We start from the raw sequence: 57,671 nt of genomic DNA, 5'->3' as shown, positions 1-57,671 counted from the left end.
ATAATGCCAATGCGCTTTATGCTTTATTGATTCAAACTTCAGAATCAAATGCAGCTTAAAAGTTATTATGAGCGTATAAATTGCGAGGTATGCACTACAGAGCGTAGGAAATAATATAATTTGCATCTTAAGACTAATAACAAAAGGTTATGTCATGAGATTTAAGAAAATTACTTCTAATTGAACCTTCTTTTTAAAGAGTAACCAACAAAAACGAAGGGCTTTTCCTTTCTTGTTCTCGTATATTAAAGCATCTAATTATTATGTTCGTGGATTCTTTTATCCTGTTATACTGTAAAAACACTATCATTTGAGATATGGTGAGATAAATTCTGTAAGTCTTCTTAATATATTAAGTGCTTTTAGAGTGCGTGGTAAATATTTTTAAACAGGACTTGTCTGTAGAGCCTTTAGTTAAGTGAATCACATGAGTGGGAAGAAAAGAGGAGATCGCTCGACAAGAATCCAAACTTTTTCAGTCCAGATTGGATTAAGAATCTTCGTCCTTTGAAAGCGGGAAAGAAATCAACAGAAAAGTTTATTTGTGCATTGAATTTTTTTGTAAGTTGAGTTTGAGTGTTTAGGGATAATATTTTAATGCTCAAGAAGAAATAAGAGATATATTGTATCTTCAGTATAGCAAGATATTGATTTTAAATATAATTCACTATTTCGCATGTTAGATGAGAGATCCGAATATTGTAAAATTCTCTCATTCCAAACTTGTTTATGTTGAATCAATCAAAACCATTTCCTTGCACGTTGTAAACGGAATTAGCGTGTGGATAAAAACTGTACAAGAAAGGGGTAAAAATGCTTCTTATGAATCGTCTCAAGTATTGAGGGTTGCAGCAAAACATTGGGGGCTGGAAAATAGTGTTATGATGCCAGCTTTCTTCTTCACAAGTGGAGAGATCAACTATTTTATAGATATGATTTAGATGTCTGCTGTTGTATAGAGCTCATGCTAAAGAACAATTTTGTACGGTAAGAATGAAAATTATACCTTTAGGTTGGGTGAAAGAGTTTTTATGCATAGGAAGATTTATTTAAGTGTCTTTAATTGATTAAAATATTGTTTAAAAAATGGTAATGTTAGAACTGCTATAGAAAAAAGTTTTATATTTCTTTTTATAAATTACTTAGAAATAAGATAAGGAGACTTTCCCAAAGAATTCTTAAGAAGTTTTTTATAACAGAAAGAAAAATATCGTCTAATACATTAAAATAATACGATTAAGCTATTATAAGTTACTAAAATCATTTTAGAAATTAATAATTGGAGATGAAATATATAGGGAAATAAGATCAAAAGAAACAAAATTGTATGTGATTATTGAGATAGAATCTAAATTCTTTATGTTTTATTATTAATATCTTGATAATATTTTATTATTTTTACAAGGTCTTTTGAAGATTGAGAAAAAGTGTTATCGGGACGATATTGAATACGAAATATGAATGCACTATAATGAGTAAAAGATGGAGTATTCTGCGAACATAAATGTATTGAATGCATAAAGTCGAGAAGTGATATTCGTAAGGCGATTAAGCTTTTTTGCGGGGAGTCCGGGGTGTATTTTCAAAATTTTGCATCAGATTGCTTGTGATATAAAGAGTAAGGTTTATTTCTTAACAGAGTGGTGGTATATTTTCATCTCGTTTTGAAGTTCTATAGCTTAAAGAAATCGTTTTTTATACAAAAACGAAATAAGTAGCGTAAAATGAAGATATTATTTTTTAATGTGGTTATTGAATAAGAAGTTTATGTTTTGGTAACGATTAAAAGGTCACAATGAAACGTAGAAATCTATTTTGATTAGTGTGAAAATATTTCGCTTATTGAAGGAATTAGGACAATAACACATGAATATCGAGGAGTTTTTGTTAAATTTTTCCAATGAAGAAAATCTTGTTAGAGACTAAAGAAGTGAGCTAAATGAAGATGTTTGAAAAGACTGTTATTGCTGCATCTGTAATGGTTCTTGTTACAGCGGGAGTGGCATATGCACAAACGCCAAGCCGTTTAAATCAATTTGAAGCGTGGGGAGCCTATTCTTATAAATCGCCCAAAAATACGATTTGCTATGTGTTATCGGTACCTTTGAAGGCTCTTCCAACGACAGTTAATCATGGCGATAATTTTTTCTTGGTTACCAAGCGTTCTCATTCACCTATTTCGTTTGAACCGCAGTTTATGGCTGGTTATACCCTTCAAGAAGGGTCGAGAGTGACAGTGACCATTGGAGGTAAGGACTTTGATTTTTTCACGAAAGATTCCTCAGCTTGGCTGGCGTCATCAGAGCTAGAAAAGCAGCTTGTTTCTGCTATGCGTGCTGGAAGCAATATGACAGTGCAAGCGATATCAAAACGAGGAACGCATACCACTTATACTTATTCCTTAAAAGGGGTCACTGCTGCATTAAATGCAGCTCAAAAGTGCCATTAAGGTTTCGATAACTCTAAAATAGTGATGTGAATTGGAAAGCAATGGCCATTTCTTATGACCTTAGACCAGTTGGTTCATGTTTTGCACGAAAAACAGATAATGTGGTCGTGAAGGAGAGTTCTAAGCTCTCTTTAATTGGTTTGTCGCAAGATGAAATGATGCAAGCTTTAAAGACAGTTGGTGTACCAGAGCATCAAACGCGTATGCGTGTGCGTCAGCTTTGGCATTGGCTTTATGTGCGTGGTGTTTCAAATTTTGATGAGATGCTGAATATTTCTAAAGCAATGCAAGAAACACTTAAGTGTCATTTCTCCATTGCGCGCCCAGAAATTGTTGGAGAACAAATATCAAAAGATGGTACGCGTAAATGGCTCTTACGTTTTCCTGCACGTGGAGCTGGAAGGCCTGTTGAAATTGAAACGGTTTATATCCCTGAAGAAGGACGTGGTACTTTATGTCTTTCATCGCAAGTAGGGTGTACGTTAACCTGCTCTTTTTGCCATACGGGAACGCAGATGCTTGTTCGTAATCTGACCGCAGAAGAAATTTTGGCACAATTATTGGTTGCACGTGATTGTTTGGGTGATTTTCCTGATAAGAATACCCCTGATGGAGCAATTGTTCCCATTGAAGGACGAAAAATTACCAATATTGTTATGATGGGAATGGGAGAACCTCTTTATAATTTTGAAGCTGTTAAAAAAGCTTTATTGATTGCCTCTGATGGCGATGGACTTTCTTTATCAAAACGTCGAATTACGCTTTCAACTAGTGGAGTTGTTCCTGGAATTATCCGAACTGGAGAAGAAATTGGTGTTATGTTAGCAATTTCACTCCACGCAGTACACGATACACTAAGGGATATGCTTGTTCCCATTAATAAAAAATATCCGCTTGCTTTACTAATGGAGGCTTGCCGTAATTATCCTGGTCTTTCCAATGCAAAACGAATCACATTTGAATATGTTATGCTGAAAGATATCAATGATAGTTTAGATGATGCTAAGCGATTGATTCAGTTATTGAAAGGGATTCCTGCTAAGATTAATTTAATCCCTTTTAATCCGTGGCCAGGGAGTAATTATCAATGTTCTGATTGGGAGCAAATCGAGCGTTTTGCTGATGTCGTTAATCAAGCGGGCTATGCTTCTCCTATTCGGATACCGCGTGGACGCGATATTTTAGCTGCATGTGGACAGCTTAAATCAGCTTCAGAGCGCTTACGTAAATCTGAACGTTTACGACTTGAAAATGCCATTGGTCATTAGGTAACGCAATTTTCAGCGATATCGAGGCCTATACTTTTTTGTTTGTAAATTAATATCCAAACCTCATGCGATGGCATATGTGAGACAGAGATTAAGATGGATAAGTGCTAGACGAACAGTTTCAGCGTTTATATGCTAAATGGGGTAAGATATTGTCTATAGTCTTGTTTGCATAATCTCTGAAATTAAGAAGGAAGCCTAATTTAGAGGGAATATGAGGTCTTAAGGATTATAACTAATTTCTACCTTATTATCGTACTCATTAATTAGGTTTTGTGTCTTTTAAAAGCATCTACGGTAATATCTTTTAAAAAGTGGAGATTGTGCACTGCCTCATGCTTTTGTTTATTATTTTCTTAAATAAGATCACGCATCACAAGCAAAACAGAGGATCTAAAATATAAATACCATTAAGTTATCCATTGATATGTTTTTTAAGTATCTCTTAGTACACTCTTCATATCACGATAATGCTTGTGAGGAGTGTAACAAAAAGCTTCTGTGAATGTATTGTACTCCTACACCTTTATGTTTAATAAAGGTGTAAATTGGTACCACCATTCTATTTTTCAGCTCCCAATGTTGTAACAGCTTTTAGTACTTGAGATGGTTTATAAGAGGTGTTTTTATTCTTTTCTTAGATAGTTTTTATCCATACGAAAACTCCAGCTTCTCTTGTGATGTACAAAGGAAAGGTATTGTTTTATTCAAAACAAACAGGTTTGAAATGAAAAAATCTTATAATATTTGTTTTTTTATTTAAATTAAAAGCGATACATTACACGTATAAATCAATGTTTTGTAACCACAAGGAGATGGAGGGCAAAGCTGGTAAAAGTACCAGCAATAAGCCAGTCGAGAAAGCGAATATAAAGAGGGTTCTTTTTGAGAGTTTTGGTAAGTTTATGCGCTGTAAAAACGATTGCAATTGTAATGGGGAAAGAAATAGGAATATAAGAGAGTCCTAAAAAGAGCAATTTTTGTGTTGCCATAGGATCATTCGCATTGATAAATTGTGGTAAGAATGTCGCGTTAAAGAGTATAACTTTAGGATTGAGAAGATTAATTCCAATACCAGCAAGATAGTTACGTTTAGCGCTTTGAGATTTAGAAGATGTCTGTTCAAAGGAAAAAGTGGGGTTTCTCCGTAAAGCTTGAAAGGAAAACCATAAAAGATAAAAGGCGCCAACAATTTTCAGAAGAACAAAAGTATGTGGTGCAGCAAAAATAAGCGCTGATAAGCCAAGTGCTACAGCGGTAACCTGAATGGCAAACCCTGTTGCACTACCCAAGGCGCACATAATTCCAGCTTTTTTGCTTTGTGTAATGGTTCGTCCTACAGAAAGCATCATATCTGGTCCTGGAATAAGTGCTAAAATCAACGATGCTAAAGCAAATTGTACAACAATAGACCACTCCGGTAGAAATGACACGTAAATCTCCTTTTATTTTTAAGCAGTGTTCACTATTTATACTTTGAGGCACCTTTATTTACGCTTTTTGCGTCTTTTTAATGTTGCTTAAAAAGAATTTATTTTTATATTTCTTGCATCGTTTTGATTTTTGGGTAGAAATAAAAAAGTAGCTCATATAGAACTTTAAAATGAAAAAGTGGCAAAATATTAGAAAAGTTGTTTTGGCTTATTCAGGTGGATTGGATACGTCAATTATTCTTAAATGGTTGCAAAGTGCGCTAGGTGTTGAAGTTGTAACTTTTACAGCAGATTTGGGGCAGGGGGAAGAGCTAGAACTTGCTCGTCGTAAAGCTGAAATGCTAGGTGTTAAAGAGATCTACATTGAAGATTTGCGCGAAGAATTTGTGCGTGATTTTGTGTTTCCGATGTTTCGAGCCAATACCGTTTATGAGGGGACTTATCTTTTAGGAACATCAATTGCACGTCCACTTATTTCAAAACGCCTTATTGAAATTGCTGAGGAAACAGGGGCAGATGCCATTGCTCATGGAGCAACAGGAAAAGGCAATGATCAGGTACGCTTTGAGCTTTCCGCTTATGCGCTTAATCCTGATATAAAGATTATTGCTCCATGGCGTGATTGGGATTTTAAGAGTCGGACAGATCTCTTTGAATTTGCTCGTATTCATCAAATTCCTGTAGAAAAGGATAAGCAAGGTGAAGCGCCTTTTTCAGTGGATGTAAATTTATTGCATTCTTCATCAGAAGGAAAGATTTTAGAAGATCCAGCACTTCCTGCTCCTGAATATGTCCATATGCGTACTCTTTCGCCGGAAGATGCTCCAGATCAAGCAACCAGAATTACTCTTGGCTTTAAAAAAGGCGATGCTGTTTCAATCAATGGAAAAAATTTATCTCCTGCAACTTTACTTGCAGAATTAAATCATTATGGGCGCGATAATGGTATTGGTCGGTTAGATTTGGTAGAAAATCGCTTTGTGGGTATGAAATCGCGGGGTATTTATGAAACACCAGGTGGAACCATTCTTTTGACGGCTCACAGAGCTATAGAATCTTTAACGTTAGATCGTGGCGCAGCTCATTTAAAAGATGAATTGATGCCACGTTATGCAGAACTCATTTATTATGGATTTTGGTTTTCGCCGGAACGTAAGATGTTGCAGGCAGCTATTGATTTATCTCAAGAACATGTTGAAGGTGAAGTCACGTTAAAGCTTTATAAGGGGAATGTAATTATTGAAGGGCGCCAAAGTAAGAAATCACTTTATTCCAGTGAGTTAGTAACTTTCGAGGATGATCAAGGTGTTTATGATCAAAGAGATGCAACTGGTTTTATTAAATTAAATGCTCTACGTTTGCGTACATTAGCAATGCGTCATCAAGGTGATAAAGAAAAGAAATAGAAAATTACGGTGACAAGTGTAATATGGATTAGTGCTTTTGTATGAAATGCCTAGTTTAAGCATTTTTCTGTTGGTTTTTACCGTTCTTTCGTTCAATACTAGAAGCTTATCTTCTGCGCTAATAAATATAATAAGCAAAACCCATGATAATAATAGCAATGAAGGCTTCGATAATCAAAACAGGTCAATTTTGCTTTATAATATTGAATGTTTTTGATTTTTATCAGAACAAAATATGTTTATAACGAGGGCGGTTTTTGTATAGTGACTTAAGAGTATAAAGAAATTTTCATCTTTTTGCTTGCTATTATTGACGAATAAATTCAAGAACCATACACCCTATTTTGAAAGAGTGTAATTTTTAGGATAAATAATGATGCGTGATCAGTGTGATACCCTCAACCTTACGCCTGAATTAAAAGATGCAGCTTCTCAATCGAGAACTTGGCCATTTGAAGAAGCACGTAAGATTATCAAACGGTATGAAAAAACGGGTTATCCAGACAGTGTGATATTTGAAACAGGTTATGGCCCTTCTGGTTTACCGCATATTGGAACTTTTGGGGAAGTTGCACGTACAACCATGGTGCGTCATGCATTTCATATTCTCACGGAGAATAAAGTAAAAACAAAATTACTTTGTTTTTCTGATGATATGGATGGTTTGCGCAAGGTTCCTGAGAATGTGCCTGATCGCGAGAGGATGGAACATTATCTTGGTCAACCGTTGAGCCGTGTACCCGACCCTTTTGGAGATGATTATCCTTCTTTTGGAGCGGCAAATAATGCGCGGTTACGGGCTTTCCTTGATCGTTTTGGTTTTGATTATGAATTTGCAAGTGCTACGGATTATTACAATTCCGGTCGTTTTGATGAAACACTTTTGAAAATCCTTGCCTGTTATGACAAGGTTATGGCAATTATTTTACCAACATTAGGTGAAGAACGGCAAGCGACCTATTCACTCTTTCTACCGATTTCTCCCTTTTCTGGAAAAGTATTACAGGTACCGATGATTGCGCGTAATGTTGAAAAAGGGACTGTCACTTATATTGAACCTGAAACAGGAGAAACCATAGAAACAGAGGTTACGGGGGGCAAAGTTAAGTGTCAGTGGAAGGTAGATTGGGCAATGCGTTGGACAGCACTTAGCATTGATTATGAAATGGCCGGAAAAGACCTTATCGATTCCACAAATCTTTCTTCTAAAATTTGTAAAGTATTAGGTGGAAAGCCCCCAGAAGGATTCAACTATGAGCTCTTTTTAGATGAGAAAGGGCAGAAAATTTCCAAATCCAAGGGAAATGGCTTAACCATTGATGAATGGCTTACATATGCCCCAACAGAGAGTTTAGGGCTTTATATGTTTTCAAAACCTAAAACAGCAAAAAGGCTTTATTTTGATGTTATTCCTAAAGCTGTAGATGAATATTATGCTCATCTTTCTGCTTATGGTCGTCAAAGTTGGCAAGAACGGCTTAGTAATCCTGTATGGCATATTCATAATGGTTGTCCACCGCAGGTTGATTTGCCTGTATCCTTTGCGATGCTTTTAAATTTGGTAAGTGCTTCAAATGCGGAGAATGCAGAAGTTCTTTGGGGTTTTATTTCTCGTTACGCTAAAGAAGCAAATTCACAAACTTATCCAGAACTTGATCAATTGGTGAAGTTTGCCATTAAATATTTTGATGTTTTTGTTAAACCAAACAAGAAATTTCGTATACCAGATGATAGCGAACGAGCAACATTAGCACAAATTGATGAAAAATTAGCTCATTTACCTGAAACTGTTGATGGCAACATATTACAAAATATGCTTCTTGATGTTGCAAGGTTAACGGAACGCTATCAAGATCATAGCAAAAAAAGCCCTGAAGGTGGGCCTGGTGTTTCTAATGTTTTTTTTCAAATGTTGTATGAAGTCCTTCTTGGACAAGAGCGAGGTCCACGATGGGGATCATTTATAGCGCTTTATGGGATTAATGAAATGCGTGCACTGATTGCTGAAACACTTGCACGTCCTGTGGAGGAATAATGGAACGAAGAGTGCAGGAAGTAAAGCGACGCCGTACATTTGCAATTATTGCTCACCCAGATGCGGGGAAAACAACATTAACAGAAAAGCTTTTATTGTTTGGTGGTGCTATTCAACTTGCAGGAGAAGTAAAAGCCAAAAAAGATCGTATTCAAACCCGTTCTGATTGGATGAATATTGAGCGTGATCGTGGTATTTCCGTTGTGACTTCGGTGATGACGTTTGAATATGAAAATCATATTTTTAATCTCCTAGATACTCCAGGACATGAGGACTTTGCGGATGATACGTATCGCACTCTCACAGCTGTTGATAGTGCTATCATGGTATTGGATGGGGCACGCGGAATTGAGCCAAGAACACTGAAATTGTTTGAAGTATGTCGGATGCGGGATATTCCTATTGTTACGTTTATCAATAAAATGGATCGTGAGGCACGTGATCCTATAGAGCTTTTAGATGAAATTGAAGAAAAGCTTGCTCTTGATACCGCGCCTATAACATGGCCAATTGGTACGGGTAAAGATTTTGTTGGTACCTATGACCTTCATCATAATCGTTTTCGTCAAAAAGATGATGAGATAACACAGCAAATAGTTTCAAATCCCAGAGAGGTTGTCCATTTACTCCCTGAATATCAACGTTCCACTTTTATTGAAGGGGTAGAACTTGCTCAAAGTGTTTGCAAGAATTTTGATCTTCAAGCTTTCCGTGAAGGTCATATGACTCCGGTTTATTTTGGTTCAGCTTTACGAAATTTTGGTGTTCGTGATTTGATCAATGCACTTATTGATTTTGGTCAAAGTCCTCGTGATCAAAGTGCAGATCAGCGCAATATCATAGCAACTGAACCTAAAATGACGGGATTTGTTTTTAAAATTCAAGCGAATATGGATCCTAATCATCGTGATCGTATTGCATTTTTTCGGGTATGCTCGGGAACACTTGAACGTGGTATGAAAACAAAGTTGGTCCGAACAGGAAAACCGATGACACTTTCGGCTCCACAATTTTTCTTTGCGCGTTCGCGCCAAATTGCTGATCAAGCCTATGCTGGTGATATCGTAGGAATCCCTAATCATGGAACATTGCGTATCGGCGATACTTTGACTGAAGGAGAAGATATCCTCTTTAAGGGAGTACCAAATTTTGCACCAGAGATTTTGCGTCGTGTTTGTTTGGGCGATCCAATGAAAGCAAAAAAGCTCAAAGAAGCTTTGCAACAAATGGCTGAAGAAGGGGTTGTACAATTGTTTATTCCTGATGATGGGTCGCCTTCTCTCATTGGTGTTATTGGTGCTTTGCAAATTGATGTCTTAAAAGAACGATTAAAAATAGAATATTCTTTGCCAGTGAATTTTGAGTCTGCGCGCTTTAATTTATGCCGTTGGATTTCAGCGCAGAGCAAAGATGAGTTGCAAAAGTTTCTCAGCAATCACCGCTCTGCTATTGCGTATGATTTAGAAGGTGATCCAGTTTTTTTAGCGGAGAACCATTTTTCATTAAATTATGAAGCAGAAAGAGCTCCTAAGATAAAATTTTCTACTTTTAAAGATTATCAAGTAAGCTTTTAATGTAAAGAAGAATTTTTTATGTAACAATTTGGTTGATAATGATTTTTCATATTGAGTTGGGGATCTGAATATTGTTATTTTTTCTGAAAACAAAAGGAGTATGTAAAGAACACTTTCAGATTGCACTGTATAAAGAATACGGTAAATTTATTTTATAATATTCAATAAGTTATAATATATTTGTAATTGTAACGTCTTTTAAAATTTTGATATATTTTTTCACAATAGCTTAAGACAAGGTCATATATTTCAGTATTTTGAATGTCAGCTAAAAATCTCCTGTATAAATAGAGCTTTTCAGTTTTTTCTTGTATGAAAATTGTATACAGTCAAAATAAAGCAAATAATCAATAAGATGAAATTTGTTATTCCCAATATGAGATCATATGACTTATAAACCACGTGTCTTTTCTATATCTTCTGGAATGGCTTTTTTGCCTCACTTTGTTGAGGCACTGCTCTCCGGTACCCTTATTGATAATTTCGCTCCCAATGGAGACATTCAAACTGCCCTTGCCGATAGCCTTATTTATGTTCCGACACGTCGTGCTGCTCGCGCTTTACGTTTAGCCTTTGTTGAAAGAAGCGATACACAATCAACTTTCTTACCAACCATTCGTGCTCTAGGAGATGTCGATGAAGACAGTTTCCTTTTTGTTGAAAATCATACCAGCACTCTGAATCCACCCATTGGAAAAAGTGAACGCTTACTGCTTTTAGCGCGCCTTATTCGCCCATGGCGTGAAAATTTACCTGCGCATCTGCGTGCCATGTTTGGTACAGAAGATGTACTTATTCCGGCTCATAGTGCTGATGCAATTTGGCTTGCTCAGGATTTAGCGCATTTGATGGACGAAATTGAAACAGAAGGAGCAGATTGGTCGAAACTTAAAGATATTGCACCTGATATGGTCGCTGAATGGTGGCAAATAACGCTCGACTTTCTGACTATTGTTACGCAAAATTGGCCACAAATCTTGACCGAAAGGCAACGAAGCAATCCCGCGGAATGGCGTAATCAAGCACTCACAATGCATGCAGAGACTTTGCGATGCACGCAGCCTGATAAACCTATCATTGCTGCTGGTGTGTCAGGTTCTATGCCCGCAGTTTCTCATCTTTTAAAGGTTATAGCTTCTCTGCCCAAAGGGGCTGTTGTTCTTCCTGGCCTTGATCTTCATATGGATGAAGAACAATGGAATGCACTAAGCACAAGCAATAAAGAAAAAACAGCTTGTGATTTTTTTGATCCTGCAGAAAATGTTTTTAGCCATCCTCAATATCATTTAAAAAAACTTCTAACTCTCATGGAGTGTCAACGTCATCATGTTTGCGAAATTGGCCAACAAAGTATAACAAAGAAAAAACGAATGGCTCTTTTATCAGAAGCACTCCGACCTGCTTCTACAACAGATAAATGGATACAAATTGTCCGTGATGATTATGAAAATCTTTGTGCAGATTGGTCATTTATTGAAGCTATAAATGAACGTGAAGAAGCTCTCGCTATAGCTGTTACCTTACGCAAAGCTATTGAAGAACCTCAAAAAACTGCGGCTCTTATTACAAATGACCGTAATTTAGCACGCCGTGTTGCCGTGGAATTACAGCGATTTGGAATTGAAGCAAATGATTCAGGCGGAATACCACTTGCACAAACATTGCCTGTAACTCTCTTACGACTTATCTTAGAAAATGTATTGCAACCTGATGATCCCATTGCTTTTCTTTCTCTTCTTAAACATCCCCTTACAACACTCCAACAAAATCGTCATCGTTTACGGGAAATGGCAGAAAATTTTGAACTTTTTGTTCTTCGAGGGAATACAGGGCGTATTAAGCTTTGCGAGTGTGATCAATTTCTTGAAAAATGGATTGAAACATACTTTCATAATAATTCTGAAATCAACGCTCTTGATCAGCAGAAATGTGAAGAAGCACGTTTCCTTTGTCATCTTTTGAGGACAGCTATTGAACCTTTAACATCTCTTATGAAACAAGAGAAAGAATGCACCATCAATGAGGCTGCAATAGCAACTGTTGAGATTTTTGAAAATTTTGGTCGCAATGAGGATAATTCTCTTGCACATCTTTATCAACATGAAGCAGGACAAGCCTTATCAAATTTTCTACGTGAATTGGTCAGTGATCAATCCGGATTAACATTTCATCTTTGCGAATGGCCTGCTATGTTTTCTGCCATAATAGCAACTCGTTCCGTCGCACCTTCGCCTGGGGGACATCCACGTTTATTCATCTGGGGTACTTTGGAATCGCGTTTGCAAACGGTTGATACAGTGGTCATCGGCGGTCTTAATGAAGGGTCATGGCCAATATCAACCCGAAATGATGCTTTTTTATCGCGACCGATGAAAATGATGTTAACTCTGGAACCACCAGAGCAGCGTATTGGTCTTTCTGCGCATGATTTTCAATGGGCAATGGGAATGGATAAAGTGGTGATGAGTCGCGCATTGCGCGTTAATCATACGCCTTCCATTCCATCACGCTGGCTACAACGCATGGAAACAGTTGTAGGAAAACAGGTTTGGGAACAAATCCGTGAACGAGGTGAAATACTACGCCATTGGGCAAAGATGCTTGATCATACAAGCATAACTTCTGAGGTGGAACGTCCTTGCCCTTCTCCACCTCTTGATATACGCCCGCGCCATTTTTCAGTCACTGAAATAGAAACATTGCGATATGATCCCTATGCTATTTATGCCAAAAAAATCTTAAGGCTCAAACCACTTAAAGAACTTATTCATGATCCTAGCGCTTCAGAACGAGGAACACTTTATCACGCTATTCTTGCAGCTTTTTGCACACAAATGAAAAATCCAAATGCTGCAAATGCACTCAATGTACTGCTTGCTATTGGGCGTAAAGAGTTTGATAAGTTCAATTTTCCACCCGATATTGAAGTAATTTGGTGGAATAGTTTTGAAAACCTTGCTCCACGCTTTATTCAATGGGAACAAAGTTTAGGGCTGCGAGAGCGATATTCGGAAGTGGTATCACAAAAAATTCCTATAGGAACAACAGGAGTAACCCTTTCAGGACGCGCTGATCGTCTTGATGTTTTGCCAGATAAAACGGTTGAAATTCTAGATTTCAAAACCGGAACCCCTCCTTCATCAAAACAAGTTCGTGAATTATTATTTCCGCAATTGGCTTTAGAAACAGCTTTACTCATACAAGGGGGCTTCCCAGATTTTCAAGATTTTACACCCTCAAATTTATTTTACATTCCCCTTAACAAAAAAGGTGAAATTAAATCCCAATCAATTCTTTTAAAGAAAAAAGACGGAAAAACTTATCTAAGTGCTGTTGATCTTGCTGAAAATGCATGGGAAAATCTTATCGCACTCATAACTTATTATCAAAATCCACAACAAGGCTATCTCTCACATGCTGTCCCCATGTCAAAACGATATGAAGGTGACTACGACCATTTGGCTCGGTTGTGGGAATGGTCAAGTGGTTTTCATAAAGAAGAGTAATCATGACGTTTTTTTCTATTCCTGAAGCCGCTCTTGATGCACAAGCAACAGCAACACATCCCCAAAAAAACGTGTGGGTTTCTGCAAATGCTGGATCTGGAAAAACCCACGTTTTAAGTGAACGTGTTATCCGTTTGCTTTTAAACGGTACGCCTCCAGCACGTATTTTATGCCTTACTTATACAAGAGCTGCTGCTGCTGTTATGCAATCACGAATTTTTCGCACGCTTTCTAGTTGGAATGAGCTCGATGATGCACAGCTGCAAGAAACCTTAACACGGTTTGAAAAAAAACCTGTTAATGCGCAAAAACTAACTTATGCACGGCAACTCTTTGCGCGTGCCCTCGAAACGCCTGGTGGCTTAAAAATTCAAACGATTCATGCTTTTTGTGAAGCTCTCTTACATCAATTTATGTTAGAAGCCAATATTGCAGGGCATTTTGAACTTCCCGATGATATCGGTCGAAAAAAATTACAACAAGAATCCCGTCGCGAACTTTTAGCCCGTCGTGATGTACAACCTGCTTTGCAGCTGTTACTTCAAGTTATTAGCGAACATACTTTTAATCAATTGCTCTATGAGGCAGTTGAAAAGCAACATAAATTGTCTGATTTTTTATCTTCTCTTTTATCTGAAAATGGAGAAGAAAAATTGCGCGCGCTTTTTAACTTAGCGCCCAATGAAACAAATCAATATCTTCTGGAACAAATTAAACAAACAGCGCGCCTTCCTCTTTATGCTCTTAAGCATTGTGAAACCAATGGTAATCAAAGCTTTAAGGATATGGTGGCAAAACTTTCCCAATTAGAAAAGGTGCATGATGAGACAAATATTCTCAATATTATTTCTGATGTTTATTTTACAACAAAAGGTGAGCCGCGTAATTTTTCACATTTATTTCATAAAAAATCAGACGAAATTTGGCCTTTTATTCAACAAATGCTTGAAGATAAACAAAACAAGCTTTCTGTTCTTTTAGAAAAATATCAATGCGCAAAGGTTGCCACCCTCAATATGGCTGCTTTTCAGCTCTGTACTATTTATCTCAAAATTTATAAGAATCTAAAAAAGTCCAATGGCTTCTTAGACTTTGATGACCTTATTGAGCGTACACTTCATTTGTTACAGCGCAAAGGTGCAAGCCAATGGGTGCACTATAAACTTGATCAGGGACTTGATCATATTCTACTTGATGAAGCACAAGACACCAACCCTGAGCAATGGCAAATTATTCAACTGTTGGCACAGGAATTTTTTTCAGGGTATAGCCAACGAACAAACATACGGACTCTTTTTGCTGTTGGAGATGAAAAGCAATCTATTTATTCTTTTCAAGGCGCTGCTCCAGAAAATTTTGCTGAAAATGGACGAATTATTCAAAAAAAAGTGCAGCAAACAAATCAGCAATTTGAAAAAATACAACTGCATTATTCTTTTCGCTCTACAGCAGATGTTCTTAAAAGCGTTGATCTTGTTTTTGAAACACCAGAAAACTATAAAGGACTTTCGGCAGAAAATACAAAAACGGTGCATGAAGCTATCCGTGTTCACAGTCCCGGTGAAGTTGTTATATGGGATGCCATTTCAAAAGAAACGAGTGAGTTTCCTCAAGATTGGCATGCAACTGTTAATCATTTAGATACACCTGAAGTCCGTTTAGCAGAAAAAATTGCTGAAACGATTGCTGACTGGTTACAAAAAGGCGAAATGCTTCCAGCAAAAGGACGCTTAATACGTGCAAGTGATATTATGATCTTGGTCCGTAAACGTGATCAATTTGTCTCAGCTCTTTCTCGTGCTCTTAAACACCGTAATATTCCCGTAGCAGGGGCTGATCGTTTACAGCTTACCAAACATATTAGTATCCGTGATTTAATGGCGCTTGCGCGTTTTGTTTTACAGCCACAAGATGATCTTTCTCTTGCTTGTGTTTTAAAAAGCCCACTTTTTGCTCTTAGTGAAGAGGAACTCTATCAGCTTGCCGCACACCGCACCGGCTCTCTTTGGCAAAGTCTGTGTGCGCATACATCATCGCAGGTATCTTTTAAAGATGCTTTTGAGAAGCTAAACCATTATCGTGCTTTAGTGGATCAAATACCGGTTTTTGAATTCTATAGCTATATTCTGAACAATGATAAGGGACGGCAAAAAATTCTATCCCGTTTAGGATCTGAAGCAAATGATGTGCTCGATGCTTTTATGGATTATACGCTCACTATTCAAAAAACAGGATTACCAGGATTACAAGCTTTTTTAGAAACATTAAGTGCAAGCGAACCAGAAATTAAACGTGAATTTGAACAAAGTAATGAAGAAATTCGCATTATGACTGTTCATGCTGCAAAAGGACTAGAGGCTGCTGTTGTGTTTTTAGTCGATCCTGGCAGTGCGATTTGGCATCCTCAGCATGCGCCTCACTTGCTTAAAGTTCCTTTAAACAATGCACAATGGAACGGAAAACAAGCCTTTATTTGGCATCCCAATGAAAAGTTTAATACAAAACTCTCTAAACAAGCAATTTCATATTTAAAAGAGCGTGCAGAAGAAGAATATAGGCGTCTTCTTTATGTAGGAATGACACGCGCTGAAGATCGCTTGTTTATTTGTGGGTATAAAGGTCCGAAAACGCCATCTCATACATGGTTACAACTCGTAAAAAAAGCCCTCGAACCGCATGCCCTTGCTATAAAAGATTCTTCGGAAGATATTGCAGCTTGGCGTTATTGCATTACACCTGCTTCTTCTGCTTCTATAAACTCAAAAGTTCCTTCCGCTGAATGCCAAACCTTACCACCTTTGCCTGCTTTTTTCTCTCATAAAGTACCAGCAGAACCAGTGTTACCAAAACCGTTAAAACCGTCAGTGGCGAGCCTTTCCATTGAAGCTGATACAGAGCTGTCCTCAAGTCCAAAACAGCTTACCACTTCACCTGTTTTAGGAGCCATGAACACAAACAGAGCTTTTTCCATTGAATATGGTAATCTCGTTCACCGATTGTTACAGTATTTGCCCGATTGTCCCCCACAAAAACGTCGAGATTATGCTCGAAACTATCTCAATATCAAAGCCTCTCATTGGCATGAGAGCCAAAGAGAAGATGCTCTTTGCCATATTTGGAAAATATTAGATCATGTTTATCTCAAACCCCTTTTCTCTGAGCATTCACGTGCTGAGGTCTCCTTAATGGGTATTGTGAAAATTCGTGGAAAAGAACAAGCAATCTCTGGTCAAATTGACCGTCTCTACATCACGCAAAACAGTGTTATCTTTGCAGATTTTAAAACAGGAACCCCGCCAGAAAATGAAGCTGCTATTGCTTCCCATCATTGGTTGCAAATGGCTCTTTATCGAAAATTATTGCAAGCTATTCATCCCGATAAAGATATACAGGCTCTGCTTATCTACAGTAAAGAAGCCAAAATTTTTAAACTTCCTCCAGAAAAACTTGAGGCATTTCTTAGTGAAGTTGCCTTATAAGTTACTCTTTTCCTTGCAAAGCATTTTTACATTTTATTTACTTTCATAAAATCGCTCAAACAAACACAACGCACAATCCCTGGTGTAAAAAAGTCCTTTAATAATTTATCTTTGCAATAACTTGATATGAATTGTTATTATACCAATCTATAAAAGGTGAATATAAAGGATAAATCAATGACGTGTATAAAAGTTGATAAGGACAATTTCGAAAGTGAAGTTCTAACCTCTTCCACCCCTGTTGTGGTTGATTTTTGGGCAGAATGGTGTGGCCCTTGCAAAGTGATTGCTCCAATTTTGGATGAAATTTCAATAGAAATGCAAAATCAAGTTAAAATTGCTAAGGTAAATATTGATGAAAATCCGGAACTGGCTACCCAATACGGAGTACGTTCTATCCCTACATTACTAATGTTTAAAAATGGAAATATTTCATCGAATATGGTTGGCGCTACCTCTAAAGGACGTCTTTCTGAATGGATAAAAGATGGGCTTAGTTAATTCCACATATAATCACTATAAAGGAGAGAAGTTTTGTCTCTCCTTTTGACTTTTTTAAAATATTCTTTTTTGCATTATATTATAATGAAAAGACAATAAAAATCAAAATTGTAAATGAATTTAAGAATTCGTGCTTTTATGCATGATTCAATTGACCATTTTTATAAAAAATTGCTTTGTATGAAGAATATAGGCAATTCTTTCCTTATAGGCGCGTTAAAAATATTGGGTGAATGATAATTTCATTAAAGGTATTTCTTCTTAGATAAGACTATTGAGATAGATAGTGTTTTCAACACATAAAGGGAGATTTTAAGCAAAAACTTTGCAAATTACTTTTCTGAAGCTCACAATTTTTAAGCAGAAAGAGACAAGCAATTCACTACAGGTTATATAATGCTCTTCTAAAGGGTTATCACTTCAATTTAAAATTCTCTTATACTATTCTCTAAAATCAAAATTGTAGGTATCAGATTCTCTAAAATAAATTGATGAATTTCTATAAATTAACGGCTGTTCTTTGCAATTTATGTCATTGTTATATAAAAGAGTCAGCATTTCGTTTCATCTTCCATGGTTGGTGCCTCCATGAAGCCTTCTTTATGTTGTCCATCATCTCAGATTTCATAGGTAGTACTGAGGTATTATCAAATTAAAAAATGATGATGTTCATGTTTTTTTAAAATGTACGAATTGTAAAAGACTGTTGCAAACATTCAATGGAATGTTGCGCTGATCTAACTGTTACATGACGCCCATGTTCTTTATAGTGTAAGGTGAGTGCAAAAGTGGCGAGTTCTAAAAGAGCTGTATTTCTTTCTGGCCATTCAACAAGTAAAATATTTTTCTCACGAGTTTCATGAAGCCCTAATTCATCAATTTCTTCTGCCATAGAAAGGCGATAAAGATCAGCATGAATAATTTCAAACTTTGGAAGTTGATAGCTTTGCACAAGAGTAAAAGTAGGGCTTGGAACATCCATAGTGTTATCGTTCGCAAGTGTTTGAATGATTGTACGTGCAATGGTTGATTTTCCAGTTCCAAGATCTCCTTGCAGCGTTACAAGATCTCCTGGCTTTAAAGAAAGAGCTAAATTTTGTGCAAAAAGCTTTGTTGCCTCTTCATTTTCAAGAAAAAAACTAAAATTCATTAAAAGTTCCATGAAATGGATGAAAAATTTTTGTTATCATAAAGGTTAAAATTAAAAAATCGTATCTCCTTTGGAGAGTGGGAAAAAACATTTAACTGTTGTTCCTTTTCCAGAACCGGTAAGAATTTCAACATGTCCACCGTGTAGTTCAACGAAACTTTTTACAAGGGAAAGGCCAAGACCCGCTCCCGCACGCCCACCATGGTGTGAATGGGAAGAAAAACGTTTAAAAATACGATCAAGGACGTCCTCTGGGATATCAGAGCCCTGATTGTGAACGCTAAAGACAATGTTATCATCTTGTTCATCGACGCAAAATTCAATAGTACTCGCCTCCGTTGCAAAATTAATAGCATTACTCAGTACATTCACAAAAATTTGATGCAAGCGCTTTTCATCAGCAGAAATAGAATTTAAGGAAGGAGAAATTTGTTGTAAAAGCGTAATATGCCGTCCATTAAGGCGATCTTCTACACGTGCTACTGCTTGTATCATAGCATCGGCAATGTTAACCGATTTTATGTCCAACTCCATAATGCCTGCATCAAGGGTAGCAAGATCAAGAATATCGTTAACAATATTTAAAAGAGTTCCTGATTCTGAATGAATGTGTTCAAGATATTCTTGTTGACGTTCATTGATAGAGCCGAAAATTTGATCACGTAAAATATCGGAAAATCCAATAATATTGGTGAGAGGTGTGCGTAATTCATAAGAAACATGTTGGACAAATTCATTACGCAAACGATCAGCACTTTCTAATGCTTCATTTTTTTCTTGAAGAGCACGCGCAACATGGACAGTGTCCGTAACATTCACAAAAGTAAGCATCGTTTGTCCATTAGGAAGAGGGACCAGAGTATAGTCAATAATCATATCATTTTTAAGATCTATACGACCTGAAAATGTTTCACGTTTTTCAGCAAAACCGGTAATGAACTTGGTAAATTGATCCCATTCTTGCCCCAAGGTTAAGGCTGAACAATGGCTTTGTAACTGTGTAATATGGGTTCCTTCTACCAGTAAATTATAAGGAAGAGACCACAATTTCGACAAGGCAGGATTCGATAAGCGAAGGCGTCCATCAGTACCAAAAACGACCACACCTTCAGAAAGTTTATCAAGTGTTTCACCTTGTATTTTAATAAGTGTATTATAACGGCGCTCAAGATCAATTTTTTCTGTAAGGTTTTCGTAAAGCCAAGTGACACCTCCTTGTGGATGAGGGTTCGAGACAACACGCACCGTACGTCCATCTGGAAGATTCCAAATTTGTTGGTTCGATTCTGTTTGCCAATAGGCTTTTAAAAGTTCTTCTTTCCATGCGCGCCAATCAGGGTGTTCAGCAATGAGCCCCTTTTCACGTAAACGTTCAAGAAACAATGTATGGCTTGGTTCACTTTCTAAAAAAGAACTCTCCAACGGCCATAAAATTTTGAAAGCATGATTACAGAATTTTAATTTTTGGTTTGTATCAAAAATGGCTACAGCTGTTGAAATTTGGTCAAGTGTTTCACAATGGCTTTGAAGAACATATCTTAATTCATGAGCAAGATTTTCATATGCGCTGTCATCACGTGCAAAAGCTGCCATCCCTTCAGCTGTTGTAATACGTGTGAGATGAAAACGGTGCCGTTCTCCACCAATAACCGTATGAACATGTTCTTGAAAAATTGTTTCTGTTTCATCTGTTTTGCGTTGTGTATTTTCATTGAAAAGATCCCCCACGTCATCACTGTCTTCACGAAAGTCTGTCATTTCTCTAAAGGCGCGATTGATAAAACAAACTTTTCCTTCACAATCTTTTATCCATACGGGCTCTTGAATAAGATCAAGAAGATTACGCTGCATTCTCAGTTCAGTAAGAAGGCGGGCGATATCTTTCTGTAAACGAGAATTTTCACTCTGTTGTTTTGAGATATCTTGAAAACGAGCAATGGCGACTGTTCCTGCGATGACTCCTGTAACTTGTAGCAGTACATTGTTTGTGGTGGTGATAGAAAGATCAAAAGGGTGACATTTACAACGTAGTTGAGTCAATGCATAATCAAGTTCTCGCAGAGAATTTTCTTCAACCCAGAGCTCAAAACGCTGAAAATCTTTCTGATCGATTCCTATTTTTTGCAATGCAGAAAGAGCACCAACAACACGGGGTAAGGTTGTTGGATTTTCCCAAATAAGAAGGAATTGCTCGGTTTCTTCCAGAAGCCATTCATAATATTTAAGTTTTTCAGAAAAATTTGCCTGAATTATCTTCAAAGGCTTCTGTGCAGTTTTTTTTGCACGCACGGTAACAGCTATACACGAGAGAAGTGAAGCACAAGAAATTCCTCCACACAGCGCTAAAAGCAGCCATGGACCATTCGGAAAAGTGAAGAAAAATGGTAAATAACCTTCCAATGACTGAGCAAAAGCGCATGTTGGAGAAAAAAAGAAAAAAAAGAAAAATATATACGTATAGATTCGGATCTCTTTTTGAGTTTTTTCTTTGGGGTTATAGTCACCAAAGCTGAGCACGGCATCTTTCCCTTTTTTAACCCAAGGAAACGTATTAGTAACGGTAATGGTTTGGTTTATAAGGTCCTTGTGGTGAGACTCCAATATAAGCGGCTTGTTCTTCTGATAAAACACTTAATTTTATTCCTAACCGATCCAGATGTAGACGTGCAACCTTTTCATCAAGATGTTTAGGCAAAACAGTGACTTCATTTGTATAGTGTTCTGAACGGGTAAAAAGTTCAATTTGCGCTAAAACTTGATTAGTAAACGAGGCTGACATGACAAAAGAAGGATGCCCAGTCGCATTCCCGAGGTTTAACAAACGCCCTTCAGAGAGCAAAATGATGCGTTTTCCATCGGGAAAGGTGATCATATCAACTTGTGGTTTAATATTTGTCCATGGCAAATTTCTAAGGGCAGCGACTTGGATTTCGTTATCAAAATGACCAATATTTCCAAGAATACACATATCCTTTACTTGTCGCATATGATCTAAACGAACAACATCTTTATTGCCTGTTGTCGTGATGATAATATCAGCACTGGAAGCAGCATCATCCAAACTAACAACTTCATAGCCATCCATAGCGGCTTGAAGAGCGCAGATAGGATCAATTTCTGTTACTTTAACACGAGCCCCAGCACCAGAAAGAGATGCTGCTGAACCTTTTCCTACATCACCATAACCACAGACAATGGCAGTTTTACCAGCGATCATCACATCTGTTCCACGTCGAATACCATCGACCAATGATTCTTTACATCCATATTTATTATCAAACTTTGATTTAGTGACGCTATCATTAACATTAATAGCAGGAAAAGGTAGAAGTCCTTCTTTTTGTAACTGATAAAGACGGTTTACACCTGTTGTGGTTTCTTCGCTTACACCTTTAATTGCCGCGCGCTGTCGTGTAAAAAAACCTGGCGTTGCATCCATACGCTTTTGTATTTGTTTGAAAAAAATTTCTTCTTCTTCTGTTTTGGGATGCGATAAAATATCTTTATTTTGTTCTGCACGATTTCCCATTAAAATATAGTTTGTGGCGTCAGCTCCATCATCTAAAATAAGATTGGAAGGATTACCATCTGGCCATTGGAAGATTGCATCTATATAAGTCCAATATTCTTCCAATGTTTCACCTTTAATGGCAAATACAGGAATGCCAGTTGCGGCGATAGCTGCTGCTGCATGGTCTTGCGTAGAAAAAATATTGCTAGAGCTCCATCGTATATCGGCGCCAATCGCTTTTAATGTTTCAATTAAAACAGCTGTCTGAATTGTCATGTGCAATGAGCCAGAAATACGCGCTCCGCGCAAAGGTTGGCTGGAAGAAAACTCCTTACGACAAGCCATCAAACCAGGCATTTCTGTTTCAGCAATATCAAGTTCTTTACGACCATAAGCGGCAAGTGCAATATCTTTGACAACAAAATCTTGAGCTGCCATTCTTCATTCCTTTAAAATAAGTTTTTCCAAGACGGTAGGAGAAATTAAAAAAAAATGCAAGACAAGAAGAGGACTTCTTTATGTGAAAAAGCTCTTTTAAAATCTCCATAAATTTGTGCAACAAATATGCATTTATGGATCTGAGTAGTGATGTTGTTGATGGAGTAGGAGATCTTCATGATAAGTTTTATTATATAAACAAAATTCTATCCTTTTCACGTAACTTTAAAGCTTTTAAAAGTCTCCAGAGGGAATACCTTTTAAATAATAAAAATGGTGCATTGCTTTACAGTTTTTATATTGATTTTTATGGGATAATATCGAAAGTAGTATACTCGTATTCTACTCACTTATGCGGTTGTTGAAAAAGGAAGAATTACTTTAATCTCATTATTAAGCTTTTTAGCAAAATAATATAAATGCAAAGCCATAGATTATCATGTTTATGGATAGGCAGTTCAGAATCGGTTCTTTAGGATTCCAATGTTGCACCTGCTCTTGGATAAAGACAGTTTATAAGAAGTGCTTTTCTCCTGTTTTCAACGATTTTTATCAAAAGACTATAGATATACGATTAAACATTTTTTGTGATACTGAATAGAGTATTTAAAATGTAAAAACATCACTCTATTGAACACTCTGATTTTAAAACCGCTAACAACGCGCTATGAATTATAAATCAAATAATTAACTCAGTTTTGGAAGAATTTATTCTAGACGAGTAGGTTTTGGGAAAATTGACCATGTGGACGAAATCGCCAGAGATAACTTGGCAAGAATGCTGCCATTGCTCTGGGGGTAATACCCACACCTTCTAGAGTATATCCATTCTCTATAGCTTCTTTAGAAACAATGTTATCCATTTGCAAAAAACGTATCTGATTGGCTGTTACGAGTGTTGGTACAAAAGGCAATTTACCGATTGTTCCCAAAATTCCTCCAATCAATAGACCAGCAGAAAGGGGCATGGATAGGATTGTTTTTTTACGGTGAATAATTTTGAGTATATTTTCAAGAGTATTTTGGAAGGTGATAATCTGGGGACCACCAAGATCATAATTTTTTCCCCAAGCAACCTGTCCATCTAAAGCGCGCACGATAAACTCAGCAACGTCACCAACATACACGGGTTGCAATTTGCTTTGTCCACCTCCAAAAAGAGGCATAATTGGTAAAAAACGTGACAAATCTGCTAAGGTGTTAAAGAAACAATCCTCTGGTCCAAAGATAACGGATGGACGGATAATAATTGCTTGAAGATGCTTGTTGTGAATGATTTGTTCACCCATAAACTTAACACGTGCATAAAGACATGAAGCATTCTCGTTAGCCACAAGTGTTGACATATAGATGAGCGGAATACCAGTTTCTGCTGTTAATTCAGCAACATTGTAAACACCATCAATTTGTGTGTTTTTAAAATTCGATTGACTTGCTTGTTTTAAGCTACCGGGTAAAAACACTGCCGCATCAGCTCCAAGCAATGCGCGTGCAACAGAGGCACGATGCTTGATATCTGTTTTAAGCATTTGGGTTTGTCCTACTTCTCCTATTTGGAGCATATAATAAGCTTTTTGTGGACAACGAACAGCGATGCGAACGCGATATCCCCGCTTAGTCAAAGTTTCAACGACATGTCGTCCTACAAAACCGGATCCGCCAAAAACAGTAATGAGTTTAGGATGTTGATAAAGTGCACAATCAAGTTGCATGATTAAAAAGTCTATCTTTCAAAGCTTTAAAAATAGCTAATTATCTAGCACGGTGGTGTTTTATTGTCACGCAAAATATCACCCGCAAGATAAAGAGAACCACTAATAAGAACAATAGCCTCTTTATATTCCATTTTAATTTTATGCAAAGCATCTTGTAGGTGCGCTTTTGGGGCAGCAGGGATTCCTACTTTTTGGGCTGATTTAGCTAAGTCTGTTGGAGAGATACTGGCATTATTGTCAAGCAGCGGTATCGTATATACTTTATCGACAAGGTTAGCTAAAGGACGAAAATAACCGACAGCATCTTTGGTATTAAGCATGCCAGCAATCATAATAATGGGGCGATCTGTTTTTTTTCTCCATTGTGTAAGTTCTGCCGCAATAACTTTTCCTGCAGCAGGATTGTGACCACCATCTAACCATAAATCAATATCAGGAGATAGTTGATCAACCAAAAGTCCTTGGGTAAGATGCTGCATTCGTGCGGGCCAATAAATATTTTTCAAAGCGTCATTTATGGTTTGTTCTGAAAGTTGAAAACCCGCTTGATAAACTGCTTCAAGAGATGCACCAGCATTGGCAACTTGGTGGTCTCCAATAAGGTTAGGAAGGGGAAGATCCATGAGACCTTGATTGTTTTGAAAAACCATACGTCCATGTTCTTTATAACTTTGATAATCTTGATCAAAGAGAACATAAAATGCTTTATTTTTATTAGCAAGGGGTATTAAAGTAGCAAGAGTTTCTTCATAATTTTGCTTCCCAATGACTACAGGAACGTTTGGTTTGATAATCCCTCCTTTTTGAAAAGCGATTTGAGCAATTGTATTTCCAAGAAAGCTCTCATGATCATAATCAATGGGCATAATAAGCGATACAGCTGGTTTGTTAACGACATTGGTAGCATCAAAACGTCCTCCCAATCCAACTTCTAAAATGACAACATCAGCTGGATGTATACTAAACAACATAAAGGCAGCGGCTGTAAAAATTTCAAAAATAGTAATCGGCTCTTGACGATTTACTTTTATAATTTCACGGATTGTCTCAGCCAATTGGTTTTCTGTAACAAGTTGACCACCTCCTTTTTGACCTAACCGGCAGCGTTCATTCCAGTTGACGAGATGAGGTGAGCTATAAACATGAACGCGGTATCCTGCACTTTCCAAAAGAGCACGGCAAATTGCTGAAGCAGATCCTTTGCCATTTGTTCCAGCGATGTGAATAACAGGGGCAAGTTTTAAATGTGGGTTACCAAGACGCTCTAAAAGGTGAACAATACGCTCTAAAGAAAGATCAAATTTTTTCGGATAATTTCTTAGTAAATCATCCACCACCCTTTGTATTTGACTTTGTTGCATAAACTTAAGCTGCTTTTGTCCTAGAAAGCGATGTTTGAGAGTCTGTTGGGGATGGATCGGAAGGGTTAAAAACAGCAGGGCGTTTCATCATCAAGCGTAAAATACGCGCAATTGTTGTTTTCATTTCTAAACGCGATACAACCATATCAATCATACCATGTTCAAGCAGATATTCACTACTTTGAAAACCTTCTGGTAGGGTTTCACGTATAGTTTGTTGAATCACACGTGGACCAGCAAAACCAATCATAGCGCCAGGCTCGGCAATGTGAATATCACCAAGCATGGCGTAAGAAGCAGTAACACCACCGGTGGTTGGATTAGTCAGCACAACAATATAGGGAAGCTTTGCTTCTTTCAACATTTCAATCGCTACAGTTGTACGGGGCATTTGCATCAACGAGAGTGTTCCTTCTTGCATGCGTGCACCACCAGAAGCAGCAAAAAGAACCAGCGGACGCCTTTCAGCAATGGCAGTATCAAAAGCTTTGATAATAGCTTCTCCTGAAGCCATACCAAGTGATCCACCCATAAAGGCGAAATCTTGAACAGTTGCAATAATTGGTAAGCCTTCAATCGTACCACGTGCACTTAAAATATTGTCATCAACCCCAAGTTTAGAACGATAATCTTTTAACCGGTCAATATAGCGTTTTTCGTCACGAAATTTTAAAGGATCTGTTACAACTTTTGGATTTTCAAGAGCTGTATAAACACCATCATCAAAAAAATGCATGAGACGATTTTTAGCACTGATACGCATATGATGACCAGAATTGGGAGCTACAAATTGATTAGCTTCCAGATCTTTATGGAAGACCATTTCACCACTGGTAGGATCTTTAATCCATAGATTTTCTGGAATTTCACGGCGCCCCAATATAGAGTTAATTTTAGGACGAACATAATTTGTAATCCAGTTCATCTTTATAACCTTCCTTTAAATATTGTGCATCTTTTGCATGATTTGAAAGAATATAGAACTTAAGCAGTCACATTTGCTTTACCGGTTGAACAAAGGAGTCTATTTAATACTTTTATCAGTGTACGTATAGCTTGTTTTTTAATTTTTAATTTTTCCCATATCATAACAATCATATGCATCATGAAGAGTATTCCCTATAATAAATTTCTCATAAGTTCTAAGAACTTACATGTTTGTATTTTTTACTTTGGTGTTAAAATTTACTCCTTGCGATGGTTAACAAACGCCTTATTTTTTAATAACAATGAATATCCAATTAATCATTCGTATCAACAGTTTTGAAGAAAAGAAACCTTATAGTATAAGGCGCTAACAAGGCTAAAATAATCCATTAAAGATAATGAATACAATAACGCTGTATTAGCGAAACGCTAACATCAGAGCAAGATTTTTTTCAAAAGGTTTCTTTAAAGCGCACGCTTTTTACAATTAAAATAGAATACGCTCAAAATACCATTATATTACTCATTTACGTGCTTGTTTTACACAGATATCTTTCAATAATTTCCAAAACTCTCTTATGAAGAGTATACACTCTCCATGAATGGTATAAAAGACATTATGCTATCCGTTTTTACTGAAATAGAAGGTACAAAGCGGCACCATCATATTCTTTTTCAGTTTTCAATACGACGATAATGTTTGCATTAAGAGGATTCATATAAAGATATTTCACGCCTTTTTGAAAGTACTTTTATCCGCACACCACCTCCATTTATGAGATATTAACAAACGATTTCAATTGATCCAATATGAATAGGATTAAAATGAGAAACCCTCATAATATTTAGGTTTTTCACTCATGTTGTGAAACGATAAGTTATCATTATAAATCAATATATTGCTTTAATAAAAGATAAAGCATAAAATTTTATATTATGCTTTCTTTGGCTGGCAAGTTTTATTAACCTTAAAGTCAAGGAACACTATTTTTGTGTAATGCGTGCTATGGTCTTTTGGGAAAGCATTTTGTGTAAATGTGTCATAAAGGCGGCGGCAAAAAGCGGTGTTGCTAGATTAATAATAGGAATCGAAACAAAAATCGCTATCAATAATCCTGCGCCAAAAACTGTTGTGTAATGAGTATGTAAAAAAGCACGCGCATTTTGCTCTGTTCGAAAACGGTAAGCAGCAAACAAGAAATATTCATGACCAAGCAAATAACCATTAATAAGATAAAAAGCAATTAAATTAATACCTGGTATGAAGAATAAAATAAAAGCAATTCCATTACCAAGAAGGCTTAAAATAACAAATTTAAAGGAAATGATAAGAGAACGCTGAAACGGCAAAGCTTGTCCAATAGGCTCGTTTGGATAATCCTCCTTTTCAATGATTTCAGCAGCAGAGTCAATGAAAAAACCACCAATCATAGCTGTGATGGGTGCAATCAAAAAAGCCAACAAAAGAGCCAACCCAAGATTAAAGATGATAAGCATGCTAAAACCAATCCATCCCGCCCAACTAGGGAGTCCAGGAAGAAATTGAGCAATCCAGGGCCAAAAGTAAGACACAAAAAGTTGGTGCACACATAACCATAAAATGGTGAGAATGAAAAAAGTAACCCCCAATGCTTTCAGTATCATAATACGATATTGCGAGGTCAGAAGACGTTGTAAAGCACGATAAGCAGCAGTAAAAATCATAGATTAATAAACTAAGGAAAGAAGCAAAAAAAACAAGAAATATATTTAAAGTATGTACAGTGTAATTTTTTCTTTCTTTGAATTACAAGATTTTTTTCAAGAACATTATAAAAAACGGTTAAGGTTTCTTTGTTAAAAATAAAGTTTGAATGAATAGAAATTTTGATTTTTAAAAACAAAGAAGAATTTAAAAAGTAGCTGTTGTAGAAGAAATTTTTAGTATTTTTGTACATAGTGTAGATTATTGCGTTTATATGATATATGTAAAAAATTAAGGAATAAGAACTATTTGGGAGAAAAGTTGTTTACTTCTATTTATTCAGTAGAGTTATCTAACTTCGTTTATCTAAGTGCTTAATTGTTTTGCACAATTCCTAAAATTCTGTACTTTTCTACTATTTGGCGGCATGCTTTTGCCTCTCGCTTTCAAAAAAATATTGAGTTCAATGGAATAGGGGTAACGTAGTAGCTCCGTAGATATTCTAATTTTGGGCAACAGAATGATTAATATGATAGAAGTGGAAAAAATAAGCTTAGGCGATTGACTGTCAGATCCCATAGAAGAGCAGTTTTTTGAGAAGAAGCAAAGAAAGGGAGAAACCACGGATGCTTAAAAATGATGAGATTTTGAATTTTAAAAGCCATAAGTGCAATGAAGTCAGCATTCATTGAAGCACTTTTCATACAAGTGGTGCACTGTATCAAATAATTTTTAAATAATAACACCACTAATTTATCGAAGAGAATTGATCATTTTCAACTTGAATAAGAATCCCAAATATAGAAATATTCTTTAATTTCAAAGACTCTATTCAACATCAAAAAATTATTTACGTACACATTATAGGCGAGACCAATGTATGGATACAAAGCTTTCGATAAAGGAATAAAAATGCTTCTCATGAAACATCACAATGTGAGGATATCATGGATAAAATTCTAGTTTTTGTGGTCTTGGTATTCTGAAGAGAGGACACACACATTTAATCTTAAAGACCGATCACTGAGGAAAATAATAAAGGCTTCAGTTTCATAAACTTATAGACAGTGGTGCAGTGAACTTTGTCTACACTCTTTATAAGCGTCAGTGTGAGATATGCTTCAAATTGCATTGAGATGTTATAATATCATTGATTTATACATTATTTTTCATAGCGAATAAGAGCTCAAAATAAAGTTGTCATATTTTCTCATTAGCTGCTCTCATCATGAAACAATCAAAATCATTTATTTGCATATTATAAATATGACCAATATGGGGATAAAAACATTGAAGAAAGAAAATGCTTTTTATAAATTTTATCCATTACAAGAGCTTTGTCAAAATTGATGGTAGCCAAAGTGAATGATAGCTTGTTTTTTATAAGCTGGCGAGACAGTGGTGCAATAGATTCTACTTTTATGAAGGCTAGGGTGAGATAGGATTTTTTTAAAAAACATTCCCCAACGCTCATCATACCCACTTCGCAACAGCGTTTGTGAATGGTCTATGGGTAAAGCTCTCGTGAATAATATAAAACTTATAGGGCATCACTAACTTTACGCTTAATAAAAAGAGCATGCTGGCACCATCATCCTCAGTGTTGTCCGAGACAAGCCCTTGGTTCTTGAGACGGTCCATTATAAGCGCTTTTAGTTCTTTCTGAAACGTTTTGTATTCATACAGTTATCCTTGTTTACAACGTGCAAGAAAATGATTTTTATTGATTCAACATGAGAGAGATTGGGAATGAGAGAATCTTATGATATCTGGGATTCTAATTTAATATGAACAATGCGATATTATCATTATAAACCAGAAATATTATATACTAATTGAGATGGATAGACACATATTGTCAGTTCTATTTTATAAGGTGTTTTAATATCAACGCGTTTGAAGAGTTCTTATTTGCAAAGGGGTATATTTTCCTCATGAGGAGTAGGTGTTTTGGGGGCAAGAAATGATACAATAACGTTTGCTAATTTTTGCGCTACGTGTTGTTTACTCATATGGGGCCATTGTTCAACTTTTTTTCTACTTACGAGATAAACTTGATTTGTATCAGCACCCATGACACTTGTACCATCTAGTTGAAGAGAAATATCATTAGCAAGAATGAAATCAGCTCCTTTTTCAACACATTTTTTTTGCGCATTGGCAATGATATCACATGTTTCAGCAGCAAAACCAATGACCAATGAGGGGCGGTTTGGAGCGTGTCCAATCGTTGCTAAAATGTCAGGATTTTCGACCATATCAAGGGATGGTGGTAATTTATGAGCATTCTTTTTAATTTTGTGTAAAGACTGCGTTTGACTGCGCCAGTCACAAACAGCGGCAACAAAGATGGCGCCATCAGCAGGCAATGCGGTTTGAACGGCTTGTAACATCTGTTGTGCTGTTTCAACATGAATGGTTTTTACTTCTTGTGGGTCTGCGAGATTAACAGGTCCACAAATAAGTGTTACTTTTGCACCCAAATGTGCAAGAGCGGTTGCGATGGCATGACCTTGTTTACCTGAAGACCGATTAGCAATATAACGCACTGGATCAATTGGTTCATGGGTAGGGCCAGAGGTAACGATGAAATGGCGGTCAGAGAGAGGTTTTTCATGCACATTCAAAAGAGTCTCTATGGTAGCGACAATAGTTAAAGGTTCGCTCATGCGTCCATATCCTATCTCGTCACGTTCAGCCATATTTCCGATTTCTGGTCCGATGATATGAACGCCATCTGCGCGCAATTGTGCAACATTGCGAATAGTGGCAGGATGCGCCCACATGGACGGATTCATGGCGGGTGCAATTAAGAGTGGACAGCGTGCCGCTAAAAGAATGCAATCAGCCAGATCATCTCCTATGCCATTGGCTATTTTTGCAATGCGATTGGCTGTAGCAGGGGCTAAAATAATAAGGTCAGCATTACGTGCTAATCGGATATGTCCGATATCGTGTTCTTCTTCGCGTGAAAATAAATCAGTATATACAGTACCACCGCTTAAAGCTTCAGCGGCTAAAGGCGTAATAAATTTTTGCGCTGCTTTTGTTATTACAACTTTTAAGTGTGCTCCACGTTCTTGTAAACGGCGAATCAAATCAAGTGCTTTATAGGATGCAATACTTCCACCAATAATAAGAAGAAGAGATTTTGATTTCAATGATTTCACTTCAACAGAACTAGCATGAAGGGGTTGTGTGGTGAGAGGAGAGGGATTGCTTAAAAGGCGTCGGACTTCTTCTTCCATAGAAATACCATTTTGCGCGGCGCGTATGCGTAAAGCTTCTTTGGTTTCAGGAGACAGGTTACGAATGGTAATACTGGCCATAAAATACCTCCAAGAAATAAAATGATTGCAATGATTTCATTGTTGATATTTTTAGCATATTAAGGAGATTAGAAAAGGTGAAAAAAGTAAAAAGTAAGACAAGCGCAACAAAGTGCAATGATGAAAAGACTATAACGACCATAACGGTTTCTGTGACTTTGTTCTACAGCAAGTTGTTTGAGGGTAGCAGGAGAAAGATTAAAACCTGTTTTTCTCATTTGATTGAAATCTTCTTCTATTTGTTGGAAATTTTGAACCAATTGTGGTGTTTTGCGTGCCAGCGAAAGGAGAGCTTGTGCTCCTTCACTAAAGTCTTTTACAACGCCTACGGGTCCTAAATTTTTACTAATCCATTCTTTGACAACGGGTTCAGAAGCTTTCCACATATTAAAAGTGGGGTCTAATGTGCGGGCAACGCCTTCCACAACAACCATCGTTTTTTGCAACAATAAAAGTTCAGGTCGCGTTTGCATGTCAAATAATTCAGTGACTTCAAACAATAAAGTGAGCAATTTAGCCATGGAAATGCTTTGTGCTGATTGTCCGTGAATTGGTTCGCCAATAGCGCGGTTGGCTTGCGCAAAGCTTTCGATATTATGGTGTGAAGGAACATAACCTGCCTCAAAATGGGCACGTGCAACCCGATGGTAATCGCGGGTAATAAAGCCATAAAGAATTTCAGCAAGGAAATGCTTTTCTTTTTTACCAAGCCTTCCTGTAATGCCTAGGTCAACAGCAACAATACATCCTTTTTCATCTACAAATAAATTACCAGGATGCATATCGGCGTGAAAAAAACCATCACGCAATGTATGGCGAAGAAAAGATTGAATAAGCGTAATAGCGAGCGCCTTCAAATCAAAACCTGCTTCTTTAAGTTTGGAAATTTCGGATATTCTTATACCATCAATCCATTCCATTGTAAGAACATTACGTCCTGTCCGTTCCCAGTCAATACGTGGAACCCGAAAGCCTGTATCATGTTGAATATTTTCAGCCATTTCAGATATAGCTGCTGCTTCTAAGCGTAAATCCATTTCAAGTCGTGTTGTTTGTGCTAAAGTATCCACCACACAAACAGGACGAAGCCTTCGAGAGGCAGGGATATAGCGCTCTTGTAAATGAGCAATGAGATAGAATCCTCTAAGATCTTTAGAAAAACGTGCTCTGATATTAGGACGAATAACTTTTACAGCACATTTTTTCTTATGGCCAGTTTCATCACTGTATTCAGCTGGATGAACTTGAGCAATAGAAGCGGCGGCAATGGGGGGATAAAAATTTACGAATAAATCATCAATAGAGCGACCAAGAGAACTTTCAATTTGAGCAATAGCGGCAGTGCAAGAAAATGTTTGGACACGATCTTGTAGCTGTGACAAATCTTCCGCAATATCACGCCCAACAATATCAGGTCTTGTGGCAAGAAATTGACCAAGTTTTATGTAAGAGGGTCCAAGCTTATTAATGGCATATGAAATATTTTCAGATCGCTGTTTCTTTTTTGTTTTGCGTCGTGCTAATGCACTCGCTATACGATGACATAGCGCTGGAAATCCTTGAAGATCATCATGAGGAAGAGCACTTAAAACACCTTCACGTGTTAAAACCCATCCTGCACGCATCAATTGAAAGTAAGGGGAAATTTGCACCATTTTTAAATTTTCCAACCTGAATGCAGCGCTGCAATCGCACCGGTGAGATTGCGGTACGATACCCGCGAAAACCCCGCATGCTTGATCATATGGGAAAAATCATCTTGCTTAGGAAATTTGCGGATAGATTCAACCAAATAACGATAAGCATCGCCATCATTTGCGATAAATTGACCCAGCTTAGGGATAGCATGGAAAGACCAAAGATCATAAATTTTATCGAGCCAAGGCATCTCGACATTTGAAAATTCTAAACATAAGAAACGTCCACCGAGCTTTAAAACACGAAAAGCTTCTCTAAGAGCTTGATCAATATGAGGAACATTGCGAATTCCAAAAGCAATCGTGTAAGCGTCAAAGCTTTGATCTTCAAAAGGTAGATTTTCTGCATTGGCTTCAACAAAATCAATCAGAGGGGCAAGACCATTTTTTTGTGCGCGTTTTTTGCCAACGCTGAGCATTGAGCCATTAATATCAAGCACTGTAGCATGGGCTTTTTGGCGTGAAGCATTAAGAATACGAAAAGCAATATCACCTGTACCGCCAGCGACATCAAGAACTTTCCAATGAGAAAGTGCTGGTGGGGAAAGCCAAGCAATCATGGAATTTTTCCACACACGGTGTAGCCCTAAGGATAAGATATCATTCATCTTGTCATAATTTTCAGCAACAGAATGAAACACACCATCCACCATGGATTGTTTTTGTGTTTCATCTACTATTGTAAAACCAAAAGAGTGCTCCATGCCACCCTTGGTTCCTACACGTTCTGTTTCAATTGCCATGTATATGATCTTCCTTATTTTTCTTTTATCGTAAATGAAATAGAGAGGGAATGTTCAACTACGAAAAAACAACGTATAAAACTACGACGTTTACACAGCCAAAAACAGAAGAGTACCTTTAGATATCAAGATTGGCAACGCTTAAGGCATTGTCTTGAATAAAAATACGTCTAGGTTCAACTTCATCACCCATGAGACGAGAAAAGAGTGAATCTGCATCGGTTGCATCATTAATTTTTACTTGTAAAAGAGAACGTGCATTGGGATCAAGCGTTGTTTCCCAAAGTTGTTCAGCATTCATTTCCCCAAGACCTTTATAACGTTGAAGAGTAACACCTTTTTTACCGTTTGTAAAAATGCTCTCTAAAAGGCTCATAGGACCAAAAATACGCTCTGTTTTATCTTTGCGACGTAAAAGAACAGGAGGATGATATATGTCGATAAAATTTTGAGAAATGCGATCAATTTGGCGTGCGTCAGTTGAATTTATAAGTCCCACATCAAGCGTAACAACATCTTTAACACCACGCAAAATACGCTCAAAACATAAACTTCCATCTTCTGTATATCGTCCACTCCAACCTTGTTCCATATCATCAGCAATCAGATTAAGGCGGTGTGCTGTAGTATCTGCTATTTTTTGCGCTTTTTCTTGTGTTGCAAAGACTTCAAGATTAAAAGCGCCAGCAATTGCTGCTTGTTCAACAATATTACGGTCATAACGGGTATGAAGACCATTTAAAAGTTGACGTAATATACGAGCATCTTTAGCGAGTTGATACAAATCAGCCCCTGCACGAACTTCTCCCGTTGAAAGCTCAAGCGTTGTTTCTTCTAATCCAGTATCGATCAAGAATTCTTCAAACGCTGCTTCATTTTTAATATATTGGGAAGATTTTCCACGCGATACTTTATAAAGAGGAGGCTGAGCAATATAAAGATGTCCACGTTCAATCAACTCGGGCATTTGTCTAAAAAAGAAAGTGAGCAGCAGAGTACGAATATGGGCTCCATCAACGTCCGCATCCGTCATGATAATAATCTTATGATAACGTAATTTATCTGGTGAAAATTCATCCTTACCGATAGATGTTCCAAGAGCTGTAATAAGTGTTCCAATCATATCAGATGAGAGCATGCGGTCGAAACGTGCTCGTTCAACATTGAGGATTTTACCACGAAGGGGTAAAATTGCTTGATTTTGACGTGAGCGCCCACTTTTTGCTGAACCGCCAGCCGAATCCCCCTCGACAATAAAGATTTCTGATTTTGCGGGATCTCGTTCTTGGCAATCGGCAAGCTTTCCTGGTAGAGAAGTGATATCAAGTGCCCCTTTTCGTCTTGTGAGTTCACGTGCTTTGCGTGCTGCTTCACGTGCTGTTGCAGCTTCTACCACTTTACTAATGAGAAGTTTTGCTTCATGAGGATGTTCTTCCAGCCATATTGAAAGACCTTCATTGACCAAACTTTCAACAATAGGGCGCACTTCAGAAGAGACTAACTTATCCTTTGTTTGTGAAGAAAATTTTGGATCAGGAACTTTGACAGAAAGAATAGCTGTTAATCCTTCACGGCAGTCATCACCGGTTAAGTTCACTTTTTCTTTTTTAGCAATACCTGAAGATTCAGCATAGCCATTAATTTGGCGTGTAAGGGCACTTCTGAAACCTATCAAATGCGTTCCACCGTCACGCTGAGGGATATTATTGGTAAAACACAAGACCTTCTCATGATAGGAATCATTCCACCACAGGGCAACATCAACGCTCATACCATCCTTTTCACTTGCAATATAAATAGGAGTATCAAGCAGAGCTTTTTTTGATTGATCAATATATTTCACAAACTCTATTAATCCACCTTCATAATGCAATTCAACGGATTTAATATCAGCATGACGCTCGTCAACAAGAAGAATATAAACCCCAGAATTTAGAAAAGCTAATTCCCGTAAACGACGCTCTAAAGTTTCAAAATCAAACTCAACCATAGTAAAGGTTTCAGAGCTTGGTAAAAATCTAATTTCTGTTCCACTTTCTTGATCGCAATCGCCAACAACTTTTAATGGAGTATCAGCTACCCCGTGGGTAAATGATATTTCATGAATTTTACCATTGCGTTTGATTTGCAATTTAAGCCAAACGGATAATGCATTCACAACAGAGACGCCAACACCGTGTAATCCGCCTGAAACTTTATAAGAGTTTTGATCAAACTTTCCACCGGCATGAAGCTGTGTCATAATAACTTCAGCGGCAGAAATACCTTCTGTTGGATGGATATCTGTCGGAATTCCACGTCCATTATCACGAACAGAACAAGAACCATCAGCATGGAGTGTGACGTTTACAAGAGTTGCATGACCGGCTAAAGCTTCATCGATAGCATTGTCTACAACTTCATAGACCATATGGTGTAACCCCGATCCATCATCAGTGTCACCGATATACATACCAGGACGTTTGCGTACAGCATCAAGACCTTTGAGAACTTTGATAGAAGCGGCATCATAGTTATTGCTTTGTGCTGGTGAGGTTATTTCATCACTCATAAGTTAGTCCATTCCTGTGTTCAATTTACAATATTTTATCCGCTTTCTTTAAAGCTCAATGTTCTGATCAGTTATTTATGGAATAACCACATTAAATATTTACCGTATATCAGATCTAGATTCAATATCTGTCGATATATAATGGAGAGAATGATAAAATGATAGTGTACTGTTATGCTGTAAAACACTAGGGCGGTGATATAAGGCGAATAAACACTTATGACTTATACAAAAAGCTGTTTCATAAACGATGCTATTTACTTTGTTTATTTTTGCATATGCGTAATGTTTCAGAATTAGTTATGCATTTTTGTGTTACACTAATAAAGGTCTCACTTGTTTTATCCATAAATCAATTTTTCAATCCTAATTCTACCATATATTTAAAACAAAGGTTGCGAGCTCTCTAAGCAGTTCAAACTTTTGTATGTTAGATTGAGGCGAAAATATTGTGTATATTGGTTTGCGTCATCTTTAAAATGTGAAAAAAGCTTCATTTGAGGAAAATATAAATGCGTAAATGTAAAAACACGTTTCCACGATCATCTTTTATATTCAACTTTACATTTTAAAAAAACGTCTACGGTGATGTTTTTGAATAATGAGGGTAATGACGAATTATCTTACGCTTTTGTTTCTTGCATTCTCGTGAGGTTGCATCGCTCATTCAAAACAAAACGCCATTGTACTGTTTATTCACGCGCTTTTTTAAGGAGCATCTCTCAATGTTCCCAAACTCATTTTACAACGATGTTTGAATAGTATAACGCAAAATACCCTGTGAATACTACAAGATTTATGTCCCCCATCTTTCCCATCGTGACAATAAAGTGCAAATCAGAATCATCATTTTATTTTTCAGCTCTTAAATGTTGATGCAACCTTAATGTTGAGAAAACCATCGGCATTTGAGAGGTATTTTTACTCTTTTCTTCAATAGTATCTATATACTTCCCAGGTTGTGATACGCAAGGAAATGGTCTTAATATTTTAAGGTACGCGGGATATTTTGATAAAATAAAGTGTACCACTAAAGTATATACAGCTTATTTCTTATATTAAAAAATTAAATCGCTTTTCTCTAAAATTACTTTTTATATATTCATTTTGGAAAATTAACATCAGAAATCTAAGCATTTTCAATGGTTTCAAAAATAGCAAGAATTTTATTTATTAAACGCCAGATATTTTGGTGAAGTGCGTTAGATAATAGTTAAGAAGTGTTGCATCTTAGTTTTGAAAAATGGGGGAGAGATTTTGAAAATAAAAAAATCTATATATGTGAAACATCTTCAATTGCGTTTACAGTACTTTTTATTCAATAATCCATACAATATTTTTATTCGTATTTTATTTGTAGCGGGGGGGGTTCTATTTTCCTCTTACGCAGAAGCTGAAAGGTTGCCTTCTTTTTTTGATTCGCATGAACATTTGGTACAACCTGATACAACGGATATCTTTCGTTTGCGTTTTGTAACAACTTTTGATTTTCCTCCTTTTAATTTTATTGATCAATCGGGGTATCTTGCAGGTTATAATATCGATTTATTGCGCGCTATTTGCTCAAAATTAAAATTAGAGAAGCTTTGTGAAATAGAAGTGATTCCTTGGAAAGAGCTTGTAGAACATGTTAAAAATGGTGGTGCAGAAGTCATTATTGCGGGTTTAAAAGAAACAAGTAAAACCCAGCAAGATCTTGTTTTTACAAAGTCATATTTGCGCTTTCCAGCGCGATTTGTTGCTTCTCGACGTTTAAATCTCGATGAGCCAATAAGTGATCAATTGATACATTTAACCAGTGGTGTTTTGTCTAAAAGTGTTCACGAAAAACTCTTTCAATATTATTTTCCTAAAGCCAAATGGCAAGGGTTTAAAAAGAGAGAAGAGCTCTATAAAGCATTACAAGAGCGTAAAATTGACCTTATTTTTGATGATGGATTTGCTTTATCATTATGGTTCAAAAAACAAAAATCTGTTGATTGCTGCCATTTTGTTGGGGGGGCATATATGGCGCCACAGTTATTGGGGCAAGGAATGCAGCTTGCTGTTGCAAAAAAGAATGAAAAATTGGTTGATATACTCAATTATGCGCTGAAATCTCTAGAAGAGGATGGTAAACTTACAGAACTTTATTTGCGTTATTTTCCAATAAGTTTTTATTGATGAGTAGTTTTTTAATTAAGGGCTGTTAATCTTTCTGCGCCTAGTCGATAGGAAATAGCTTCTGCGAGATGATAGCGTGAAAGAGTATCTGATCCGTCAAGATCAGCAATTGTGCGTGCAACTTTGAGAATGCGATGATAAGCGCGTGCGGAGAGGTGCATTTTTTCACTCACATCTCGTAAGAGTATGGTCGCACTTTTATCAGGAATGGCAATCTGTTCTATAATTTTGGCAGGGCAATCGCCATTGGTACGAATATGATCAAACCCCATTGTTGAAAAACGTTTAGCTTGAATGGTACGGCACCGTGCGACGCGTTTGGCAACGTCGCAGCTTTTTTCTGATTGTTCTGGTTGCATAAGGTCCATAGCCGTCAAAGCAGGGACATCAATCCGTAAATCAATTCGGTCAAGCAGAGGACCAGAAATACGGGACTGATAATCGATTTGACAGCGTATCCCTTTAGGGCAAACATGGTCTTTTTCGCCTGCCATACCACAACGGCAAGGATTCATTGCGGCAATAAGTTGGAAGCGAGCAGGATAACTAATATGGTGATTAGCGCGGGCGATAACTGACTCCCCACTTTCTAAAGGTTGACGAAGAGAATCAAGAACCCGTGGAGAAAATTCAGGCAATTCATCAAGGAATAACACACCATTATGAGCAAGGGAGACCTCTCCCGGTCGTCCTTTAAGCCCTCCACCAATCATTGCGGCCATGGAAGCAGAATGATGTGGGGAACGAAAGGGGCAATGAAGTGAAATGGTCTTATGAACCGTTTCTCCTGTAATAGAAGCAATCAGAGAGACATCTAAAAGCTCACGGCTATCAAGAGGTGGCAAAATGGAAGGTAAGCGTTGCGCTAGCATAGATTTTCCAGCACCAGGGGGACCTACAAACAAAAGGTTATGGCGTCCAGCAGCACAAACTTCTAAGGCACGTTTGGCTGTTTTTTGTCCTTTGATTTCGCAAAGATCTGGAAGTTCAGTTTCGATAGTATATTGGCGCGGTTGTGGACGTTTTTGAATTTGGGTTCCTTTGAAATGGTTGACTATAGTGAGCAGAGTCTCTGGAGCAAGAATATTTATTTCTGCATTTGCCCATGCTGCTTCAGGTCCACATTGGAAGGGACAAATCAGTCCTTTATCGAGTGATAAAGCTGTCATGGCAGCTGGTAAAACACCATTAACAGCGGTAAGTGAACCATCCAGTGATAATTCTCCTAAAATGATATAGTCTTGAGCTACTTCGGGAGGGAGGATTCCCATAGCAAGCATTAAGCCTACGGCGATTGGCAAATCATAATGCGATCCCTCTTTAGGCAAATCAGCTGGTGCAAGATTAATCGTAATTCGTTTAGTAGGCATAGAAAGTCCACAAGCGTGGAGGGCTGCTTGTACACGTTCACGGCTTTCTGCAACTGCTTTATCAGCTAATCCAACAATAGCCATTCCTATTTTACCAGACGAAATCATAACCTGTACATCGACAGGGACTGCCTCTAGACCGCGAAAAGCAACAGTTGTAATACGTGCGATCATTTATTTATTTTCCCCCTTTAGACTTGGTAGAGACAATCATATCTATTTATAAAAATCAAGAAGCATCTCTATAGCTTTTTTTATAGAGAGAACTATATACGTGGGCAGTTTTTTAGCATTCCCATGGAAAGTCATTTGTACAAATTTAACCATGATGATATGGGACGCAATAAAACATTTATAATAAGCTAAATAAATATGTTAAGAAAAAAAGAATGAGGCTGTTCGTGTTATACAACAGTGCAAAATTTTATGAAAATATAAGGGGAGGATAACGTTATGTATCGCAGAGTGTTATTTGATGTGATAAAACGTGTAAAATGTGCAAAGTAATTATATTTACCTTTCTTATTTTTATATTATTTAAAGCGTAGTAGATGCAAAGTGTATTATAAGGTATCTGATTTTATGGTATACCAGACAAGAATTTTGTTAAAATCAGGGACTGTGCGCTGTGTATTTATAGGCTTGTGTTTTACTTTTTCTTTTCCACAGCCACTTGCTGCATTTGATTTTTTCGGCATCCCTCTTTTTGGTCAAAAGAAAACAAATTCTTCTTCACATTATGCCAAAAGTACAGAGAAATTTTATAAAGTTGATGTTGTTGCACCGCCAGGTGCACCATTAGAAGGTATAAAAATAGTTAAATCTGTTTCTTCTCTTGTTGCTGATAAAGAGAAAGCATCCGCCAGTTCTTCTGGTTTGCTCGCCAAGGCGCGTTCAGATTATCGAGCAATTCTTTCTGCTCTTTATGCTGATGGACGCTATGGTGGTGTTATTAGCATTAAAATTAATGGCTTAGAAGTCGCTGATTTAAGTCCGGTAACTCAACTTCCAGCACAATCGAATATCGTTATTACAATTAATGCTGGTCCACAATATGTTTTTAGTATTGCCAATATTGATAAAGTAGCTCCGTTTGAAAAACGTAAAGCGCATAAAATGCCCACAATTGAAGAATTGGGCTATAAAGTTGGGGCTATTGCTAAATCTGAAACCATTTTGAAAGCAGAAAAATGGGCGATAGAAGGATGGCGGCAACAAGGTTATGCTAAAGCTAAAATTATGAAGAGTGAAGTCGTGGCTGATCATGCTACATTGCGTGTTGAAGGACGGATTGTTGTTGGTCCTGGACAAAAGGCTTATTATGGTCCTTTAAGTGTGCGTAATATAAGTAAGAAACCACGTGTAGATTCAGCTTATATCGCGTGGATGACCGGATTGAAACCAGGGCAGATATACGATTCTGATGCGTTAGCTAAGGCAAATGAACGTCTTGCGCGCCTTGGTGTTTTTCGTGCTATCAATATACGTGAGGCTGATACTATTAATCTAGATGGTAGTTTACCGCTTGCACTTGTTGTACAAGAACGTAAACCGCGTCGTTTTGGTGTAGGCGGTAGCTATTCAACTTTAGACGGTGCTGGTTTTGAGACTTATTGGATGCATAATAATCTTTTGGGTCATGCAGAGACTCTTAAAATTGAAACAAAAATAAGTGGTGTTGGTAGCAATAAAAAGCAATCATATAATTTTAAAAATTTTGATTATCTTTTCGGTGGTACATTTGTAAAGCCTGGTGTACTCACGCCAGATACAGATTTCAGATCAGAATTAAAAATACAACAAGATGTTTTAGAAAATTATACGACAAAAGCCATCAAAGGAAAATTAGGTATTACGCATATTTTTAATGGTAATCTATCGGGACAGGCTGCTGTAGAAGTTTCAAATGGTTATTCACGTGATATCTATTTTGGGAGCCGTAATTTTACAACAATCGGTTTCCCTAGCGGCTTGATTTACGATAGTCGTAATAATAAGTTTAATGCAACAAAAGGTTTATATGGTGAAGTTTTCATTGAGCCTTTTTATGAGATGCGTTTTAGCAACTTTGTTGCAAAAGTAACAGCAGAAGGTCGTTCTTATTGGGCGTTGGATGAAGGGGATCGTTTTGTTGTTGCTGCGCGGGCAAAGCTTGGTACAATTCTTGGGAATGATACAGCACAAGTACCCGCAAATACGCTTTTTTTTGCTGGTGGTGGGGGCTCTGTTCGTGGTTATGCTTACCGTAATATTGGTATCAAAACAGAAAATGATGGGGTTGTTGGTGGACGGGCGCTTATTGAGGGGTCAGCAGAATTGCGTGTTTCTTTAAATGATAAAATAGGGTTTGTCAGTTTTCTTGATGGAGGTTTAGTAGGGGAAAAAGCAAATTTTGATTTTTCTCAAAAAATTAAATGGGGAGCCGGTATAGGAGGTCGTTATATGACGGGTCTTGGTCCTTTACGCGTTGATTTAGCCTTTCCTTTAAAGAGAGAGAAGGGTGACCCTCGCATTGGTTTTTATGTGGGTATAGGGCAAGCATTTTAATGAAAAAAGGTGTATGTTTATCAGCTTTCTTCTTTGTATTTTTGTTTTTTGGGGTGGGTAGTTTTGTTTTTGCGCAAAGAGGAGACATTCTTCCCTCTAGCGAAATGAAAACAGATGATCGCTCATGGTTTGTTTCTTTAATTGAACGAAAGCTTTCAGCGCCTAATCGTCAAGTTCGTTTACACAATATGCAAGGGACACTGTCTTCTCAAACATCAATTGACACTATTACTGTCAGTGATAAAAAAGGGGTTTGGCTTAAAATTACCAATGCTACAATGGATTGGAATCGTCTAGCGTTGCTGAGAGGGCGGATGGATATTAACCAGCTTTCGGCAGAACAGGTTACATTTTTACGCAAACCGCAAGGCAATTCTTCTTTTGTTTCTTCCCTTGAGACTGGTAAATTCTCTTTACCAAAATTACCGCTTGCTCTTTCTATCAATACGCTTACAGCTCAACATGTGACATTTGAACAGAATCTTTTTGGTTTTTCTGCTGATATGTCCTTAAAAGGCAATTTCACCTTGGCTGGTGGTAATTTTGATGTCGATATAGCGGCGCATCGTTTAGATGCACCGGGTTCTTTTTCTGTTCTCACCAAGATATCTGATAGTAATCGTACAGCTCAAATTGATATTTCTGCTAACGAACCACAAAATGGTATTTTGGCGAATATTTTTAACATTGAACAACGTCCAGCATTAAGTCTCGTCGTGAAAGGTGATGGTACTTTTGATGATTTGGTTATCAAACTTTCTTTAGAGTCCGATCATCATTCTATTTTAGATGGTAATGTTATTCTTGCAAGTGTTCCAGAAGGACAGAGTTTTTCTACGAAATTAGAGGGAACACTGAGCCCTTTAATACCTGTTCAATATCGTAGTCTCTTCGAATCTGATATAACATTAAAAGCAAAGGCAAGAAGAACAAAAGAAGGTGTGACACACCTTGATCAGATGGTTATTCAGAACAAAGCAATGAATGTTATAGCCAATGCTGAAATAACCGCCGATGGATTCTTGCGACGGCTTTTTGTTGATGGCAAAATGGCTCTTGATAACGAAAAGGAGTCTATTCATTTACCTATATCAGAAGTGCCAAAACCTGCGAATACTCTTGCTTTGAACATTGACTATGGTCGCGAAGGTCAACAATCTTGGAATGGGCGGTTGGTTGTAAATCATTTAAGCAATAAAAATATTTATATTCGCGATGCAATTTTTGATATGGGAGGAGTAAGCGAAAATCTTGATAATGCAGCTTCTCGTCATGTTGGTGTTCAGGTTAAAGGGACGCTTCAAGGGGTTAAAAAGATTAAGGGAGCGTTAGTAGAAAATTTAAGCCAAGCGGTTCATGTGCATTTAGATACGGATATTGTTTCGAACAAACCAATTTTGATTCATGATCTGAGTGTTACGGCTCAGGGTTTTTCTTCTTGGTTAAAAGGGACAATGGAGAATTTTGTTTTTAAAGGCGATCTCGGTTTAAAAGCTCAAACATTAACTCCTTTGGAAGTGTTCAGTAAACAATCACTTTCTGGTAGTGCAGATATTAAAGCCAAAGGAACGATCAGTTTATTGAGTGGCATTTTTGATCTCCAATTATCAGGAATGGCTGACGATATGAAAATAGGCGTGCAGTCTTTTGATCGTTTATTCAAAGGAAATACTACTCTTTCAGGTGGCACTGCTCGAAATACAATGGGCTTCACTTTACGTCATTTTAATTTGAAAAATCAATATGCAAACATAAAGGCTGATGGTTATTTTTCAGATGAAAGCGCTAAAATGGATCTATCTGCTCAAATATCTGATTTGTCCAAATTAGATCCGAAGATAAGTGGTGCACTTACAATTCAAAGTACGGCGAGAGGGCGCAATAGCCATATAAAACTAAATACGCGTGCCCATATTTCTGAAGCATTAATTGTAGGGAAGAAACTTCAAAACACAACATTTAACATAGATGCATTTGTAGATAATACAGCACCAGTTACTTCTTTAACAGGGGTGGTAAAGGGTGAAGGAATTTTTGCTAAGAAACCTTTGCATTTATCGGCCTCTTTTGAAGATTCTCATAAAATTCGAAAACTTGAAAATATCGATATTAGAGGGGGAAGTGCAAAAATAACGGGTGATCTTTCTCAACAACTTGGCGGTTTTTTGAAAGGAGCGCTGCATATTGATGCCGATGATATTTCCGTACTTTCAGCGTTATTTTTGCAGGATGGTAGTGGAAAAGTAAAAGGAGATTTTATTTTTGATGAACAAAATGGCAGACAAAAAACCAATGTGAAGGCGCATGTTAACCATTTGAATTTTTCCAAGAATAAAATAAAAAAATTGGCAATAGATGCTGACATATTCGATCCTTTTGGCATGACTCAGTTTGAAGGAGTTATCAATGCAGAACATATTCAAACACCTTTGGTAATGGTCAATCGTTTAAATGCTCACGCTGATAGGAATAATGGACAAACGGTTTTTACTGTCCAGGCGACGTTGCATGATACTCTCAATGCACGGCTTTCTGGTCGTTTAATGGTTGAGGAACTTCCAGAAAGTATAAAACGAGAAGTGCAAATTGAAGCTGTGGACTTAAAACAACATACTTTTCATGCGACATTGCCGAAGCCATCTATAATCTCTTTTGATAAAGATGGAATGACAATCAATGAATTAGGAATTGCAATAAATGGGGGCAACATCATCTTAGCAGGAAATATTCAAGATACCCTGAATTTACAACTTACAATGAATGCCCTTCCTGCTACTTTAGTCAATTTGTGGAAATCCGATCTTGGTGCAGCAGGGAGTGTAACAGGGCAGGTTATGATTCGTGGTCATTTAAAAAAACCTGATATAACTTACGATATAAAAGGTGAGGGACTGACAACCGTTGCTTTTCAAGATAAAAAAATTATGCCTTTTTCTCTTTCTGCCACGGGAAACACTGTAGATCAAAATCTTACTTTGAATGCAAATTTAACAGGAGAAGGAGTACAAGCACAAGCTCAGGGGCGTGTATCTCTAGAGAAAAATGCGCTTGATCTTCATATTAATTTGCAAAATTTATCTGCACGTTTGGCGAATGGTTTTATTGCAGGACAAGCGCTTGATGGGACAGTGATAGGTAAAGTTGATATTGGTGGAACAATGAAGGATCCATCTGCTCATTTTGAGCTTTCTAGTCAAAATTTAACCGCTATGACGCATAAAGGACCGATGTCAATCAATATAAATGCTCGTGGTTCTTATAAAAAATCGACATTTCATATTGAAAATATGATAGCTACTGGAGATAAAGGATTAGATCTTTCCATCCATGGGCCTGTATCTCTTAATGGTTCAGAGGCAAAATTAAACGTTAAAGGGATAATGCCTCTTGATTTTGTTAATCTCTTATTAGCTAAGCGTGGTGCACATATAACGGGTACAGCAAGAATTGATACAGCTCTTAATGGGTCATTATCAAAACCACAATTGATAGGAAATATTTCTATAGGCGACGGTAGCTTTTTTGATTCACAAACAAATGTAGGATTAAATAATATAACGATTGAAGGCAAATTGAAAGGTGATCATATCCTTATAGAAAAAGCTTCAGCTTCTTCGTTTGAGGGGGGAGGAATTTCTGCTTCAGGTCGTATCTCTAATGGTCTAGAGACAGATTTGATATTTCATCTTGATAATGCCAATTATAATGATGGTTCTATGATTCTGGCAACATTATCAGGTGAGATGACAATGACAGGTCATTTTTTAAATAGTCTTGTTCTTGGTGGTGATATCATCGTTGAAAAAGCTGAAGTTTTTGTTCCTGATCATTTTAAAAGTGCCAAGTTTCTTGATGTTAGAAATAAGAATTTAACTAAATCGATTCAAACAACACTTGAACGTGCTGATGTTAAGAACACGAACAAAAGCAAAAGCCGTATAGTTACACAAGAATCTTCATCTGTCGTGCTATCAAACATGCGTATTACAGCACGCAATCAATTTTTTGTACGCGGAAAAGGCTTAGATGCTGAACTGGGAGGACGCATTAATCTAGCAGGTCCATTGAATGATGTGCATCCAGTTGGTGAATTTAGAATGATTCGTGGACGTTTTGATATCCTGTCGCAACGTCTTAATTTTGATCAAGGACAAGCGAGTTTTAGTGGTAATCTTAATCCTACGGTTTATTTTGTAACCAACAATAACAGTGGTGATATTCGTGTCACTGTAACTGTAAGTGGGACGGTTGATAATCTTGATATTAATTTTTCATCACAACCAAATTTGCCTCAGGATGAGATTTTGGCGCGTTTGATTTTTAATCGCTCTCTTAATGAATTATCACCATTTCAGATTGCTCAACTTGCAGCAGCAGCGGCTGATCTTGCAGGTAGTTCTAATACATCTTTGTTGAATACTTTACGAACTAAAATTGGACTTGATGATCTTGATGTTATCGTTAATGAGAAGGGGAATACAGGCTTACGTATTGGACGCTACATACACAATAATATTTATTTGGGTTTTGAAGCAGGGTCTGATGGAACGACGAAAGGGACAATTAATTTAGATATTTCGCGTCATCTCAAAGCTAAAGGTGCCATAGGAAATGAACAAAATTCTAGTATAGGTCTCTTTTATGAAAGAGATTATTAAAGATTGAATTTTAAAAAAACAATTTCTTCGTTTTGTCTCTCATTTCTAAATCTGAGGAAGGAGGCATAGACTAGAAATCCTATAAAAGAAGAAGCTTTTTGTTGAGGCGTGAAGAGATATATCTGAAATATTCGATTTTTGTTATGCTATTCTCTAAAGGGACAAAATCTTCACGAAAGATAGTATGTTATTTTGCTGCTATATATTTATTTTAGAGAAGTACCTTACCTTGTTTTCAAGCCCATATCGTGCTGTTGCCTAAAGAATGGAGTCTGTGCAATATATTGATTTATAAAGATAATTTATTGTTATTCAACTTGAATTAGAACTTTGCATATCGTACGAATCTCTTTCGTATTGAATCAATCAAAACCATTCGGTTTGTATACTACAAGCGGAGAATCCTGTGTGGATAAAACTATTAAGAAATGACTAAAAATGCCTCTTATGAATCATCTCGAGAGCTAAGAGCTGTCGCAACATTAGGAGTTGGCAGAATAGTGTGAATGGTGCCGGCTTGTTACTCCATAAGCGTAAAGATAGGGCAGCTTAATGGATTTATCATTATACAATTCACGGACGTTATCGCGAAATGGGCTTGGGGAAGACTTTGAGAGAGATTTCTTTAAAACAAGCAGGTGAATTTGCAACACAATGGCATTCTGTTTTTATGTGAAGGACATGATTCCATTAAAGACCGTCAAAAACGTGAGGCAAGCAGAGAATTCATAAGATATCGATTTTATTGTCAAACGCATTTAAAGCAATATTTTTTAATAATAAAAATTACCTATTATTTTAGATTTTTGTTTATTGTGTCTTGAATGAGATCACTTTTCTTATAACGAATAGCTCCGCGAACAGAGTACTCCAAAATATAACATTATTGTATTGCAAGTTTATGTACTTGTTTTAAAGCAACATTTCTCAGTGTGCGCTTGAGTCTATTTCATAAGATTGCTTGTGAAATGGTATAAAGTACCTCTTATGAATGGTATAAAATCCACACTACCATTATTAATAAAGGTATAAGTATTTACTAAAGCTATAAGCCGGCATTATCATTCTATTTTCCAGCTTCTCATGTTGCTGACAATCTTTTCACTTGAAAGTGTAGAGGTATTTTTATTGCTTATCTTAAGAGTTTTTATGCATATACCAATATCTCTTATGACGTACAACAAGCGCTTTTGATTGATTCATCATAAATATAAAGAAAATTTGCAATAAGCAAATTACATCTTATCTTTTGTTTAAGATATAAAATAACAAATTATGATTATAAATCAAAGTATTAAAATGTATATTAAAAGATATTTTTGTAAAAATATTTATCAGAATTATATGTCGTATTTTTCTATTTTAGCGGTTAAAAGAAAGAGGAATGTCATTTTGCTTTTCATCTGTTTTTTTTACATATTGAAATTATAGCCTTATATAGGCACTAACGTTGTGCATTTATAAACTCTTCAAGCAGTTAAGGTATTGGAGGAATATCATTTTAGTTTCTAAATGTAGAAAAAACAGCAAAGCTTGCTTTAAAGCAAGCTACAACAGTAAAAAAGTTTTATAATAAAACCTCTCTTATTTTTTCAATGTTTTTCTTTTAAACGGAGTGTATCTATAATTTGCAACACAATTTATAATTGTTAGCTTATTCTGTTGTACCATAAAAGACCGACATTTGAGGTGTGGTGATATAAGGTATGTAAGCCTTTTTGACACAGTATTCTGAAAGCACGTGGTGAATATTTAGGGTAAGCCTTGTATAAGTGAATCACATAAGTTGTTATCAAGAGGAATGAGCTCAATAAAAATCTAGATTGTTTACAGATCAGATTGGGTAGAGTCTTTGTCCTTTAAAAGTTGTGTGGAGAAAAAAATTATCAGTGCAGGGATAAACACGGATAAAGGTTGTATTAATCCAGATTCATCATCATCCGCGATAATTTTTTCAAACTTTTATGCTTTCTCTTTCAGGATTCACAACACTTATGAATGTTTCAACACTTATTTGAGGAAGGGAAGGGGTTTTTGAAATTTCATGGTTAAAGTCAATTGCATTCAACAAAATAGCGAGTAAAGTTTTCATCTAAATCCAAGAAGTTTATTTTCAATAAACCATAAATTCTTTGCCAACTTTGATTAAAGTAATGCTTTTTCGTGGTAACAAGTCTTTTTTATAAATGGAGCATTACCTTCTATCCATTTTTTATTTCAAATTTTATTTAAGGATCTAGAAATTAGGAGGTATGTTTTTTGAACTGGATATTATGAAGTTTTTTATAAAACCCATGTTCTTTTGCTAGCAATTCTTTTTGGGTACCTTGTTCAATCAGTTGTCCATTTTGTATGACCACAATTTTATGAGCACGAGCAATCGTTGAAAGGCGATGAGCAATAATGATTGTTGTGCGTCCTTTAGTAAGGTGGTGAATGGCTTCATTAATTTGTGCTTCGGTGTGTGAATCGAGCGCACTTGTTGCTTCATCAAGAATCAGAATTTCACTATCGTGAATCATTGCTCTAGCGATAGCGAGTCGTTGTTTTTGCCCCCCTGAAAGATTACAGCCATTATCACCTATCTGTGTATCATAACCATTTGGCAAACTCATAATAAAGTCATGAGCATTTGCTGCTTTTGCTGCTTCGATAATTTCGTCATCACTAGCTCCTTCTTTTCCTAGCCCGATATTATATTTAACAGTTCCTTGAAAGAGAAAAGTATCCTGTCCTACATAGGCCATCAGGTTTCTCAGAGAGCGAAATGTTGTGTAGCGAATGTCTTGATCATTAATCAATATGCGTCCTTTTGTGGGGTCATAGAGGCGCATAATAAGGTTGATAAGGGTTGATTTTCCCGAACCGGATGGTCCCACCAATGCTGTCATTTTTCCGGCTTCTATTTCTAGATTGATGTCTTTCAATATCATTTTGTTATTAGTGTATGCAAAAGAAACATGTTCGAAACGAATAGTTCCTTGCGTTTTATTCAGATCTTTAGCTTCTTTATGTTCTATAACTGTAAGGGGACAATCGAGTATTTCAAACATCGTACGGATATTGACCAAGCCAGATTCAATTTTAACACGTACATTTGCTAGTCTTTTTGCGGGTTCATAAGCTAAAAGTAAAGCAACAATAAAGGACATAAATTCACCTTGAACACCTGCGCGTTGGGTTGCAAGATAACCGGAAAAACAAATAATACCTGCAATGGCAACACCCGTGAGTGTTTCCATAATTGGATTGGTAATAGCTTCGAGTGTTGCAATACTGTTTGTTTGTTTTTCAACATCACAAATGGCTTTGTCCATCCGTTTTTTCATGACTTCTTCTAGTGAAAAGGCCTTGATGATTCGAATACCAACAGCCGTTTCCTGTACGATTTTGATAATTTCACCAAGTGAAAGGAGCTCTTTTTCCATCAAGCTGCGAACGCGTTTTAAAGCCATTCGAACGCCTAAAAAAGCTAGTGGTCCTACGATTAAAGTAATGGAGATTAACACAAAGTTTTGAATGAACATGACAAGCAACAGACCACTAACGGAAAGCAAATCACGTACAAAAGTTGTGATAATAGTATCAATTATATTACGTACGGCTGTCGCGTTATGAGTTACACGAACAAGAAGATCAGATGAAGTGTTATTATGATAAAAAGAGACTCCTTGTTCCATAAGTCGTGCAAAAATTTTACGCTGTTGTTCAGCAATGATACTATTGCCTGCTTTGTTTAGAAAGTAAGTTTGGAAAAAAGTTGCAACTCCTTTGAGAATAAAGATAAAAGCAATGAAGCTAGAAATCAAAACAATCATAGGAAAATTTTGTGCATCAATAATCTGATTAACAACATCCCGCATAATCCATGCACTGGTTGCTGTGGTACAAGAAATGATGATCATTGAGAAGATAGCCGCACTGTACCAACGCATATGTTTACGAAAATTTTCTCGCAAAAGGCGGATAATAAGATGTTTGTCAAAAGAGGAAATTTGTTTTTTAGCCATGAAGAGCTTCTATATTCTCTCATTATTTTATGCAAGATTGAAACACTCTTAATTAAAAAGCCCCTTAATCTTTTTTACAAAAATAGCTTTTTCTTTCAAGGTTCATCACATCAATTTCACGACGGTGAGAGTGAAGAATGTAGTGCAAAGTTTCTGTGAAAGGTATAACGAAAATTCGTTGTTCATCATTATTTTTAGTTTTCAATAAAAGGTACCGGCGAGTTTCTCTATTGTATTTACCAATTTCCATATTGTGATAGTCTTTGGCACTTGAAATGGTTCACAAAAAACATTTCTGCTTTTTTAATAATTTTATGTATCATCTCCATTTGTGATGTGTAAGCAAACAATTTTGCCGCATTGCATGATAAGAGAGATTGAAATAAGAAGACCTTACGATGTTTGAGCTTTCTCATTAATATGCAAAATAACGAATTCTTCTTATAAATTGATAAAGCATTATTAAACTCTTAAAAGGATTTATACACATTTATAAAACCTTAAAAGCACCACAAAAATTCTATGTGGTGCTTCTAAATAATACTATACACATCATTTTGATGCGTTGCATGCGAATATTATTCCAATGCAAAACTATTTAGGTGCTATCACCATCATCATTTGCCGGCCTTCAAGCTTTGGCTCCAATTCGATTTTGGCAATTTCACTTGTATCTTCTTTCACACGCTGAAGAAGCTTTAATCCAAGATCTTGGTGAGCCATCTCACGACCACGAAAACGCAAAGTAATCTTTACTTTATCACCATGATCAATAAAGCGATGAACAGCCTTGAGTTTAACTCCATAATCATGGACATCAACATTTGGGCGCATCTTAATCTCTTTGATTTCGATGACTTTTTGCTTCTTACGTGTTTCAGCAGCTTTTTTTTGGGTTTGATATTTTAATTTTCCCAAATCGATGATTTTACATACAGGTGGCTCCGCATTTGGTACAATTTCAACCAAATCAAGTCCCGCATCTGCAGCCATAGCAAGAGCTTCTTGTATCGCAACAACTCCCTGATGTTGTCCCTCATCATTGATAAGCTGAACATGAGGTACCCGAATATCCTGATTTGAACGTGGTCCGTCTTTTTGGGTAGGTGTCATTTTAAACGGTTTACGAATGGTTTATGCTCCTTAAATTTTGATTCAACTACAGTTAATTTAATATACAATTATGTACCTAAAAACAACTATAATTCGTGTTATTTTCATTATTTGATTTATTACTTTTTGGAATGATTTAGATTATAAAAGTTTTTCTCTTAATTTACAGAAATTGTTTTATAGAGGATAAAAAATCATGGATCAAAATATTCCTTGTCAGTTTTTTTCATTTGAGAACACCGCACTTGCAGTACGCTATCGCAAGGGGCGCCAATCTCCAGGTTTGGTTTGGCTTCCTGGCTATCAATCCGATATGTTAGGAAGTAAGGCAACGTTAGTTGATCAGTTTGCTCAGAAGAATGATTTGTCTTGTTTACGTTTTGATTATTCTGGACATGGAGAATCTGAAGGTGATTTTTTTCAAGGAACAATTTCGCGTTGGGTTAAGGAAAGTTTAGCGACTTTTGAAACCTATTGTGAGGGTCCACAAATTTTGATTGGTTCCTCTATGGGGGGGTGGATTGCGCTAAGGCTTGCAATGATGCTAGCACAGAAAAATAAGAAGCTTGCTGGCATGATATTGATTGCTCCAGCACCTGATTTTACACAAACATTGGTGGAACCAAAATTAGGCCCAGAAGAATGGAAGATTTTGGAGGATAAAGGCTATATTGAACGACCTGCAGTTGATGATACAGAGCCAATGCCCTTTACAAAAACATTGATTGAAGATGGGCGCGAAAATTGTGTTATGAAAGGATGCATTGATGTTGGATGTCCAGTCCATATTCTACAAGGGATGGAAGATGAAGATATCCCCTATCAGCATACATTGACTTTACTTGATCATTTACCTCTCCATGATGTAACATTGACACTTGTTCGTGATGCGGATCATCGCTTTTCTCGTCCACAAGATTTAGATTGCCTTGAAACAGTATTGAGATCTTTTATTAATCAGATTAATGCAAAGTAAGGGGTACATTTATTGATGAAGATAAAAATATATGAGCATTTCTAAACAGCATTTTATTTTTTCTGAGCGCTCTGTACCTGTACGGGTGCGGGAAAATAAGTATGCGCGCCGTCTTACCTTACGTATTGATGCCAGAAGTCAGGAGATTTGTGTAACAACACCACCAGCAATAAATCTCTATGCGGTTGAAAATTTTATTGAAAAGCATCGATCTTGGATTGAGGCACGTCTTGCTCATGTACAAATCTCTCATAAAAATGCTTATCTCAAAGAGGGGGCGACAATTCCCTTATTGGGTGTTTCTCATACCATAAAGCATAGAGAGGGACGTGGGGTAACAGAAATCATTACAGCAGATGCGGAGCAAGGGCCTGAAATTATTGTTTATGGTCAATTAGAATATCTCCCAAGACGCATTGCTGACGTTTTGAAAAAACAAGCGGCGCTTATTATAACGCCTTTGGTGGCACATTATGCTCATCAGGTAGAGCGTAAAGTCAAATCCATTTGTTATAAAGATACGAGAAGTCGTTGGGGCTCTTGTTCAATCGATAAGCGTCTTTCTTTTTCTTGGCGCCTTATTATGGCACCAAAAGAAGTTGTTGAGTATGTTGTTGCCCATGAAGTTGCTCATCTTGTTGAAATGAATCATGGGCCAAGATTTTGGGCTCTTTGTGAAGAGCTATGTCCTGATAGTAAAACATATCGTGCTTGGTTGAAAGAAAATGCTCCTAGACTGCATGCAATTAATTTTGATTCATATAATTTAGAGGCGTAAAAAACTTTCAAATGAAGGCAATATTTAACGGAACTTTTTGTTGAGTGTTTTGTTGAGTGTGTGCTTGCTCATGCATAATGAGGAAGCCATTGAAGCTCTCAGCACGATTGTTCTCCCCTGCTTGGTTTGCTGAGTGTCTTCAATGTTTTGCTTTATCTTTTTTGTAATTCAGCGTAATAACCCTAAGTTCCGATGACTTATAAAAAAATGGGAAGGTTTTTTATGTCTGTTCTTACAGATCCACTTCAGCTATTACAGGCACTTATTCGTTGTCCTTCTGTTACACCTCATGAAGCAGGGGCTTTATCAACTTTGGAACAATTTTTGAAAAAAATGGGATTTCACGTCGATCGCCCTGTTTTTACGGATAAAAATACAGATAATGTTGAAAATCTTTATGCAAAAATGGGAAGTGAAGGACCCCATCTTATGTTTGCGGGTCATACGGATGTCGTACCGCCAGGTGCATTGGAAGATTGGACTTACCCACCTTTTGAAGCTGTTATAGATCAGGGGAAATTATATGGGCGGGGTGCTGTTGATATGAAGGGTGGTATCGCTTGTTTTATTGCGGCTCTAGCGCGAGTTCTTGAGAAACGACCCATTAAAGGAAGGGTAAGCCTTTTAATTACTGGTGACGAAGAGGGGCCTGCTGTTAATGGTACGGTAAAACTTCTCAAATGGGCAGAAAAAAAAGGCGAAAAATGGACTGCGGCTCTTGTGGGAGAACCAACAAGCGTAAAGACTGTTGGTGATATTATCAAAATTGGTCGCCGCGGATCGATTTCTGGTGTCATTACCGTGAAGGGTCGTCAAGGTCATGTTGCTTTTCCAGAGAGGGCTGCCAATCCCTTGCCTTTGGCAAGTAAGCTTATTCAAGCATTGACACAAACCGTTTTAGATAAAGGGACAGAAAATTTTCAACCCAGTAATTTAGAGCTAACAAGCATCGATACCGGTAATTTAGCGGTCAATGTTATCCCAGCGCAGACAACAGTTCATTTTAATATACGCTACAATGATCTTTGGACAAAAGAAACACTGATGAAGGAAATTGAAAAGCGTCTTGCTTTGGTGCAATCAAAAAACAATGGTGACCAATATCCCTCTTATCAGCTTGAATGGATTCCAAGTTTAGGAGATGTTTTTTTGACCAAAAATGATAAACTCATTCAAACTTTATCCAATGCTATTAAAAGTGTAACAGGGAATATACCAGAATGTTCCACTTCTGGTGGTACTTCAGATGCACGATTTATTAAGGATTATTGCCCAGTGGTCGAATTTGGCTTACCGGGGCAAACGATGCATATGGTAGATGAGTGTGTAGCCCTTGATGCAATAGAAACACTTACTACTATTTATGAGCGTTTTATTATTGAATTTTTTGCATAAAGAAAAGGTTGCTGGTTCAAAAATACCTTTATCTTGTTGTGCCATAAGATATTGCCATTTATGGTGTGGTGATACGAGACTCGTAAAACTTAATATATTAAGTAGTCTTAGAGTAAGTGATGAATATTCTTAAGTTGGGATTCTTGCCTGTAGAGTCTTTAGTTAAGTGAATTACATAATTGAAAAGCCAAAAGAGATCTGCTTGAAGAAGCAGAACTGTTTAGACCATATTGGATTGAAAATATTCGTTCTTTAAAGTGTAGAAAGGAAGTCACACGCAATCATATATGGAAAACAATGAATATTATATCATCATTGTGTGATGACAGGTTGATGCCATAAAGACACACAAAAACATGCTGCTATTGTAAAAAGTTCGTACAACATAAATGCGCTCATTCACAGCTCATGTTTTTATATGTTTTCTGCACTCGCATAAAAGGTACTTCTTGTTCCAATTAGACTCTCTTAGAATAAAGCCTATAGGAAAAGCGCTTTAAGTTTGTTTTATTTCATATATTTTGCTCTGCTTTTTTGTCCCCAAGAACTTCCGTTGCAAATCATTACGAGATAGAAGGTGAGCTTATTTAATCAGCTTTAATATTGGTTATGATAAAGGTACACAGAAATTCTTTTGTAGCAGCACGTTGACTTCTTGAGCCAAGGATTACCCTAGTATTATTCTCAATTTTTTAATAAAATAACCTTAAAGGACGCGTACAGATACTCATAAGCATTATGCATACAAGTAAGATCATATGAGATTAACATCGTTTCGCTCGCTAACAAAGCAATACCGATTCATATTTAGTATATTTGCCATTTGAGCGCATTATTTGTTTAGTAAAGCTCATGATGTTGCTGTTACCTATAAATTAATACCGATCATACAGCCGCGTATCTCAAATAAATATTGGTTCAGTATTTTTTGCGACAACAGCTTTTATATGCCAAAATGGGATAAAAGCATTGTGTATATCTATTTTTTATAATCTCTGAAACAGACATACAATCTCATTGAGGAAAAATATAAAGGTATAAAGGTGAAAATCAGCGTGCTTTTTTACTTTCTTTTTTATTCGGCTTTACGGTTTTCAAAAGTAACTAGAGTAATATCTTTTTAAATAATCAGAGACTGATGCATGGCTTCATGCTTATTTCTCTGGTTCTTTAAATGGTGCCACGATTTCATAAAGAACAATACATTATCGTATTATGCATTCACATACTTGTTTTAAAGAAATTTTCTCAATGTTTATCACATTTGTGCTACTACGGTGCTTATGAATGTTGTAATATAAAATCTATAATGCCTCCTCATCTTTATGTTTATGAAAAATAAAGTTAGAGCACCATACATTTTCTAGCTCAAAATATTGCAATAGCTTTTAGCATTTAAGAGTGTTCATCAGAGGCCTTTTTACTCCTTTTTTATAGTTTTTATCCACATGCTTCTCCCTTTTTAAGGTGTAAGCAAATGGCGGTAACTAACTTGCTATAAATAGTTTTGAAATGAGAGAATCTCACGATATTCTAATCTCACCTTTGCTGTGAAAAATGATAATTATGATTAAAATAAGTATGTTGTTATAAAAACTTTAGTTTGCGAGTTGGCTGATGATGTGATCAAGAACAATACGTCCTTTGGTTGTTGCTTTTAAGCGTTGGTTATCCACCATTTCTATCAATTCTTGGTGTTGTAAATCGATCAGTTTTTCCATTGGAATGCGTTTAGGGCTTAAGGTTTCATAGCGTATAAGTTCTAAGCCTTCGCAAAGGCGTAATCCCATAAGGAGCATTTCATTTGCCTGTTGTTCAGTGGTTAAATGTTCTGTTTCAATACAGCCATGTCCTGTTGTTTCTACCAAATTAAGCCACTGTTCGGGATGCTTTTCATTTATTGT

At 36.9% G+C, this 57,671-nt stretch carries 33 protein-coding genes and 1 pseudogene (2 of these 34 running past the window's edge); 16 read left to right on the top strand and 18 right to left on the bottom strand.

Going from position 1 to position 57,671, the window contains the following annotated elements; genetic code table 11:
• From ptsN to rlmN, 3 genes are all read left to right on the top strand, one after another.
• On the top strand, positions 1-59 hold the 3' end of the coding sequence (ptsN, locus tag ACFIMA_RS00600; RefSeq protein ID WP_375611353.1) for a PTS IIA-like nitrogen regulatory protein PtsN. It extends 406 nt beyond the left edge of the window; only the last 59 of its 465 coding nucleotides appear in the window; the start codon falls outside the window, past its left edge; its stop codon occupies positions 57-59.
• Between the two features lie 1,886 nt (positions 60-1,945).
• Positions 1,946-2,449 carry an invasion associated locus B family protein gene (locus ACFIMA_RS00595; RefSeq protein WP_375611465.1) on the top strand — a complete coding sequence of 168 codons (504 nt, stop codon included), beginning with the start codon at positions 1,946-1,948 and terminating at the stop codon, positions 2,447-2,449.
• 41 nt (positions 2,450-2,490) lie between these two features.
• Entirely contained in the window at positions 2,491-3,717 is a 1,227-nt protein-coding gene (rlmN, locus tag ACFIMA_RS00590; RefSeq protein WP_375612780.1) for a 23S rRNA (adenine(2503)-C(2))-methyltransferase RlmN, read from the top strand.
• Between the two features lie 791 nt (positions 3,718-4,508).
• On the opposite strand, the gene ACFIMA_RS00585 is transcribed toward rlmN, so the two are convergent.
• The gene (locus tag ACFIMA_RS00585) at positions 4,509-5,150 is read right to left on the bottom strand and encodes a LysE family translocator (protein WP_375612781.1); all 642 of its coding nucleotides are present in this window, start codon (positions 5,148-5,150) and stop codon (positions 4,509-4,511) included.
• Positions 5,151-5,320: 170 nt separating this feature from the next.
• Here ACFIMA_RS00585 and ACFIMA_RS00580 point away from each other — a divergent pair, with 170 nt between their 5' ends.
• The 6 genes from ACFIMA_RS00580 (at position 5,321) to trxA (ending at position 17,651) form a co-directional block, all read left to right on the top strand.
• Positions 5,321-6,556, top strand: coding sequence for an argininosuccinate synthase (locus ACFIMA_RS00580; protein WP_375632121.1), 1,236 nt, complete (start codon positions 5,321-5,323; stop codon positions 6,554-6,556).
• Positions 6,557-6,929: 373 nt separating this feature from the next.
• The gene (locus ACFIMA_RS00575; RefSeq protein ID WP_375632122.1) at positions 6,930-8,591 is read left to right on the top strand and encodes a lysine--tRNA ligase; all 1,662 of its coding nucleotides are present in this window, start codon (positions 6,930-6,932) and stop codon (positions 8,589-8,591) included.
• Positions 8,591-10,165, top strand: a complete 1,575-nt coding sequence (locus ACFIMA_RS00570; protein WP_375652378.1) for a peptide chain release factor 3 — start codon at positions 8,591-8,593, stop codon at positions 10,163-10,165. Before ACFIMA_RS00575 ends, ACFIMA_RS00570 begins: the two co-directional genes overlap by 1 nt.
• A gap of 386 nt (positions 10,166-10,551) precedes the next feature.
• Positions 10,552-13,671 (top strand): double-strand break repair protein AddB, encoded by a 3,120-nt coding sequence (gene addB / locus ACFIMA_RS00565; protein WP_375652379.1) that lies wholly within the window; start codon positions 10,552-10,554, stop codon positions 13,669-13,671.
• Between the two features lie 2 nt (positions 13,672-13,673).
• Entirely contained in the window at positions 13,674-17,150 is a 3,477-nt protein-coding gene (addA, locus tag ACFIMA_RS00560) for a double-strand break repair helicase AddA (RefSeq protein ID WP_375692987.1), read from the top strand.
• Between the two features lie 177 nt (positions 17,151-17,327).
• Positions 17,328-17,651, top strand: coding sequence for a thioredoxin (gene trxA, locus ACFIMA_RS00555; RefSeq protein ID WP_375611361.1), 324 nt, complete (start codon positions 17,328-17,330; stop codon positions 17,649-17,651).
• A 679-nt stretch (positions 17,652-18,330) separates the two neighbouring features.
• Here the strand turns inward: trxA and tsaE are convergent.
• The 12 genes from tsaE to gyrB form a co-directional block, all read right to left on the bottom strand.
• Complete coding sequence (gene tsaE / locus ACFIMA_RS00550; protein ID WP_375632126.1) at positions 18,331-18,801, bottom strand: tRNA (adenosine(37)-N6)-threonylcarbamoyltransferase complex ATPase subunit type 1 TsaE; 471 nt, start codon at positions 18,799-18,801, stop codon at positions 18,331-18,333.
• Positions 18,802-18,852: 51 nt separating this feature from the next.
• Positions 18,853-21,318, bottom strand: coding sequence for an ATP-binding protein (locus ACFIMA_RS00545; RefSeq protein WP_375632127.1), 2,466 nt, complete (start codon positions 21,316-21,318; stop codon positions 18,853-18,855).
• 34 nt (positions 21,319-21,352) lie between these two features.
• Positions 21,353-22,750: an adenosylhomocysteinase gene (gene ahcY, locus ACFIMA_RS00540; RefSeq protein ID WP_375692988.1), complete on the bottom strand. Its 1,398-nt coding sequence runs from the start codon at positions 22,748-22,750 to the stop codon at positions 21,353-21,355.
• A gap of 713 nt (positions 22,751-23,463) precedes the next feature.
• The gene (locus ACFIMA_RS00535; RefSeq protein ID WP_375620876.1) at positions 23,464-24,462 is read right to left on the bottom strand and encodes a complex I NDUFA9 subunit family protein; all 999 of its coding nucleotides are present in this window, start codon (positions 24,460-24,462) and stop codon (positions 23,464-23,466) included.
• Between the two features lie 44 nt (positions 24,463-24,506).
• Positions 24,507-25,826 (bottom strand): bifunctional folylpolyglutamate synthase/dihydrofolate synthase, encoded by a 1,320-nt coding sequence (locus tag ACFIMA_RS00530; RefSeq protein ID WP_375652383.1) that lies wholly within the window; start codon positions 25,824-25,826, stop codon positions 24,507-24,509.
• Positions 25,827-25,830: 4 nt separating this feature from the next.
• A complete protein-coding gene (gene accD, locus ACFIMA_RS00525; RefSeq protein WP_375611366.1) occupies positions 25,831-26,751 on the bottom strand; it encodes an acetyl-CoA carboxylase, carboxyltransferase subunit beta in 921 nt (306 codons plus the stop codon).
• Between the two features lie 59 nt (positions 26,752-26,810).
• Positions 26,811-26,933, bottom strand: a complete 123-nt coding sequence (locus tag ACFIMA_RS00520) for a hypothetical protein (protein WP_375612792.1) — start codon at positions 26,931-26,933, stop codon at positions 26,811-26,813.
• Between the two features lie 804 nt (positions 26,934-27,737).
• Positions 27,738-28,457, bottom strand: a complete 720-nt coding sequence (locus ACFIMA_RS00515) for a sulfate transporter family protein (protein ID WP_375612793.1) — start codon at positions 28,455-28,457, stop codon at positions 27,738-27,740.
• Between the two features lie 1,887 nt (positions 28,458-30,344).
• Positions 30,345-31,766 (bottom strand): bifunctional phosphopantothenoylcysteine decarboxylase/phosphopantothenate--cysteine ligase CoaBC, encoded by a 1,422-nt coding sequence (gene coaBC, locus ACFIMA_RS00510; protein WP_375692989.1) that lies wholly within the window; start codon positions 31,764-31,766, stop codon positions 30,345-30,347.
• Positions 31,767-31,834: 68 nt separating this feature from the next.
• The gene (gene ubiB / locus ACFIMA_RS00505; RefSeq protein ID WP_375692990.1) at positions 31,835-33,421 is read right to left on the bottom strand and encodes a 2-polyprenylphenol 6-hydroxylase; all 1,587 of its coding nucleotides are present in this window, start codon (positions 33,419-33,421) and stop codon (positions 31,835-31,837) included.
• 2 nt (positions 33,422-33,423) lie between these two features.
• Positions 33,424-34,206, bottom strand: coding sequence for a bifunctional demethylmenaquinone methyltransferase/2-methoxy-6-polyprenyl-1,4-benzoquinol methylase UbiE (gene ubiE, locus ACFIMA_RS00500; RefSeq protein WP_375612796.1), 783 nt, complete (start codon positions 34,204-34,206; stop codon positions 33,424-33,426).
• Between the two features lie 118 nt (positions 34,207-34,324).
• Complete coding sequence (gene gyrB, locus ACFIMA_RS00495; RefSeq protein WP_375692991.1) at positions 34,325-36,757, bottom strand: DNA topoisomerase (ATP-hydrolyzing) subunit B; 2,433 nt, start codon at positions 36,755-36,757, stop codon at positions 34,325-34,327.
• Positions 36,758-38,014: 1,257 nt separating this feature from the next.
• On the opposite strand from gyrB, the gene ACFIMA_RS00490 reads away from it, so the two are divergent.
• Positions 38,015-38,920 carry a transporter substrate-binding domain-containing protein gene (locus ACFIMA_RS00490; protein WP_375632130.1) on the top strand — a complete coding sequence of 302 codons (906 nt, stop codon included), beginning with the start codon at positions 38,015-38,017 and terminating at the stop codon, positions 38,918-38,920.
• Positions 38,921-38,931: 11 nt separating this feature from the next.
• Here ACFIMA_RS00490 and ACFIMA_RS00485 read toward each other — a convergent pair whose 3' ends face one another.
• Positions 38,932-40,464, bottom strand: coding sequence for a YifB family Mg chelatase-like AAA ATPase (locus ACFIMA_RS00485; protein ID WP_375677695.1), 1,533 nt, complete (start codon positions 40,462-40,464; stop codon positions 38,932-38,934).
• Between the two features lie 408 nt (positions 40,465-40,872).
• Here ACFIMA_RS00485 and ACFIMA_RS00480 point away from each other — a divergent pair, with 408 nt between their 5' ends.
• The 3 genes and pseudogenes from ACFIMA_RS00480 to ACFIMA_RS00470 form a co-directional block, all read left to right on the top strand.
• Positions 40,873-42,837 (top strand): autotransporter assembly complex family protein, encoded by a 1,965-nt coding sequence (locus tag ACFIMA_RS00480; RefSeq protein ID WP_375692992.1) that lies wholly within the window; start codon positions 40,873-40,875, stop codon positions 42,835-42,837.
• Positions 42,837-47,495: a translocation/assembly module TamB domain-containing protein gene (locus tag ACFIMA_RS00475; RefSeq protein WP_375692993.1), complete on the top strand. Its 4,659-nt coding sequence runs from the start codon at positions 42,837-42,839 to the stop codon at positions 47,493-47,495. The genes ACFIMA_RS00480 and ACFIMA_RS00475 overlap by 1 nt, the downstream gene beginning before the upstream one ends.
• A 438-nt stretch (positions 47,496-47,933) precedes the next feature.
• A pseudogene (locus ACFIMA_RS00470) lies at positions 47,934-48,211 on the top strand (integrase arm-type DNA-binding domain-containing protein); the annotation flags it as partial.
• A 1,238-nt stretch (positions 48,212-49,449) separates the two neighbouring features.
• On the opposite strand, the gene ACFIMA_RS00465 reads toward ACFIMA_RS00470, so the two are convergent.
• The 3 genes from ACFIMA_RS00465 to infC form a co-directional block, all read right to left on the bottom strand.
• Entirely contained in the window at positions 49,450-49,587 is a 138-nt protein-coding gene (locus tag ACFIMA_RS00465) for a hypothetical protein (RefSeq protein ID WP_375620869.1), read from the bottom strand.
• A 151-nt stretch (positions 49,588-49,738) separates the two neighbouring features.
• Positions 49,739-51,505 carry an ABC transporter ATP-binding protein gene (locus ACFIMA_RS00460; protein ID WP_375692994.1) on the bottom strand — a complete coding sequence of 589 codons (1,767 nt, stop codon included), beginning with the start codon at positions 51,503-51,505 and terminating at the stop codon, positions 49,739-49,741.
• A gap of 594 nt (positions 51,506-52,099) precedes the next feature.
• The gene (gene infC / locus ACFIMA_RS00455) at positions 52,100-52,618 is read right to left on the bottom strand and encodes a translation initiation factor IF-3 (RefSeq protein WP_026500140.1); all 519 of its coding nucleotides are present in this window, start codon (positions 52,616-52,618) and stop codon (positions 52,100-52,102) included.
• A 196-nt stretch (positions 52,619-52,814) separates the two neighbouring features.
• Here infC and ACFIMA_RS00450 point away from each other — a divergent pair, with 196 nt between their 5' ends.
• From ACFIMA_RS00450 to dapE, 3 genes are all read left to right on the top strand, one after another.
• Positions 52,815-53,594: an alpha/beta hydrolase gene (locus tag ACFIMA_RS00450; protein ID WP_375652391.1), complete on the top strand. Its 780-nt coding sequence runs from the start codon at positions 52,815-52,817 to the stop codon at positions 53,592-53,594.
• Between the two features lie 31 nt (positions 53,595-53,625).
• The gene (locus ACFIMA_RS00445) at positions 53,626-54,372 is read left to right on the top strand and encodes a M48 family metallopeptidase (protein ID WP_375611379.1); all 747 of its coding nucleotides are present in this window, start codon (positions 53,626-53,628) and stop codon (positions 54,370-54,372) included.
• A gap of 222 nt (positions 54,373-54,594) precedes the next feature.
• Complete coding sequence (gene dapE, locus ACFIMA_RS00440; RefSeq protein WP_375652392.1) at positions 54,595-55,767, top strand: succinyl-diaminopimelate desuccinylase; 1,173 nt, start codon at positions 54,595-54,597, stop codon at positions 55,765-55,767.
• 1,598 nt (positions 55,768-57,365) lie between these two features.
• Here the strand turns inward: dapE and hemW are convergent.
• On the bottom strand, positions 57,366-57,671 hold the 3' portion of the coding sequence (hemW, locus tag ACFIMA_RS00435) for a radical SAM family heme chaperone HemW (RefSeq protein ID WP_375692995.1). Its footprint extends 894 nt past the window's final position; only the last 306 of its 1,200 coding nucleotides appear in the window; the start codon falls outside the window, past its right edge; its stop codon occupies positions 57,366-57,368.

The organism is Bartonella sp. AP88HLJMH (assembly GCF_042195605.1).
Lineage (GTDB): Bacteria > Pseudomonadota > Alphaproteobacteria > Rhizobiales > Rhizobiaceae > Bartonella.
Note: the sequence above shows the minus strand (reverse complement) of the source record. Positions and strands in the feature narration are given on the sequence as shown.

Excerpts from the sequence above, each read along its gene's own strand:
- ACFIMA_RS00595 (WP_375611465.1), top strand. The coding sequence starts at position 1,946 with ATGTTTGAAAAGACTGTTATTGCTGCATCTGTAATGGTTCTTGTTACA.
- rlmN (WP_375612780.1), top strand. The coding sequence starts at position 2,491 with ATGGCCATTTCTTATGACCTTAGACCAGTTGGTTCATGTTTTGCACGA.
- ACFIMA_RS00580 (WP_375632121.1), top strand. The coding sequence starts at position 5,321 with ATGAAAAAGTGGCAAAATATTAGAAAAGTTGTTTTGGCTTATTCAGGT.
- ACFIMA_RS00575 (WP_375632122.1), top strand. The coding sequence starts at position 6,930 with ATGATGCGTGATCAGTGTGATACCCTCAACCTTACGCCTGAATTAAAA.
- ACFIMA_RS00570 (WP_375652378.1), top strand. The coding sequence starts at position 8,591 with ATGGAACGAAGAGTGCAGGAAGTAAAGCGACGCCGTACATTTGCAATT.
- addB (WP_375652379.1), top strand. The coding sequence starts at position 10,552 with ATGACTTATAAACCACGTGTCTTTTCTATATCTTCTGGAATGGCTTTT.
- addA (WP_375692987.1), top strand. The coding sequence starts at position 13,674 with ATGACGTTTTTTTCTATTCCTGAAGCCGCTCTTGATGCACAAGCAACA.
- trxA (WP_375611361.1), top strand. The coding sequence starts at position 17,328 with ATGACGTGTATAAAAGTTGATAAGGACAATTTCGAAAGTGAAGTTCTA.
- tsaE (WP_375632126.1), bottom strand. The coding sequence starts at position 18,801 with ATGAATTTTAGTTTTTTTCTTGAAAATGAAGAGGCAACAAAGCTTTTT.
- ahcY (WP_375692988.1), bottom strand. The coding sequence starts at position 22,750 with ATGGCAGCTCAAGATTTTGTTGTCAAAGATATTGCACTTGCCGCTTAT.
- ACFIMA_RS00535 (WP_375620876.1), bottom strand. The coding sequence starts at position 24,462 with ATGCAACTTGATTGTGCACTTTATCAACATCCTAAACTCATTACTGTT.
- ACFIMA_RS00530 (WP_375652383.1), bottom strand. The coding sequence starts at position 25,826 with ATGCAACAAAGTCAAATACAAAGGGTGGTGGATGATTTACTAAGAAAT.
- accD (WP_375611366.1), bottom strand. The coding sequence starts at position 26,751 with ATGAACTGGATTACAAATTATGTTCGTCCTAAAATTAACTCTATATTG.
- ACFIMA_RS00520 (WP_375612792.1), bottom strand. The coding sequence starts at position 26,933 with ATGATGCATATGATTGTTATGATATGGGAAAAATTAAAAATTAAAAAA.
- ACFIMA_RS00515 (WP_375612793.1), bottom strand. The coding sequence starts at position 28,457 with ATGATTTTTACTGCTGCTTATCGTGCTTTACAACGTCTTCTGACCTCG.
- coaBC (WP_375692989.1), bottom strand. The coding sequence starts at position 31,766 with ATGGCCAGTATTACCATTCGTAACCTGTCTCCTGAAACCAAAGAAGCT.
- ubiB (WP_375692990.1), bottom strand. The coding sequence starts at position 33,421 with ATGGTGCAAATTTCCCCTTACTTTCAATTGATGCGTGCAGGATGGGTT.
- ubiE (WP_375612796.1), bottom strand. The coding sequence starts at position 34,206 with ATGGCAATTGAAACAGAACGTGTAGGAACCAAGGGTGGCATGGAGCAC.
- gyrB (WP_375692991.1), bottom strand. The coding sequence starts at position 36,757 with ATGAGTGATGAAATAACCTCACCAGCACAAAGCAATAACTATGATGCC.
- ACFIMA_RS00485 (WP_375677695.1), bottom strand. The coding sequence starts at position 40,464 with ATGATCGCACGTATTACAACTGTTGCTTTTCGCGGTCTAGAGGCAGTC.
- ACFIMA_RS00480 (WP_375692992.1), top strand. The coding sequence starts at position 40,873 with ATGGTATACCAGACAAGAATTTTGTTAAAATCAGGGACTGTGCGCTGT.
- ACFIMA_RS00475 (WP_375692993.1), top strand. The coding sequence starts at position 42,837 with ATGAAAAAAGGTGTATGTTTATCAGCTTTCTTCTTTGTATTTTTGTTT.
- ACFIMA_RS00465 (WP_375620869.1), bottom strand. The coding sequence starts at position 49,587 with ATGAAAACTTTACTCGCTATTTTGTTGAATGCAATTGACTTTAACCAT.
- ACFIMA_RS00460 (WP_375692994.1), bottom strand. The coding sequence starts at position 51,505 with ATGGCTAAAAAACAAATTTCCTCTTTTGACAAACATCTTATTATCCGC.
- infC (WP_026500140.1), bottom strand. The coding sequence starts at position 52,618 with ATGACACCTACCCAAAAAGACGGACCACGTTCAAATCAGGATATTCGG.
- ACFIMA_RS00450 (WP_375652391.1), top strand. The coding sequence starts at position 52,815 with ATGGATCAAAATATTCCTTGTCAGTTTTTTTCATTTGAGAACACCGCA.
- ACFIMA_RS00445 (WP_375611379.1), top strand. The coding sequence starts at position 53,626 with ATGAGCATTTCTAAACAGCATTTTATTTTTTCTGAGCGCTCTGTACCT.
- dapE (WP_375652392.1), top strand. The coding sequence starts at position 54,595 with ATGTCTGTTCTTACAGATCCACTTCAGCTATTACAGGCACTTATTCGT.